Source organism: Pseudomonas sp. GL_103 (genome assembly GCF_057835175.1).
In genome coordinates this window covers 5,311,061-5,357,500 of record NZ_CM174420.1, presented here as the reverse complement: position 1 = coordinate 5,357,500, position 46,440 = coordinate 5,311,061, and the positions used below count along the sequence as shown (strand labels likewise).

Below are 46,440 nucleotides of genomic sequence, written 5' to 3'. Positions count from 1 at the left end.
GCGTCTAGTCGCTGGGAATAGACCCGAAACCGGGCGATCTATCCATGGGCAGGTTGAAGGTTGGGTAACACTAACTGGAGGACCGAACCGACTACCGTTGAAAAGTTAGCGGATGACCTGTGGATCGGAGTGAAAGGCTAATCAAGCTCGGAGATAGCTGGTTCTCCTCGAAAGCTATTTAGGTAGCGCCTCATGTATCACTGTAGGGGGTAGAGCACTGTTTCGGCTAGGGGGTCATCCCGACTTACCAAACCGATGCAAACTCCGAATACCTACAAGTGCCGAGCATGGGAGACACACGGCGGGTGCTAACGTCCGTCGTGAAAAGGGAAACAACCCAGACCGTCAGCTAAGGTCCCAAAGTTATGGTTAAGTGGGAAACGATGTGGGAAGGCTTAGACAGCTAGGAGGTTGGCTTAGAAGCAGCCACCCTTTAAAGAAAGCGTAATAGCTCACTAGTCGAGTCGGCCTGCGCGGAAGATGTAACGGGGCTCAAACCATACACCGAAGCTACGGGTATCACCTTCGGGTGATGCGGTAGAGGAGCGTTCTGTAAGCCTGTGAAGGTGAGTTGAGAAGCTTGCTGGAGGTATCAGAAGTGCGAATGCTGACATGAGTAACGACAATGGGTGTGAAAAACACCCACGCCGAAAGACCAAGGTTTCCTGCGCAACGTTAATCGACGCAGGGTTAGTCGGTCCCTAAGGCGAGGCTGAAAAGCGTAGTCGATGGAAAACAGGTTAATATTCCTGTACTTCTGGTTATTGCGATGGAGGGACGGAGAAGGCTAGGCCAGCTTGGCGTTGGTTGTCCAAGTTTAAGGTGGTAGGCTGGAATCTTAGGTAAATCCGGGATTCTAAGGCCGAGAGCTGATGACGAGTGTTCTTTTAGAACACGAAGTGGTTGATGCCATGCTTCCAAGAAAAGCTTCTAAGCTTCAGGTAACCAGGAACCGTACCCCAAACCGACACAGGTGGTTGGGTAGAGAATACCAAGGCGCTTGAGAGAACTCGGGTGAAGGAACTAGGCAAAATGGCACCGTAACTTCGGGAGAAGGTGCGCCGGTGAGGGTGAAGGACTTGCTCCGTAAGCCCACGCCGGTCGAAGATACCAGGCCGCTGCGACTGTTTATTAAAAACACAGCACTCTGCAAACACGAAAGTGGACGTATAGGGTGTGACGCCTGCCCGGTGCCGGAAGGTTAATTGATGGGGTTAGCTAACGCGAAGCTCTTGATCGAAGCCCCGGTAAACGGCGGCCGTAACTATAACGGTCCTAAGGTAGCGAAATTCCTTGTCGGGTAAGTTCCGACCTGCACGAATGGCGTAACGATGGCGGCGCTGTCTCCACCCGAGACTCAGTGAAATTGAAATCGCTGTGAAGATGCAGTGTATCCGCGGCTAGACGGAAAGACCCCGTGAACCTTTACTATAGCTTTGCACTGGACTTTGAATTTGCTTGTGTAGGATAGGTGGGAGGCTTTGAAGCGTGGACGCCAGTTCGCGTGGAGCCAACCTTGAAATACCACCCTGGCAACTTTGAGGTTCTAACTCAGGTCCGTTATCCGGATCGAGGACAGTGTATGGTGGGTAGTTTGACTGGGGCGGTCTCCTCCTAAAGAGTAACGGAGGAGTACGAAGGTGCGCTCAGACCGGTCGGAAATCGGTCGTAGAGTATAAAGGCAAAAGCGCGCTTGACTGCGAGACAGACACGTCGAGCAGGTACGAAAGTAGGTCTTAGTGATCCGGTGGTTCTGTATGGAAGGGCCATCGCTCAACGGATAAAAGGTACTCCGGGGATAACAGGCTGATACCGCCCAAGAGTTCATATCGACGGCGGTGTTTGGCACCTCGATGTCGGCTCATCACATCCTGGGGCTGAAGCCGGTCCCAAGGGTATGGCTGTTCGCCATTTAAAGTGGTACGCGAGCTGGGTTTAGAACGTCGTGAGACAGTTCGGTCCCTATCTGCCGTGGACGTTTGAGATTTGAGAGGGGCTGCTCCTAGTACGAGAGGACCGGAGTGGACGAACCTCTGGTGTTCCGGTTGTCACGCCAGTGGCATTGCCGGGTAGCTATGTTCGGAAAAGATAACCGCTGAAAGCATCTAAGCGGGAAACTTGCCTCAAGATGAGATCTCACTGGGACCTTGAGTCCCCTGAAGGGCCGTCGAAGACTACGACGTTGATAGGTTGGGTGTGTAAGCGCTGTGAGGCGTTGAGCTAACCAATACTAATTGCCCGTGAGGCTTGACCATATAACACCCAAGCAATTTGCGCTTAAAAGCCAGATTGCGGTGTGTGAAGACGAAACGAACCGAAAGTTCGAGATACTCACAAAACACCTAGCTGTCACATACCCAATTTGCTGAAGCGAGGCCAACCGGCCACGACTCAGTACCCGAATTTCTTGACGACCATAGAGCGTTGGAACCACCTGATCCCATCCCGAACTCAGCAGTGAAACGATGCATCGCCGATGGTAGTGTGGGGTTTCCCCATGTGAGAGTAGGTCATCGTCAAGATTAAATTCCGAAACCCCAATTGCGAAAGCAGTTGGGGTTTTGTTTTGGGCGTAGAAAAAGCACGATCAATCAAGCACAAATTGGCGCAGTTATTTTTGTCCCGGGACACTAGAATAGGTCCAACTTTTTCAGAGTCAGAGCGCTTATGCCGGATTCGGTTGACGCCAAAGGGCTGTCAGAATTACCACTAGAAAATCTGGTTGCCTGCCATGAGTGCGACTTGCTCATGCGTAAACCCGAACTCGCCCATGGCGAAAAGGCCCTGTGCCCGCGCTGTGGCTACGAGCTTTATGCCAATCGGTATAACGTCGTACAGCGCAGTCTCGCCCTGGTCATCGCCGCCTTGTTGTTGTTTATGCCGGCGAACTTTTTACCCATCATGCAGCTCAATCTACTCGGGCAATCTTCGCAAGACACCGTCTGGAGTGGTGTTGTCGCCCTTTTTGACACAGGCATGCAAAGCGTTTCAGTGATTGTGTTCCTGTGCAGCATGGGGATCCCGCTGCTCAAGCTGCTGTGCCAACTGGCCGTATTGTTGAGTATCCGTTTTGATGTCGGACGCAGCTACGGCTTGTTGCTCTATCGCATTTATCACCATATACGCGAATGGGGGATGCTCGAGGTTTACTTCATGGGCGTACTGGTGGCGATCGTAAAACTGGCAGATATGGCAGCCATCACCGTAGGCCTCGGCCTGGTGTGCTTCATTGGAATGTTGCTGATTCAAGTCTGGCTCGAGGTCGTAATGTCGCCTCACCAGATCTGGCAAGCGTTATCAGGAGAGGATGCCCATGCGGGCGATTGATGCAGGCATTCTGATTTGTAAGGAATGTCATGAATTGAACAGGCAGGAAGCTGATACCGATGAGCAAGTCTGTACACGCTGCGGAGCGCTGGTGCACGCCCGCACCCCGAATAGCCTGGTGCGCACCTGGGCACTGCTGATTACCGCCGCCATTCTTTACATCCCGGCCAATTTGTTGCCGATCATGACCGTGAACTCCTTGGGTAAAGGAGCACCCAGCACGATCATGGCGGGTGTGATCGAGTTGGTGCACTACGGCATGCTCCCCATTGCCGCCGTGGTGTTTATTGCCAGTATTCTGGTGCCCACCTTCAAGCTCGTAGGCATCGCTCTGCTGCTGTTTTCCGTGCAGCGCCGTCAGCCCCTTTCGGCTCGCCAGCGCATCTGGATGTACCGTTTCATTGAATTCATCGGCCGCTGGTCGATGCTCGATATCTTTGTGATCGCCATCCTCGTGGCGGTCGTGAATTTTGGGCGGCTTGCCAGCATCGAAGCCAATCTTGGCGCCATCGCTTTCGCCACGGTGGTGATTCTGACGATGCTTGCCGCGGTAACTTTTGATCCCCGACTGATTTGGGATAACACGGAGTCGGACGACGACCATGACTGATTTGCCTGTAGCGAAAACCCGACCGGCTTCGAACTGGTCTGCCATTTGGGTGTTGCCTCTGATCGCCTTGATCATCGGCGGCTGGCTCGGCTGGCGTGCCTATAGCGAGACCGGTATCGAGATTCAGGTGCGTTTTGAGAGTGGCGAGGGCATTCAGGCCAACAAGACCGAAGTTGTCTATAAAGGCATGTCGGTCGGCAAGGTCAAAAGCCTCAAGCTCGATGACGAAGGCAGTTCCAAGGGCGTGATCGCCAGCATCGAAATGAACAAGGACGTAGAGCCATACCTGCGAACCAGCACGCGTTTCTGGCTGGTCAAGCCGAGCGTCACGTTGGCAGGGATCACTGGTCTTGAGACGCTGGTTTCAGGTAACTATGTCGCCATCAGCCCGGGGGAAGGCGAGCCCGTCCGCAAGTTCAAGGCCCTGGCCCAGGAACCGCCGCTTTCCGATGCCCAACCCGGTCTGCACTTGACCATCAAAGCTGACCGCCTGGGCTCGCTGAACCGTGGCAGTCCGGTGTTTTACAAACAGATCAAAGTGGGCCAGATCAAAAGCTATGTGTTGTCCGAGGACCAGAACACTGTCGAGCTCAAGGTCTTCATTGAGCCGACTTACGCCAAGCTGGTGCGCAAGCACACACGTTTCTGGAACGCCAGCGGCATCAGCATCGACGCCAATCTGTCGGGTGTGAAGGTTCGCAGTGAATCCCTGGCCAGCATCGTCGCCGGTGGTATTGCGTTCGCTACACCTGAAAACCGCAAGGACAGCCCGCCTACTGACCCAAGCCTGCCATTCAGGCTCTATGAAGACTTTGACGCCGCCGCCGCCGGTATCCGGGTGAAGGTCAAGCTCAGTGACTTCGACGGCTTGCAGGCCGGTCGCACACCGGTGATGTATAAGGGTATTCAGGTTGGCAGCCTGAAAACGCTGAAGGTCGATGCGGATCTGTCCGGCGCAACCGCCGAGTTGACGATGGACCCATTGGCCGAGGATTACCTGGTCGAAGGCACCCAGTTTTGGGTGGTCAAACCGTCGATTTCCCTGGCGGGGATTACCGGCCTCGAAGCGTTGGTCAAAGGCAACTACATCGCTGTGCGGCCTGGCGACAAGGGTTCGGCACCACAACGGGAGTTTGTGGCTCGGTCCAAGGCGCCGCCGCTGGACCTACGTGCACCCGGCCTGCACCTGGTGTTGTTCACGGAAAATCTCGGCTCGCTGGAAGTCGGCAGCCCGGTTCTCTACAAGCAGGTCAAAGTCGGCTCCGTACAGAGCTATCAGTTCTCACGCACCAAGAAACGACTGATCATTGGCGTGCACATCGAGAAGGAATACGAAGGCCTGGTCAACGCCTCGACGCGTTTCTGGAACGCTAGTGGCATCACCCTCACGGGCGGACTGACCGGTGGGGTCCAGGTTAAAAGCGAGTCGTTGCAGAGCTTGATGGCCGGCGGCATTGCCTTCGAGACCCCGCAGGACAACGCCCCATTGCAGAAGCGTATTCCACGTTTCCGTCTGTTCGCGAACCACGAAGACGCTACGCAGAAAGGCGAAGTCATTACGCTCAAGCTCGATCGCGCTGACGGCCTGCGTACCGGCACTCCGATTCGTTTCAAGGGGCTGGATGTCGGCAAGGTGGAGGACGTTGATCTCAGCGAGGACCTGCAATCGGTGTTGCTGACCGCGCGGATTACCGAAGTGCCGGAGCGCATCGCTCGGGTCGGCAGTCAGTTCTGGGTGGTCAAGCCTGAGCTGGGCCTGATCAAGACGTCCAACCTCGAAACCCTGGTGACCGGGCAATACATCGAGGTACAACCAGCACCGAAGAACCTGGGGCCGCAAAAGAACTTTGTCGCTTTGGCCACCGCGCCGGAAACTGCCAAGCAGGAAGCGGGATTGAGTCTGGTGCTGAGCGCAGCCCGTCGTGGTTCGCTGAAGGCCGGTGTACCAGTGACCTATCGCGAAATCACCGTGGGCAAGGTGACCGGTTATGAGTTGGGCCAGACCGCTGATCGCGTCCTGATCCATATCCTGATCGAGCCGAAGTACGCACCACTGGTACGCAGCGGTACACGGTTCTGGAACACCAGCGGTTTCGACTTCGATGTCGGTCTGTTCAAAGGTGCAACGGTGCGCACTGAATCGCTGGAAACGATGATTCAGGGCGGTGTCGCCTTCGCCACGCCGGATGGCGAGCGCATGGGCAGCCCGGCGCGACCGGAGCAGACGTTTGCGCTGTTCGACAAGTTCGAAGAGGAATGGCTGGGTTGGGCGCCGAAGATTTCGCTAGGTAAATAGTCTGAGGGTTATGTGTCGTCAGTGATGACGCCTTCGCGGGCAAGCCCGCTCCCACAGGGGACTGGGTTGTTCCCGAAGAAATGCGATCAAATGTGGGAGCGGGCTTGCCCGCGAAGAGGCCCTGAAGTTCACTGCAAAGCTAAATGACACACCTATGAAAAAGGCCGCAATCCATTGGAGCGCGGCCTTTTTCATTGCCTTCGATTCAAGCGTCAGACCGCATCCAGCTCCGGTTCATCCGCTTGTTCATTGACCGTCGTCTTTACCTGATCGTGACGACGTATGTACTTCCAGTCCGCCTCATCGATGTAGATGCCGGCCGGGCCGCTGCCGCCTTCCAGGTCGATGGCGACACTGGCGCAGACCTGCGGCTTCACGCTCGCCAGGATTGGCACGAAGCCCAGTTGCAGGCTGGTTTCCAGCAATGCGGCCTGGTTCTTCTCATCGATGTCCGCCGCCTCGTCGAGGTAGTACGGCAGGCGTACACGACCGGCCTGGTCACGGTCCATCAAGTGCAGCAACAAGTACATGTTGGTCAGCGCCTTGATGGTCATGGTGGTGCCGTTGGAAGCGGCGCCGTCGATGTCGGTGTGGATCACCGGATGGCCGTTGACCTTGGTGATCTCGAACGCCAGTTCGAACAAGTCCTTGAGGCCGAGCTGGTTGTGGTTGGCCGCTACCAGCCGCGCCAGGTATTCCTTGGCCTCTTCGTTCTTGTTGTCCTGCTCGGCGCTTTGGCTCAGATCGAAGACCGACAGGGTTTCGCCTTCTTCGTATTGACCGGCGCTGTGGATGATCTGGTCGATGTGCTTGAGCGCTTCCTTGTTCGGTGCAAGCACGATGCGGAAGCTTTGCAGGTTGGAGACCTGGCGTTTGTTGATCTCGCGGTTGAACAGTGCCAGTTGGTGTTCGAGGCTGTCGTAGTCGCTGCGGATGTTGCGCAGGGTCCGGGCGATGTCCGTCACGGCGGCGCGGCGAGCCTTGCCCAGGGTCAGGGCTTCGTCGGTACGGTGCGCATAGGCGTTGATCAGCAGCTGCAGGCGACGCTCCATATCGTCTTCGCTATCAAACTTGGCCACGCCCTTGAGGCGCACCTGAGCGTACAGCGCTTCGATCTGGCCGTCGGCCCGCAGCAGGCCTTGCCAGCTGTCCTGATAGTCATTGAGCAGCGGCAGCAGGTTGTCCATGGAATCGTCGATCGGGTCCATGAACGGCGTGCCGAACGGCAGGTCCGCCGGCAACAACTGGCGACGGCGCAGGGCGTCGTCGAGTGTGCGTTGCTTGGCTTCCATGTCGCCGATCTGCCGGCCGACCAGTTGCAGCTTGGCCGACAGTTGCTGGACGCGCTCGGTGAAGGCGTCGCTGGAACGCTTCAATTCGTCCTGAGCGGCTTCCATCTGCGCCAACTGTTCCAGCTTGTCGCCTTCCTCGGCGCTCAGGGTTTGCGCGCGACGGAAGTCTTCCAGGGCTTTTTGTGCGTCCAGCACTTGCTGGTACAGCGCTTCGGTCTGGGTCTTGCTCGCGGCGCGGTCGGCGGCCACGGCCTGCTGGGTCTTCAGTTGCTTGAGTTCTTTGTCCAGGCGTTCCTTCTGGTCGCGCAATGCAGCGCGGTCAGCCAGGGCCTGCAATGCCGGCGGCTCGATGTGCGAGATGTCGATGGACAGGCCCGGCACTTCGAAGTGTTCGCCTTTGAAACCGTCGAGGATCAGTTCCACGGATTTCACCCAGTCGCCGTTCTCGTCGAGGGTGATGCCATGCTCACCCAGCGGCAGGCTGAACAGTGCGCTGTTGAACAGGCGCATCAGGCGTTCGACGTCCTGTTGCGAGAACTCTTCGCGCAGGCGGGCGTAGCTGTTGTTGTCGGCGTGATCGAGTTGCTGCTTGACCGACTTCAGGCGTTTTTCCAGGTCGCGCAGGCGCTCGTCCAGGTCTTCGGCGCTGAACTGTCGAGACTGCGCCAGCGCACCGGCCAGTTCGTCGTGGGCGTCCTTGGCGGCCAGCAGTTGCTGCTCCAGTACCTTGACGTCATCGACCAGGGCAAAGCGATGCTTGAGCACCGACAATTCGCCGAGCCAGCGTTGGATGCCGGTGATTTCCCGCTCCAGACGCATCAGTTCCTGGGTGCCACCGCGCTGGTCGTTTTGCAGGGCATCCTGCTCGTTGCGGTAGTGCTCGGCCTGAATGGTCAGTTCTTCCTTGCGCGCACTGGCGTAGTCCGACCAGGTGCCGAGCAAGGAGTCGAGCAGCGGCGAGATCCGGTGCAGCTTGCCGCGCAGGATCTCGCGTTGCTTCACGCCGTTGGCCAGGGCTTCGACCAGCGGGCCGGCGGCGACCAGCGAGTTGTAGTCCTGCTCCATGCGTCGTACATCGCGGAACGCTTCTTCGCACGCGGCGATGTAATCGACGCTGCCGGAACGCAGGCTGTGCTCGAAGGCATCGAGGAACAGCTGCTTGAGCTTGGCCGCGGTGATTTCGCGCATGTGCAGCAGGTTGATAAACAGTGCGCGGAAGGTCTTCAGGCTCTGCTCGCTGGTGGAGCGCAGCGGAATCAGAGTCAGGTCCAGCGGAATCGAAGTGTGACCACCGACAAGCAAACGGCGCAGTTCATCCGGTTTGAGCTCGTAGGCTTTCAGGCCTTCGCGCTCAAGGTTGGTGAACAGTTCTTTCTGGCGCAGACAGGTGTCGTTTTTCTGGTAGTGGGCCAGGTCCAGTTTGCCGGCATAGGCAAAGAACTGGTGACCGAAACCGCCGCCCGGGCCGCGGCCGACCACACCGATCACGTGGGGGCCGTGGGGCAGGTTCACTTCGACCAGGATGTAACTGGTGTCCGAGGCGAAGTAGAAGCGCCGGGACTGCTCCAGGCTGTACTTGCCGAAGCTCATGTCCGACATGCGCGCCAGGATCGGGAACTGCAGGGCGTTGATCGAGGCGGATTTACCGAGGTTGTTCGCGCCGTACACCGACAGCGGCTCTTCCAGCGGGAACAGGCCGAGGCTGTAGCCGGCGGTGTTCAAAAGGGCAAAGCGGCGGATGCCGTAACGTTCCTTGCTCATGCGTCGAGCTCCTGTTCTTCGGCGATGGCGCGGGCCAGGGCGTCTTCTTCGCTTTCGTCTTCAAATTCCGCGAGGTCGAGCGGATCGTCGGTCTGCAGCAGTTTTTCGTCGCTGTCTTCGTCGATCAGTACCGGCACCGGCAACGGCAGGACACTATGCAGACTGGCGGCCAGATCGCGGTCCTGCTGCACCGACAGGCACACATCGAGGAAGCGGTGCATCGGCGGCAGGAAACGGTAGATGCCGTTTTCTTCGCTGGCAAAGCCGAGCTGGGTCATGCGCCGCATGATCTTTTCTTCCAGCTCGTCCTGGGTCTGCACTTCGGCCTGGATGAACAGGTCGCGGTACTTTTCCAGCAACGACGGCAGCTCATCGCGGCCGAGGCTGCCGCCATCGAGCACGGAGATCGGGTCGCGGCCCTGGTCGGCCAGGTGCTCGACGAGGATGAAGGTGAACAGCGCAAGACGCTGCGCGGTCTTGTTCACCGCGGCGGCAGCGAGGTCCGGCACGAAGTAGTAGAAGCCGCGGGTGTCGCAGACCAGTTCAAAGCCCAGGGCCTTGAACAGCGTGCGGTATTGGTCCTGAAAGTTCGACAACTGTGTGTACAGCTCCGGATCGCGGCGGCTGACGTGGTAACCCTTGAACAGCTCGCGAAAGATCGGTGCCAGATGGGACAGTTCGGATAGATCAAGATGCATAGGGAGTGCTCGCAGAATCCTCGGCGGCGGTGTCGCTGACCGAGAGCAGGGCGAAGGAGCGCAGGCTGACCTGGTGCTCGTGGGTATGGTATTGGCGACGTTCCAGACGCTCGCGCTTGAAGCGTTTCTCCCGCGACAGGCGCGAGAACCAGTACAGCAATTCGTCGGTGGCGCCGTCCGGTTCCTGCTCCAGCAGCCAGGTCATCAGGTCCGGCATCGGCAAGGCGTCTTCGCAGCGTTCGAGCATTTCCCGAACGGTGCGTGGCGCCCGTGGCGCTTCGCCTTTCTGGGTCTTGTGGGCCTTGGGGAAGCGCGCCGGTTTCGGTTCGAAGCGGGCCAGCGCATAAACGTAGGCTTCGACCTGGCTGGCACTACCGAGGAAGGTGCTCTGCGGACGGGTGAACATCGGCATCGCCGCTTGCGGCACGGCGTCGATGCCTTTGCGGCGGATCATCGACAGGGCCAATGCGGCGCCACGGGTCACGGCGTTGTGCCGGCGCGCTTCTTCACGCAGCGGCAACAGCAGCTCGCGGGCGTGACGCAGGGTCAGCTGGGCGCTGGTCTGCATTTCGAGGATGCGCGCGTGGGTGCGCAGCAGCATGTCGTCGTCGACCAGGTGGCCGAGGCGTTGCTGTTCGCTGAGCATCTTCAGCAGGACGGTTTCGACCTTGCGCACGCCTTGTTCGAAGGCGCCGTCGGCGTTCACCAGATCAATCATCGGCTCGACGTATTCGTCCCAGGTCGCCAGCACTTCAGCGTAACGCTGGCGCAACGGAATCTGCCGGTCGCTGGTTTTCGCCCGTTCGGCGACGGCCACCAGTGCCTGTTCGTCGTTATCGAGCTTTTTCAGCACGTCACGCACGCGCATGTCGAGCAGGCGCAACTGGCGCGCCAGGTCATTGCCGTCGCGGATATCGAACGCGTCCTGGATATAACCGGCCAGACGCTCGAGGTGACGCAGGTAGGCTTCGATTTCCAGGCACAGGCCCAGGCGGTGTTCACGGCGCAGGTAGGCGAGGAAGTCGTGAATCTGTGCATTGAGCTCGAAACGGTTCGGGCTTTTGGCCACGGGAACCAGGATATCGAGGCGAATCCACACATCCAGCAGGCTGGTGATGTCCTGCGGCGTACTGTCGAGTTGCTGGGCGGCCAGTTGCGTGCGCAGTTCGTTCAGGCTCAGTGTGCCTTGGTCGAAGTGCTCGCACAGTGGCTCCAGAAGTGCCCAGTGTTCAGCGAGGGCGCGCAAGACGCGCTTGGGTTCGATCATCGGAATGGCCGGCTGGTTGGCGATTAAAAGCCGCGATTGTACTGCATCGGGGGCAATGCGATTCAATCTCGGGACGGGCTGTCGCCTTCTTTTCGGTAAAGTGCATCGATCAACTGCGGGCGATCTTGAGCGAACGGCGGTAGAATCAGCGCACTTTAGTTATCCACAAGTGGCCGACCTTTGCTTATCGAGTCCCGTCGTCGCGCTTATCTGGCCGCCATGCAGGTGGTCAACTGGCTGCCGCGCACCGAATTGCCCTTTGCCGCGCCGTCGCGGCCCGAGCTGCTGGAGGAGATCCCCGAGCCGGTTGTGGTCGCGCCTGTCGTGCCAGCAGTTGTGGCTCAGACGCCCGTGGCGCCGGTGGTCAAGCCGGCTGAGCGGGCGAAGATCGAGGTGCCACGGCCATCGCTGGCGAGCACTCGCACCGGGGCCAAACCGGTGGAAGAGGCCGAAGAAGCCCCGGTCGTGGTCAAGGCGCCGGTCGTGCCCCCCCCGCGTTTCGCCCTGCAATTGCTACGGGCCGGGCGTTGCCTGCTGCTGGTGGAGTTACCCACAGGCGAACCCTTCCAGACGCGCGATCCTGCCTATCTGCTGCTCAAGGACATGCTGCGCGCCGCCGGTCTGCCGGACAGCCCGCAGATCGTCGGTGAGCCGGTGCGTTGGCCGCTGCTGGTGCGTGGCACGATGGATCAGGGCCCGGAAGCGGCCCGCGACTTCGTGCAAGGTTTTCTCTCGGTGCGCATGGAAGAAACGCCCTGCGCCTGTTTGTGGCTGATCGGCCTGCCGGCGGTGCGATTTGCCGGCGAAGCGGATGCCGAGGCGTTCAATCGCGAATTGCAGATCGAAGGCCTGGGCTCGGCCTGGGCGGTGCCGGGCCTGGAATTATTAATGGAAGAGCCACAGCGTAAGGCTGATGTCTGGCAAGCCATGCGTCGGCTGATGGCGCGCTGGAAAGAATCGAATGAGTGACGCTGTATTGTTTCGCCCGATGACCGAGGCGGACCTGGAGACTGTACTGAAAATCGAATACGCGGCCTACAGCCATCCCTGGACCCGCGGGATTTTCCTCGATGGCCTGGGCAAGTATCAGATCTGGCTGATGTTCGAAGGTCAGCAACAGGTCGGCCACGGTGTGGTGCAGATCATCCTCGACGAGGCGCACCTGCTGAACATTACGGTCAAGCCGGAAAACCAGGGCCGTGGCCTGGGGCTGACATTGCTTGAACACTTGATGTCGATTGCCTACAAGGCCGACGCCCGGGAGTGTTTCCTGGAAGTGCGCGACAGCAATACCGCTGCGTTCAAGCTGTATGAGCGATATGGTTTCAACGAGATCGGCCGGCGTCGGGATTACTACCCGGCGGTGGGCGGGCGCGAAGATGCGGTGGTCATGGCCTGCACTTTGGTGGATTGAGCTTGTAGGAGCTGCCGAAGGCTGCGATCTTTTCAAGGATCAAAGGATCGCAGCCTTCGGCAGCTCCTACGGATGTCCGTAGAGCTCAACGTTTTTTGTCGAGAGGATCGCGCCGCGCCAGTTCAGCCTCATCCAGGCCATTGCCGCCGCCAATATCGTCCTCATCGACGATGCTCAGTTCCCAATCCGCGCGCTTATCATCGCCCGCCTCATGGGCATCCCGGGCGCCGTCTTCACGGATCAGGGTTTCCGGGCTCAGGTCGTCGTCGGTAGGTTGATCGTCACCGGTCGAAGCACCGGTCAGACCCGCTTCGCGTCCGCGCTGGCGCGGCATCCGTTGCTCGCGCTCCTTTTCCGGCGGTTCGTCACCGATTCTGGCGCTGGGTTCTTCGGTGTCGAAATCCAGCTCACGCACCGAGCCCATGCGGTCTTCGTTGTCATCGACGGGTTCCGGTTGCACCGCATCGTACGGACGTCGTGAATCATTCATGGCAATTCCTCATACTGTAGGCCTTACTACGGTTGACCCGCGTGGCGACCGAGAATTCCACCGGCATGGAGCCCCGTGTGTTCCGGATCAGGAGAGCATCTGCATTTCGCGCGTGACCCCGACGGACGGTTGTCAGTCAAAGCTGCGCATCATTCTTGAGGCTTCAAAGCATGAACGAATTACAAGATCTGATTGATAACAACGAGCGTTGGGCCGCTGCGATCAAGGAGGAAGATCCTGACTTCTTCGCCAAGCTGGCTCGCCAACAGACCCCTGAGTTCCTGTGGATCGGATGTTCAGACGCCCGGGTGCCGGCCAACGAGATCGTCGGCATGCTGCCGGGCGATCTGTTCGTACACCGTAATGTGGCCAACGTCGTGCTGCACACCGACCTCAACTGCCTGTCGGTGATTCAGTACGCGGTCGATGTACTCAAGGTCAAACACATTCTCGTCACCGGCCACTATGGCTGCGGCGGTGTGCGTGCTTCGATGCAGGATCGCCAGTTCGGTTTGATTGACGGCTGGCTGCGTTCGATTCGCGACCTCTATTATGAAAAACGCGAAGAACTGGCCAAATACGCCACCGAAGAGGAGCGCGTGGACCGCCTCTGCGAACTCAACGTGATCCAGCAGGTAGCCAACGTCGGGCACACCAGCATTGTGCAAAACGCCTGGCACCGTGGGCAGAGCCTGTCGATCCACGGCTGCATCTACGGCATCAAGGATGGCCGCTGGAAGAGCCTGAATGCGACCATCAGCGGTTTCGAGCAACTGCCGCCGCAGTACCGCCTGCGTCCGTTCGAACCTCTGTGAAACCCTTCAATACAGACTTCGCCGACGCCACTGTTGCAAAAACAGCTGGCCGTCGGCGTTCGGCTCTTCATCGTAGCCGGTAATCCAGCCACGGCACTCGTATGAGCCGCACTGGCAGGCGAACTGGCGTTGCAGTTTGTCTTCGGTCGCGGCGAAGTCCATGGTCAGCCAGTCACCCTTGCTGATGTCCTTCAGCGCCCATAACCACAACTCGCTCAAGTCCAGGAAGACATTGGGGTCGCAGGAGTGTCGCAACAGTCCGCAGAAGCGCGGGTCGTAGACGTGCACACCCGGGGCAAGCTGGCGGGTATGCCGGCAGCGATAGGGCAGCAAGTGCCCCGAAGCCCGGCAGAGACGAGTGATTCGCGGGAATTCGCGCCGTGCGGCAATAGCCGTGGCTTCGCCCTTGGCGTTTTCAATGATTTCGAAGTCGGCCAGGGAAGGAAATCCCAGGTGAACGGGCAGCTCCGAAAAGGGGTAAACACCTTGCGGCGGTTGTGGGCGTTTTCGTTGAGGGGCGTGAGCTTTCATAACGATCCCTGTCTGCTGGGTGCTGCGACTTCCTTGCGCCGACGATCCTGTCGGCACAGCAGCACATGGGTTCAGCCCAAGCCTCTCGCAGATACTACGGGCGGTCTACTGTCATAAGTGACAGATTTGGCCGCCGTTCATCGGGTTAAAACGGCGGAGCAGGTTTCGCCGTGGCTGGCGCCGGGGCCTTGAGCTGCTTGAGCTGGGACACGATCGAAGTTGTCGCGCATTTGCCCACAGCCTGCTGGGGCGACAGGTTGCGGATCGAGATGTAGAACAGCTCGCAGGTTTTTTCTTTCTGGGCCACTTGCCAGGTTTGCCTGCAGGTATTGAGCTCAACGTCCGGATTGCTGTCCGGTTGGCGGCCCATGGCGGCCTGCCAGCACGCGGCACTCAAATCCTGGCCCATGACTTTCAGGCCTGCCGCATCGGCCTTGGCCTGAGCGTCACTACCGGTATAGCTTGCCGGATCGGCGGCATACCAAATGTAGCTCGGGTGGTTGGAGCCCAACACGGGGACTTTTACGCCGTTGTCCGGGGTGATCTGGACCAGGCCCAACACGTTCACCGTCTGCCCGTATTGCTCTTTGATCCAGTTACGCACCGGTGCGCCGAAGGCGACCATCGGTAGCGCTGCGCCGCTGGCGTTCAGGCTGACTTCCTTGACCATGGTGGTCTGGTAATCCTTGAAGTAGCCGTAGACGCCTTCGAGGTCCTTGCCCGCGTTGGACGGCGCGGCAATCGGGGCGATGTCGATGATTGTCTGGTAACCCGGCGTCTGCCCGGCCGGGATGCCGTTGGCGGTCAGCAGCGTGGCCCAGCGATCCGTGGTGGCGGACCTCAGGTAATCCTGGGCCTGGGTCAGCGAATAGTCTGGCGGGAAGTGCAGCAGTTCGACGCTTTTTCGGTTTTCCAGGGCCATGCCCAGCGGCAGGAACAGGTACCAGCTATACGCCCACTTGCCATCGGCATTCAGTTTGCTGGCGCCGTTGTAGGCCAGGTCACCGGCGTCGAGCAGCGCGGCCAGGGGCTTTTCATAGCCGTTGGGTACGCCGTTGATTTCGGCATAAAGCTGATTGTTATCGGTCTTGATCAGAACCTTCGCCCCGCTGTAGCCATCACGCTGCACGCTTTGGGTCAGGTAATGCTCGACGGTCTGTTCTAGCGTCCAGTTGCGAAAGCAGATCACGTTGCAGTTGTTGGGATAGGCGAAGAGACGGGTAACGCGTTCGGTACTGCCCAGCTTCAAATTGACATCGGCGTGGGCGGTGGTGCTCAGGGTGAGGGCCGCGAGAGTGAGTGCCGCGAGTTTGAACATGCTCAGATCCTTTTCAGCGTATTAAGACCAGCAGTTACTGAAACAGACAGGGCGGAACAAAAAGGGCTGATATCAATACCGGCCCTTTTTTATGGTTACGGCATCACCGGCGGCGTATACGCCAGCGTCGTCCCCAGTGCCCATAACAACACTAGCACCAGTGGCGTGTGTACCAGCAACTGCACGAACGAGAAGCCGATCAGGTCCCGCGCCTTCAACCCCAGTACACCCAGCAACGGCAGCATGTAGAACGGGTTGATCAGGTTCGGCAAGGCTTCGGAGGCGTTGTAGATCTGTACGGCCCAGCCCATGTGATAGTTCAGGTCATTGGCCACCTGCATCACGTACGGCGCTTCGATGATCCACTTGCCGCCGCCGGACGGAATGAAGAAGCCAAGGATCGCCGAGTACACGCCCATCAGCAGGGCATAGGTGTCGTGGGAGGCAATGCTGACGAAAAAGGTCGAGATGTGGTGCGCCAGGGTCTGCGCATCGGTGCCTTTGACCGTGGTCATCAGAGCGGCGATCGAGCCATACAGCGGGAACTGGATCAACACGCCGGTGGTGGTCGGCACTGCGCGGGACACGGCGTCCAGAAAGCTGCGCGGACGCCAGTGCAGCAGGGCGCCCAGCATGATGAACAGGAAGTTGTAGGTGTTCAGCCCGGAAATCGCGCTGATTGCCGGTTTGGTCGAGAACTCATGGAACAGCCATCCGGCTGCCAGCAATACCAGCAGAATCGTCAGCAGCGGGCTGTGTTCCAGCCATTCGCCGGGGCGGGTGCGTGGTTGCAGCGGTGGCAGGTTGAAGCTCGGGTCGACACCGCACGCCTTGGCGTCACGCGCCGAGTTCGGGCCTGGCGCGGTGGCGTAGGCGATGATCAGCGAAATCACGATCAAGGCCAGCAACATGGCACCGGACTGCCAGAGGAAAATAGTCTGCGTGAACGGAATCACCCCGGTGATCGACAGAATCGATGGCGGCAGGCTGGCCGGGTTGGCCTGCAATTGTGCGGCCGATGACGACAGGCCCAATGCCCACACGGCACCGAGACCCAGGTACGCGGCGGCACCGGCGGCGCGGTAGTCCATTTTCAGATCGGTGCGGCGGGCCAGGGCGCGCACCAGCAGTCCGCCGAACACCAGGGACAGGCCCCAGTTCAGCAACGAGGCGACCATCGAGATCAGCGCGACCCAGGCCACGGCGGAGCGGCCGTTTTTCGGGAGCATTGCCAGTCGGTCGATCAGTTTCACCGCCGGTGGCGAACTGGCGACCACATAACCGCCGATCACCACGAAGGCCATCTGCATGGTGAAGGGAATCAGGCTCCAGTACCCGTCACCGAACGCCATCGCGGCGTCGGTAGGCTTGGCACCCATCGCCATGGTGGCCAGGGCCACGATAATCACGGCCAGGGCAGCAAACACCCAGGAATCGGGAAACCAGCGTTCGGCAAAACTTGAGCAGCGCAGGGCAAAGCGGGCGGAGCGGCTATCTTCGATATCAGCGGCCACGGGGGTACCTCGGATTTTTATGTTTTTTTTGGTCTTCGGGGCAGTAACCGCCCGTCCGGACAGGCGCCAACATTAATTCAAGCCGAGGATTTTTGCGGGGCTGTTTCGTGGCTATGAGACTTTGGTCTAACGGGTTGTCCGCCGGTGCGTTTGCGTAGACCATGGGCGCCTTGGTTTTTGCCTGTGCCAGAGTTCTTTTCATGACTGCCAACACCGATTCGCGCCCGACGCCGTTCAACCGCTCGGACTACAAGACCCTCGGGCTCGCCGCTCTCGGCGGGGCGCTGGAAATCTACGACTTCATCATCTTCGTGTTTTTCGCCCTGACCCTCAGCCAGTTGTTCTTCCCGCCTGAAATGCCCGAGTGGCTACGCCTGCTGCAAAGTTTCGGGATCTTCGTCACCGGTTACCTGGCGCGACCGCTGGGGGGCATCCTGATGGCGCACTTCGCCGACCGTATGGGGCGCAAGAAGGTCTTCAGCCTGAGCATCCTGATGATGGCGTTGCCCTGCCTGCTGATCGGGATCATGCCGACCTACGCGCAAATCGGCTATTTCGCACCCTTGCTGCTGTTGGCCCTGCGCATCCTCCAGGGTGCGGCGGTGGGCGGCGAGGTGCCCAGTGCCTGGGTATTCGTCGCCGAGCACGCGCCCATCGCCCATCGCGGCTATGCCCTGGGTTTCTTGCAGGCGGGGTTGACCTTCGGTTATTTGATCGGCGCATTGACCGCGACCTTCCTGGCGCAGGCGTTCACTCCGACGGAAATCCTCGATTACGCCTGGCGTTACCCCTTCCTGTTGGGCGGCGTGTTTGGGGTGATTGGCGTGTGGCTGCGTCGCTGGCTCAGCGAAACCCCGGTGTTCATGGCCATGCAGGCGCAACGCGAGGCGGCCGGCGAACTGCCGCTGCGCACGGTCTTGCGCGAGCATCGGCTGGCCATTTTGCCGGCGATGATTCTCACCTGTGTGCTGACCTCGGCCGTGGTGGTGTTCGTGGTCATCACCCCGACCATGATGCAGAAAACCTTTGGCATGACCGCCAGCCATACCTTCGCCTTGAGCGCACTGGGTATCGTGTTCTTGAACATCGGCTGCGTGCTCGCCGGGCTGCTGGTCGATCGCATCGGCGCCTGGCGCACGGTGATGCTCTATAGCCTGCTGCTGCCGCTGGGCATCGGCGTGCTGTATGCCTGCCTGATCATGGGCGGCGACTGGATCGGCCTGGCCTACGCCGTGGCAGGGTTGACCTGCGGGGTGGTCGGGGCGGTGCCATCGGTGATGGTCAGCCTGTTCCCTGCGCGGATTCGCGTCTCGGGCATCTCGTTCACCTACAACATTGCCTATGCCGCATGGGCGAGTGTCACACCGCTGTTGTTGATCGGTCTGATGCCGTGGAGTCCATGGATCTGCGTGATGTTCAGTGCGGTGATGGGGGCGGTGGGCGTGGGCAGTGCGGCTTATTTCGGTGCGCGGATGCCGAGAATCGCAGGCTGTTCTGCGGCTGGCGCGCATTGATTGTGCGCGTCGTAACTATTTTTACAGGACAGGCCTGAAACACGCTTAAGTAAATGTTTCCAAGGCCGATGGTTAGGCTGCATATCGCTTTCTACCCCTGTCCATCGGTGCTTTCCCATGTTCAATAAACGCTTGAAGCAGGAGCTGTCGGCTCTTCGTGAAGAACTCTCCAGCCTTCAGCAAGTGAAGGAAAGTCTGGAAAGCGAGATGCTGGTGCTGACCCTCGACAGCGATGGACGGGTCCAGTCGGTCAATCAGAACTTCCTTGGCGAAATGCATTACAAGAGCGGTGAGCTGATTGGCCGACACATCGACGACTTGGTCCCGGATCACGTGAAATCCGATGAATTCCAGCTGCGTTTCAAGAACGCGCTGACCCGTGGCGAGCACTTCGCCGGCACAGTGCGCCTGTTGCGCGGTACCGGCCAGGAAGCGTGGTTGCGTTCGATCCTGCAACCGGTGCGCTCGGCGGATGGGCGGATCAGGCATTTTTCGATCTTCTCCAGCGACCTGACCCGCACCATCGAGGCCTCCCGCGAACACGAGAACCTGATCGGCGCACTGGTGCGCTCCACGGCGGTGATCGAATTCGACCTCAACGGCAACGTGCTTGCCGCCAACGACCGCTTCCTCAGCGGCATGGGTTACAGCCTGGCGCAGATCAAGGGCAAACATCACCGCATGTTCTGCGAGCCGGCGGATTACAACAGCGCCGAGTATCAGAACTTCTGGCGTCGCCTGAACGCGGGCGAATTCGTGGCCAACCGTTTCAAACGAGTCGACAGCCATGGTCGTACAGTCTGGCTGGAGGCGTCCTACAACCCGGTGGCCGATGCCAACAACAAGCTCTACAAGGTGGTGAAATTCGCCACGGTGATTACCGATCAGGTCAATCAGGAACAAGCCGTCGCCGAGGCCGCCAACATTGCCTACAGCACCTCGCAGCAAACCGACCAAAGCGCCCAGCGCGGTAACGCCGTGGTGACCCAGGCCGTGGACGTGATGCGAGACCTGGCCAGGCATATGCAAACCGCCGGCGATGGCATCGAAGCCCTGAACGAGCAGTCGCTGGTGATCGGTACCATTGTCAAAACCATCAGCGGCATTGCCGAGCAGACCAACCTGCTGGCGCTCAACGCGGCCATCGAAGCGGCGCGTGCGGGCGAGCAGGGCCGGGGCTTCGCCGTGGTGGCGGATGAGGTTCGGCAACTGGCTTCGCGCACCAGCCAGGCCACCGACGAAATCGTCCTCGTGGTGCGGCAGAACCAGGACATGGCGCGTAACGCCGTGGCCCTGATGACCGACGGCAAGCTTCAGGCCGAGCAGGGCCTGGCACTGGCGGCGGAAGCGGGTACGGTGATTGTCGAGATCCAGGACGGCGCGCAGAAAGTGGTCAATGCGGTGGGGCAGTTTGCCAATCAGTTGTCCAACTAGTGTCTGATCGCTAAGAGATCGCTGCGTGCAGCAACTCCTACAGGATGTACGCCAATCCAATGTAGGAGCTGCCGCAGACTGCGATCTTTTGATCTTTTGATTTCTATTCGGGCGGATCAATCCGATACAGCGCCCGGTTCACCGCCAGTTCCCCCAGCATGATGACTTGGGCAATCCCCAACAGCGTATTGCGACTCGTCCCCTCCGTACGATCAGCCAGATCCATGGTCATGACGTTTGCCGAGGCCAGCGATTCGCAGGCATGGGTGAGCAGGGTTTCGGCATGGAGGTCCGTGTTGACGATAAACATGGTGCAGAGCTTGCGTGGGGTGGCGCGGATGTCAGCGGCTGAGGGGATACGTTCGGACGGCTCGTGAAGTGTATTTGAATCGAGGGTTTCTGAAGACGTTTCCGGATCGGTTTCCGGGGGGGTAGGTGTCGGTTTGAACATAGATGAAACTCCATATGGGATTGATGGAGTCATCACCCTCGCTACCAAACGAAAGGTGGTGACCATGCGAAGGTTGGTAGACCGGCCCATATGGCAAACCCGGCGCACCCGAGGGTGCCCTGCGCATGGTCACCATTGATACAAGTGCCGTAGAAAAGCACCTGGAAATGGTGACGCTATACGCCATATGAGGACGGGCTACCAAACCCGATCGCTGTTTTTTTTCAGCGACCAGCAAACGATAAAACCCAGCCCCAAGGCGTACAAGCCGGCGGATTCTGGAGTATGTGTAGGCAACGACGCAAGGCGCTGTGGCTTTCACGAAGTAACCTTGAGGGCTTTTAAACACGCAGGGGTTGCGCTCTGGAGTGGCGTTCCACCCGAACGGTTTAACCCTGTCAAAAAGCAGCCGCGGCACTGGGCGCCGACAAGATAGCGAACGGTCCTACAGGTTAGTGGTGTTAACACTCGGACGCATCCTACGAGTGCGCCGGAAGCATCCTATATCAACCTTTTTTTCCTTCCTGAAAGCTGTCGAGCGCTTGAACGGGGATGGAAATGAAGCCTCCCCCGAATGTCCCAGGGAGGTCCGTACTTGAACACCATTCTGCCCGTCTTCTTCGACCACAGCCGCCACAAACTACAGATCGATGGCCTCGACACCCACCTCGACGTCCTTACCTTCGAGGGCCATGAGTACCTCAGCCAACCCTACCTCTACCGCATCGAATTCACCGCCAGCGACCTCGACATCGGCGCGGAAAAATTCATCGGCCAGTACGCCGAGTTCAGCCTGTACGACGCACCGTCCAACGTGCCCGTGTTCGACTGGGAAGTGCCCAGGCCGCCCAAGCCCATGCGCACCGTCTATGGCCGCATCACCGCCTGCCAACGCCTGTCCGGCTCGGTCGACGAAGCCCGCTACGAAGTCACCCTGCAACCGCGTCTGGCCCTGCTCGATCGCGGCCAGCAAACGCGGATCTATCAGCACCAGTCCGTGCCGGACATCGTCAAAAGCATCCTGCGCGACCGCCATGGTCTGGACACGGGGCACTTTCGCTTCAACCTCAAGCGTGACTACCCGCAACGCGAGCAGGTGATGCAGTACCAGGAAAGCGACCTGGCTTTCATCAGCCGGATCCTGGCCGACGTCGGCATCTGGTTCCGCTGCATCCAGCACGAAGAGCTCGCCTTCGACGTCGTCGAGTTCTGCGACGACCAGCGCTGCTACCAGTTCGACGTCGAACTGCCGCTGCGCTCGCCGTCGGGCTTCAGTAACAGCGAGCAGGACAGCGTCTGGGATCTGCAAACCCACCACCGGGTGGTGGAACAGCACGTCAGCGTACGCGCCTACCACCCCGACGACAGCCGCGCCTACCTCGACGGCGAGGTCGACCAGACCCTCGGCGAGCCCGCCACCCACGGCGAGCCCGCCACCCACGGCGTGGCCACGACCCGCGGCGTCGCCGACAACACCTACGGCGAGGCCTACCACTACGCCGAACCCTACCGCGTGCTCGGCAAGTCCCACCTGCGCGACGAAGACCTGCAAAGCGAAAGCGGCTTTTTCTATGCGCGCCTGCGCCACGAACGCTACCTCAACAACCAGACCCACCTCAGCGGCACCAGCAGCAGCGCCACCCTGGCCCCGGGCCAGGTCCTGACCATCAGCGGCGACGCCCCCAAGGCCTTCGCCTCCCGCGTGGTGATCACAAAGATCACCACCCGCGCCGCCCGCGACCGCAGCCTGACCTGCGATTTCGAGGCCATGCCCTACGCCCTGCGCCTGTGCTTTCGCCCAGAGGTCCCGCCCAAACCACAGATCGCCGGCACCCTGCCGGCGCGCGTTACCCACCCCCAGAGCAACCCCCTGTACACCGAAATCGACCTGCAAGGGCGCTGCCGGGTCAAGTTCCTCTTCGACCGCGACACCTGGCCCGCCGGCCGCGAAAGCAAATGGCTGCGCCAGGCCCGCGCCTACGCCGGCGACACCTACGGCCTGCACCTGCCGCTGATCGCTGGCACCGAAGTGGCCATCGCCTTCGAACAGGGCGACCCGGACCGCCCCTACATCGCCCACGCCCTGCACGACGACCAGCACCCGGACCTGGTGACCCAGCGCAACGACCACCGCAACGTGCTGCGCACGCCGGCGAACAACAAGTTGCGACTGGACGACACGCGGGGGCAGGAGCACGTCAAGCTCAGTACCGAGTATGGCGGCAAGAGCCAGCTGAACCTGGGGCATCTGGTGGATGGCCAGCGGAAGAAGCGTGGGGAAGGGTTTGAGCTGCGCACCGATGACTGGGGCAGTTTGCGTGCAGGGAAGGGCGTGTTCATCAGTGCCGATGCGCAGGCCAAGGCGCAAGGCGCGGTGCTGGACATGGACGCCGCCGTGGCCCGCTTGCAACAGGCCGGTGAACAGCTGCAACAACTCTCCAGCGACGCCCAGACCGCCACTGCCGAACCGGCGGACGTGGCCGCGCAACTGAACCTGTTGCGCCAGGACCTGGAACAGCTCAAGTCCCAAGTCCTGCTGCTCAGCGCCCCGCAGGGCATCGCTCTCACCAGTGGAAAGCACCTGCAACTGGCGGCCAAGGACAACCTGATGCTCAACGCCGGCGGCGAGGCGGACCTCAGCGTGGTCAAGCGTCTGTTCATCGGCGTGGGGCAGGGGGTGAGCCTGTTCGTGCGCAAGCTCGGCATCAAGCTGATCGCCAATCAGGGCCCGGTGAGTGTGCAGGCACAGAACGACAAACTGGAACTGATCGCCCGGCACGGCTTGGACATCACCAGCACCGAAGATGAAATCCACATCACGGCGAAGAAGAAAATCGTCCTCAATGGCGGCGGCAGTTACCTCAGCCTGGATGAGTGTTGCATCGAGTCCGGCACGGCGGGGGATCACAAGGTCAAGGCGGCGTACTACGACTACAGTGGCCCGGCGAGCATGAAGGCCACGCACCCGGACTACCCGCAAAGCCTGTCCAAACAGACGCTGCGATTCAACGTATCGCAAACCCCCAACGCCAACCACCAAGTCTGGGCAGGCATGCCCTACACGCTGTACGCCGACGGCGCCGAGCTCAAGCAAGGTGTGCTGGACGCTTCCGGGCAATTACTGATCGATCATCAGGTGGTGACACGGGGCTACCGATTGGTCATGGCCAACGGTGTGACCTACCAGATCCCGGTGCCAACCGAATACCGCAACGCCGGACAGGCGGAACTCGCCAATCGCGGCCTTCACAACCATCCCTCGCAAGCCCACGCCGAGGTGAGTCAACCCACATCGCACACGGATCACCGAGGCCTGTATGTCACGGTGATGGAAGGAGCCAGTGATCAGGAAGGGAAAACACAATGAGCCAATACGAGATCGTCACGCCGGTCGCACTCCAGCACACCCAAAAGGTGACCTGTACCCCGCCATGGTATGTGCGCAATACCGAATACCCTCCCGCCATGGCGACTTATCAACCATTGATCAATGGCGAAGAAACGTTCCGGGCCGTGCACCTGGCCATTTCAAAGGCCAAGGCAACTGTCGACATCATCTGCTGGGGCTTTCAGCCATCGATGTATTTCATCCGCGATGGAATATCGCCGCGTATCGGTGAATTGCTGATGGCCATGGCTCGCGAAGGCGTCAAGGTGCGGATACTGGGGTGGGAAATGCCGTTTAACAGCGCGGGTTTTGCCGACGAAGCCAATCTACCCGGTAAAGGCCCGTACCGGATATACGACCGGGCGATGCAACCCTCCACGGCTGAGCAATATGCTTATGACCGCCAGTGGTTTGCCAACTGTTCGCTAGCCGACAACATGGCCGCTGCGCATCTGGCGGCTCGCAACACGCCAGTGTTCGTCAGTCGCGGTTTCAGCGTGTTTGAAAGGGCCGAAATAGCCCATCAGGCGATGTACAAAAGTCTCGACCCGCAGGTCAGCGCCACTACGCAATTCATCCTGACTGCGACAGCGACCCATCATCAAAAAACCGTTCTTGTCGATTATGAACTGCCGGACCGTGCCATCGGTTTCGTCATGGGTCACAACATGCTCGACGAGTACTGGGACACCAACGACCATCTGGCGGTGAACCGTGACAAGGACACCAAACCCGCCCCCAACAAGGGCCCGCGTGGCGATACCCCACGTCAGGATATTTCCAGCCAGGTCAGCGGGCCCATCCTGGAACACCTGCACCACAACTTCGCCAGCGCCTGGCGCAAGGAAACCGGCGAAAACTTGCTCGACCTGCGCCAAGCCAAAGAGATCGGGCCGCAGTTGCAATGCTCTCCGGACGCCACCCGACAGATCGCGCAGATCCTGCGCACCCAAGCCCAGGAGGGCAAACGGGACATCGAACAGCTCTACCTGCAAGCCGTCAACAACGCGACCCAGTTCATCTACATCGAAAACCAGTATTTCCGCTGGCCGCCACTGGCCGAATTGATCAAGGCCGTCGCCGCCGGCCAGACCAAGGCCGGGCGCGACCCCGCCGTACATGGCCCCTTGCACCTGTTTGTGATCACCAACGCAAGCAAGGGCGGCATAGGCTCCGGCACCGTGAACACCCAGCGCATGCTGGAAAGCCTCGGGCATGGTCATACCATGCCAAAAATCACCGAGCTACGGCGCACCGAACAGGCAAAAGCGCAGGCTGCCGCACTGGAAACCAGCTTTGGCGAACGCCTGGAGCGTCAGGCGTTGCTCATGCTGACGGGCCTTACCGACGCGATGGGAGGAACCGATCTCAGCGATAAAGCCAGGGAAGCTCAACGGGACAGTGCTTCGGACAACAAGTGGCGGCAGGCGGTGCTCAGTGATGAAATCAGGGCAATTGAGCGAGATGCTTTCGTTCGTCCTCCGGAGTTACCCGGTCTGAAAGTCCACGTGTGCTCGCTGGTCGCCCCCGATTCGCCGGCGGGTAAGGAATGGATACCGGTGTACATCCACTCCAAGCTAATGATCGTCGACGATGTGTTCACCACTCACGGCTCGGCCAACATCAACACCCGCAGCATGCAGGTGGATAGCGAACTGAACATTGCTCATGAGTGGGCGAGTGTGACGCAGGCGATGCGACGGCGGTTGTGGGAGATGCATACGAATGGATTGGGCGCACAGGATGATCCGGAGGAGGCGTTCAAAGCCTGGGAAGACATCATCAAACGGAATAAGAATTTTCAATCCAAACAATTGATTCCCTATGCCCCCCTCGTCGAGTTCTATTTCGGCGAATCCGACCTGTCGGACCTCGACTGATGCGCCGGGTCTTGTTGCTGACATGTCTGCTGCTGGTCGCCTGCGATACCAGTAATCCTACTTCTACTTCGACCAAGGAGACGCACTTGAACCCATTAACTGAAGTCAAGGCCAAGCTGGCTTTCAGCTGTGTACACGAGCAGATCCCTGCGGCCTCCGCCGAAGCCGATGTGCTGTTCCATTACACACGCTGGTTGCAAAAAAACAACCAGCTCAAGCAGGACAAGGCTGTTGATGCAGAGATCGAGCGCTTGTTCCGCATCGCCAGTGAAAATGGCCACTACAAGGCCAATATCAATCTGCAGAACGGTGCCATGCGCGGTACTTTCAAACTCCGTGGTGAAGAGCATTTGCGCATGAGTGAGCAACTGATCAACGCCGGAGTGGCAACGGGATATTACTTTGTCGGCATCTTCCTGCAGAACGGTTCGGCGGGGCTGCAGAAAGATCACGAAATAGCGTTGCGTTACTACCGTAAAGCCGCCGATGAAGGTAATCCGCTAGCTCAAGCCTATGTCGCAGACAAGTTGGCGCCGATCAACATTGCCCCGGACGTTGCCCGGAAAATGCGCCGTTGCGCGGCCGAGCAGGGGCACGGTGATGCAGCCTCCGACCTAGGTGTTGATCTGTCGACAGATGGTCATTTTCAAGAAGCACTTGATGGATTCCAACTTGGCGTTGCGGCCGGTGACAGCACTTCGGCGTCTTTTTTGAGCGAGGGCTTCCGTGGTCCGGAGCCGGATGATCGGTTGTACTACCTCGGCCAACAGGAAGACCTCGAACGCGCCGATCGCTACAAAAAAATCTGGAAAATCCTCTCAGGCTATTCCTACGCCAATCCCAAAGTCCCCGAAATCAACGAAATCCTCCCGCTGCCGCCTGCCCCGTTGCCCGCCTGGGACGGCAAGCTCCAATGGCTCGAAGAACGCCTGGCCAATGTCCCCCCTGAAAAACCCAGCGAAGCGCTAATCAACCAACTGGCCAAAGCCAGGCTTCTCGACCCGGCCACTGGAAAGGGTCTACCGGGATCGCCTGCATTCAGCCAATCTCATTTGTCGGCACCGAACTGCCATAGCGGCCAAGCCTGTCCGGTAAGTGGATACTGGAAGGTGGGCTGGCTTCCCCGTCACCACTCAGTAGACAGGAGCGTCGCCCGGTATTTCGAACAGGGCGAGATCTTGCCGACACAACTGGTCCAGCGCTACCAGATGCGCACTTGGCCCTTTTCCGACAGGATCACACGACACGAACAAGCGGTTGAATGGTACCTGCTCGGGTGATGGACCACTTCGAAGGAGCGACCGCAGGCTGCGATATTTTCGTTTGGGATGTCGTTACAATCGGCTCTTTTCCCCAGGAGCAGACTTCCATGAGCGTTTCCCACCGCCGTCCGGTTCCCTTGGTCAAGGCTTATCGTCTGCTCAATCATGGCCCGACCGTGCTGGTCAGCGCGGCCCACGGTGGTCAGCGCAATATCATGGCGGCAGCCTGGGCCATGCCGCTGGATTTCGAACCGCCGAAAATTGCCGTGGTGCTGGACAAGTCCACCTGGACTCGCCAGTTGCTGGAAGCCGCGGGCACTTTTGTGCTGAACGTGCCTTGCGCCGCCCAGGCCGACATCGTGCAGACCGTCGGCTCGACCTCCGGCCTGGAATTGACCCGGGGTCAGGGCCGCGACAAGTTCGAGACCTACGACTTGCAGACCTTCACCGGCGAGTCGGTCGATGCGCCGATGCTCGAAGGCTGCGTGGCCTGGCTGGAGTGTCGCCTATTGCCGGAGCCGAACAATCACCAGCAATACGACCTGTTCCTGGCCGAAGTGATTGCCGCCCAAGCCGACGAGCGCGTGTTCAGCGAAGGCCGCTGGCACTTCGAAGGGCAGGATGCCTTGCGCACCCTGCACCATGTCGCGGGCGGGCATTTCCTGAAGATTGGCGATCCGGTGGACGGCAAGACCCTGCCGGTGTGAGCCAGTTGGCGCTCAAATCCACAGATCATTCTCGGCCGTGCGTTCGCCACCTTCGCTGCCGGTGTTGAGCACACCCTTGGGTTCGATCAGCAGGAGCTTTACCTCCTGATCGGCGCAGGGTTTGTGTTCGACGCCTTTGGGCACCACATACATTTCCCCGGCGTTCAGCAGCACGTGGCCATCACGAAAGTCGATGCGCAACCGGCCTTCCAGAACGATGAAGGTTTCGTCGGTATCGACGTGGTCGTGCCAGATGAAATCCCCCAGCAGCTTCACCACCTTGAACTGGTACTCGTTCATTTCGGCGATGACCCGGGGTGACCAGTGGGAATCGATCCGGCTGATTTTTTCAGCGAAGTTCAGGCTTTCGTAAGCAGTCATGAAACAGCTCTCGCGGTTGTTGGTGAACCCACGATAGCCAGCGGCTCGATGCGCTTCTTGTACGATTGTGCGTGGCTCAGCGGCGCTGCATCTTCATCCAGCGGGCCGGAGACAGGCCGTAGGTTTTGCTGAATTGCCGAGTCATGTGGCTCTGGTCGGTGAAGCCGGCGATCAGCGCTGCGCTGACCAGCGTCTGCCCCTGAATCAGCAGCGTGCGGACCATGTCCAGACGCCGCATGGTCAGGTAGCGATAGGGGCTGGTGCCGAACAACAGGCGAAAATCCCGCGACAGGCTCCAGCGATCCCGGCCACTGTGCTGCGCCAGTTCATCCAGGGTCACCGTGCGATCAAGGGCGCTGTGGATGTATTCCCGGGCGCGCTGCGCAGCGATGTAGTCGAATCCCGAGCGTTTGGTCGGGACACCGCCAACCGTGCTCAAGGCTTGTGCCAGATCGAACAGCGCGTCCTGCTCTTCCAGTGGGTCGAGCGGGCAATCCAGGCTGCGCAGCAGCGCTCCCGTGGCGGCGAACAGACGTGGGTCGTTCGACAGCCCGGTCTTGATGAACGGCAGCGGCTGACCGCCGAGCATCTGCTGGATCAGCGCCGGTTCGATGTACATCATCCGGTACTGGAAACCGGACTCGGTGCCGGCCTCGCCATCGTGGGCTTCGTCCGGGTGCAGCACGATCGTTTTGCCCGGCAGGCTGTGACGCCTGCCACCGCGATACTGAAAACTCTGCACCCCGGCCAGGGTGTGGCCGATGGCATAGGTGTCGTGGCGGTGAAGGTCGTAGCCATGGCCGGCAAAAAACGCCTCGAAACGCTGCAGCCCGCCGACATCGGGCGCGCGATGGAACCAGTCATTGCGGGGCAGTTGCTTGGCCATGGTGATGATCGTCTTTGGATCGATGTGCAACACGGTAACCCAGGCAGCGACTTCCTGTCTTCTGATCGGAAGGGGACATGTGCGCTAGAAAACCAGGGGCAAATACTGCACTGTGTGGCCATTCTCTGCAGGTCGTTTTTTCTATTCGTCAGGTGAGGCCAGGTCATGAGCAAGTTGCGCGTGGGGATCATTTTCGGGGGCCGTTCGGCAGAGCACGAAGTGTCGCTGCAGTCGGCGAAAAACATTGTCGATGCGCTGGATCGTTCACGTTTCGAACCGGTGCTGATCGGCATCGACAAACAAGGCCACTGGCACCTCAACGACCCTTCGAATTTTTTGCTGAACCAGGAAAACCCGGCGCTGATCGCCCTCAATCAGTCCAATCGCGAACTGGCTGTGGTGCCGGGCAAAGCCAGTCAGCAACTGGTGGAAACTTCCAGCCAGGAAATGCTCGGTCACGTCGATGTGATCTTCCCGATTGTCCACGGCACCCTCGGTGAAGACGGTTGCCTGCAAGGCTTGCTGCGCATGGCAGATCTGCCGTTTGTCGGCTCCGATGTGCTCGGCTCGGCCGTGTGTATGGACAAGGACATCAGCAAGCGCCTGCTGCGTGATGCCGGCCTGGCGGTGACGCCGTTCGTGACATTGACCCGCGCCACGGCGGCGCGCACCGGGTTTGCCGAGGTGCAGGGCAAGTTGGGTTTGCCGCTGTTCGTCAAACCGGCGAATCAGGGATCATCCGTGGGCGTGAGCAAGGTCACCGACGAGGCTGAGTACAGCGCTGCGGTGGAGCTGGCCATGAGTTTCGATACCAAGGTGTTGATCGAATCTGCCGTCAGCGGCCGCGAGATTGAATGCGCGGTGCTCGGCAACGAAGACGCCATCGCCAGTGGCTGCGGCGAAATCGTGGTGCGCAGCGGGTTCTATTCCTACGACAGCAAGTACATCGACGACACGGCTGCTGAAGTGGTGGTGCCGGCCAACATCAGCGTCGAGGCCAGCGAACGCATTCGCGCCATGGCCGTCGAGGCATTTCAGGTACTAGGCTGCTCCGGTCTGGCCCGCGTCGACGTATTCCTGACCGACAGCGGCGAAGTGCTGATCAACGAAATCAACTCGCTGCCCGGCTTCACCCGCATCAGCATGTACCCGAAACTGTGGCAGGCCACCGGCATGACCTACAGCGAACTGGTGACGCGACTGATCGAGCTGGCGCTGGAAAAACACCAGGTTCGGCAGGGGTTGAAGATCAGTCGATAAGCAGAGTTTTGCATCGCCCGTATTATCGATAGGTATGCTTGCCAGAGCCGCCCCTGATCAAACCGGTCAAGCGTGCTTGACCGGCTTGATCAGGCTCTGAGCGGGTATCCCGAACAGTTCGTGCAGTTTCCAGATCATCGGAAGCGTCAACGCTCGCTTGCCATTGAGTACTTCATAAACACGATTTGTGCGGCCGATGGCGGGTGCAAGATCGGCGGCGGACAACCCGGACTGCTCCATTCTGAACTTGATCGCATCGATAGGATTGGGTAAGTCGACCGGGAAGTGCTTCGACTCATACGATTCGATCAGCGTAATCATGATGTCAAAGTAATCTCCCTCGGGAGTGCCAATTTCTGGTTCATTCTCAAACAGTGCAGAGACGCTCTTGAGAGCGGCGCGGTAATCCTCTTCGGTGTGAATGGGATGAATGTTCATGGGTTACTCCATTTCGACGTTATCAGCGTCGACCGTGTCGTACTGCTTGTGAGTGCCGATAAATTTTAGGTACGCGGCGCGGAAACTCTAACCAGTACGCAATTATTTGCGGGTAGGAAAAAGCAGCGGGAGAGAGGCGACCAGGACTCTTTGCCTATAAAAAGGGCCTACCCACCGGTAAGCCTTTTCTCATCCCCATGTACGACTCAATCCCCCAACGCTTGCCCTTCACGCCGCGGATCGGCCCCGCCTGTCAGCGATGCTTTGCCTTGGGCGTCCTTGACCCGGACGATCGCCTGGGTGCCGCTGGTCATGTCGATCTCGCTCACGCTGTGCCCTTTGTCTTTCAGCGCCTGAATCAGCATCGGGCTGAACTGTCCCTGTTCCAGTTCGGTCGGGCCATTGCGGCTGCCGAAGTTGGGCAGGTTGATGGCGGCTTGGGCATCGAGGTTCCAGTCGAGCAGGCCGATGGTGGATTTGGCCACGTATTCGATGATTTGCGAGCCGCCGGGGGAACCGACGGTGGCGAGGAATTCGCCGTTCTGGCGGTCGAAGATCAGGGTCGGGGCCATGGAGGATCGCGGGCGTTTGCCGGGCTCGACGCGGTTGGCGACTTTTTGCCCGTTTTCCTCGGGGATGAACGAGAAGTCGGTCATCTCGTTGTTGAGCATGAAACCCTGAACCATGATGTGCGAGCCGAACGCTGACTCGATGGTGGTGGTCATCGACACGGCGCCGCCTGCGTCATCGACGGCCACCACTTGCGAGGTGGAAATCCGCAGCGGCGAACGGTCCGGCGCATAGGCCACCCGGATGCCCGGTGGAGTGCCGGGTTTGGCCGTGCCCATGCTGCGTTCACCGATCAGGGCGGCGCGGCTGGCGAGGTAGGCCGGGTCGACCAGGCCCTTGACCGGCACGGGCACGAAGTCTGTATCGGCTAAGTATTGAGCACGGTCGGCGTAGGCCAGGCGTTCGGCTTCGGCGATCAGATGCACGGCTTGCGGGTCGGGTTCGATACCGGCCGGGGCCGTGGTCTTGACCGGTTTCAGTGGTGCCAGCGCCAGGCGTTTATCGCGAGTCTCCAGGGCTTGCAGCGTGCCGAGGATCTGCGCCACGGCGATCCCGCCCGACGACGGCGGCGGCATGCCGCAGACCTGCCAGCGCTTGTAGTCGGTGCACAGCGGCGCGCGCTCCTTGGCCTGGTAGTTGGCGAGATCGGTCAGGGACAGGCTGCCGGGGTTGGCGTGTCCCTGAACTTTGGCCGCGATTTCCTCGGCGACCGGGCCTTTGTACAGGGCATCCGGGCCTTCATGGGCGATGCGTTTGAGCACGGCGGCCAGTGCCGGGTTCTTCAGGTTTGTGCCGGCGGCTTTCGGGCTGCCATCGGCATTGCGAAAGTAAGCCATCATTTCCGCTGAGCGCGGCATGGACGAATCCGCGGCGATCAACCGGTGCAGGCGTGGCGAAATGGCGAAGCCTTGCTCGGCGAGCCGGATGGCCGGTTCAAACAGCTGCGCCCAGGGCAGGCGTCCGTGTTTTTGATGGGCCAGTTCCAGGGCGCGCAGCACGCCAGGTGTGCCCACCGAGCGACCGCCAATCTGCGCCTGGGTGAACCCCATCGGTTGTCCATTGGCTTGCAGGAAAAGCTTCTCGGTGGCGCCGGCCGGGGCGGTTTCACGTCCGTCGTAGGTGCGCACGGCCTTGCCATCCCAGAGTACGATCAGTGCGCCGCCACCGATGCCCGAAGACTGTGGCTCGACCAGCGTCAACACCGCTTGCATCGCAATCGCCGCGTCGATGGCCGAGCCGCCCCGGCGCAGCATCTCCCGCCCGGCTTCGGCCGCCAACGGGTTGGCCGCCGCGGCCATGTATTTCTCGGCGTGTTGAGTTTTCAGGTCGGTGCGGAAGCCGGAAGCGCTTTCCGGTGCGAGCGGCAGGGTCGGCACCGAGGCGTTGTTGCACGCGGCCAGGGTCAGGGTACTGGCGAGCAGAATCAGGGCTGGCAGGCGATAGCGGCGCAAAGGGTAGGTTGAGAACACGTGGGGTACTCCGTCCGTTGGATCTACAATCAGCCGACTTTATCGGCCGACCGGGAGGGACGCAAACCGAGGCCTGCGGCACCGATGTTTTTGTCCTTCATCAATGGCGGGATTTTCTGTAGGGTCGTGGCCAACAGGCAGGCCGGAAAATCAACAAGAGGCAGACATGCAAACCGAGTTCCCCACCCAGTCCAGCTATCGCACCCAGCGTGAACAGTTCCTGGCCGCAGCGACCACGGCAGGCGCAACGCTGACGGAGTATCCACACCCGCTCAAAGGACCGTTCGGCGAACCCCTGAGTACCGATGTGGCGGTGCTGGGTGATCCGGGCGCCAAGCGGCTGCTGATTGCGTTGAGCGGCACTCACGGGGTCGAAGGCTTCTATGGCTCGGGCTGCCAGATCAAATGGCTGCAGGAGTTGGGCAAGCGTTCCCTGCCAACGGACGTCGCCGTGGTCATGATCCATGCCATCAACCCTTGGGGCATGGCGTGGTTGCGGCGGGTCAATGAAGACAACATTGACCTGAACCGCAATCACCTGGATTTCCAGCGACCGCTGCCAGACAACCAGGCCTATAACGCCCTGCATGAAATCTATGCCTGCCCGCAGTTGCACGGCCCGCAGCGTGATCGTGCCGATGCCTTGCTCGACGAGCAAATTCGCCTGCACGGCTGGCCGGCAGTCATGTCGATTGTCGAGGGCGGTCAGCATGCTCATCCCGACGGCCTGTTTTTCGGCGGGCTGGCGCCGAGTTGGTCGAACCGCACGCTGCACCGGATCGTGCAAACGCACGTGGCCCATGCCGAGGTCGCCATGTGTTTCGACCTGCACACGGGCGCTGGCGAGTACGGTCATCCGATGTTGTTGACCATCACCGAGTCCGCCTATCCGGCACTGGCGGATGCGCAGGCGATTTATGGCCCGTGGCTCTACAGCCTGCAAACCGGTGCCGACACTGTCAGCGAAACCGGCGTGGCGGCAACGGCCACCGGCTATACCTCGCAGGCGCTGATCAATGCGCTGCCGCAGGTGCGGCTGATGCCGTTTGTCATCGAGTGCGGGACTTATCCGGGGCCGAACGTTCACCGTCATCTGCGCGATGACCACTGGCTGCATCTGCACGGCAACCCGAATGACGCGACAGGGCGCGAGATCAAGCTGAATCTGCTTGAGCAGTTCTATCCTGCCGATAGTGATTGGCAGGCGATGGTCTGGCTGCGCACCTGGCAGATCTGGGAGCGGGCGTTGTCGGCATTACCGACGGTTCGCAACTGACACGACTCAGTGGCTCGAAGGCTGCGGTTCAGGCTTGCCTGTGACCGCGGCACGCGCGCTGCGTCACCATCACGCCGAAACCATCACACCGCCTTCGAGTGCCGTAGCCCCGGCCACTTTGCACAGTTCGACGCCCGCTGCCGCAAAGCGAATCGCACTGCGCATGTACATCACACCACGGGTGGTGCTGCATACAACCTGCGTAGCGCCAGTGATGGGGTCTATGACGTGCACCACCGGTTCATCACGCTCGATCCACGCGCCGGGTTTGTGCAGGAACACCACGAGCCCGGCGCAGGGGGCGCGCAAGGTCAGCGAGCCATCGAAGGGCGTCGCGGGCTGGAGCAGGGCGGGCATCGGCGGCGGTGTGCCGGCGAGGATTCCCCGGTGTTGCAGGAAGGCGTAGAGCGCGGCGGCATCGACGCGGGCCAATGCATGATCGACATCCGCTTCGCCGCGTAACTCGACGGTGGCGGCGACGCAGCCGGAAGGGATCGGAAAGCGTCCGGCAAACGCTTCAGCCAGACGCCACCAGGGTTGACTGCATGCCTCGTCAAACGAACCGGCGCCCGTACCGCTCGCCAGCAGGCTGGCCTGTGCGCCGATGTAGCGTGCCAGCGGTTCGATCTGCGACCAACAGGGCGTTTCTCCATACAAGTGAACCACGGCCTGGGCATCGCAATGCAGGTCGAGGACGAAATCGGCGTCGTGGGCCAGCAGCAATTGTGCCTGGCGCATCGAGTCGATCTCGCTGGTCGGGCGGATCTGTTTCAGGGCACTGGCCATGGCCCGCCGAATAATCTGCCGGTTTTCATCGGCATCCCCGGTCAGTTCATGGGCCAGCCGATCTCTGATTGTCTCGGCCAAATCAGGATAACGGCGATTGAAATTCTCACCGCTGTTGAAATCGAAACGCCCCATCGCGTCGTGCATCAAGGTCTGTTCGAGGCCAATCGGATTGGCGATGGGGACCAGCACGATCTCCCCGAGGATCTGTCCGCGGGCCTCGGCACTGTCGAGCATTTCACGCAGATGATGCAGCGCCAGCATGCCGGGCAATTCGTCGGCGTGCAGGCTGGCTTGCAGATAAACCTTGCCGGCGCGTCCCGGCTGGCCGTAATGGACGCTGATCAGGTGCCGCTGGGTACAGGGGTTGCGGGTCAACAGGGGCTGATGCTCGACGCGCATAAAGCGTTCCTTGAGACAGAGGGGGCAAGTGCCGAGGGTTCCATCTTTATGAAAATGAGTGGCCCCAACAATCGAATAATTTGCCCGTCACTGGTGAGCAAAATGATCCATTGACCGACAGTGATGTGCCCAAATGCTCAACAAGACTGTTCAATAAAATTTGACGGTGACGCAAATTTATTTCGATTGATGTAATCGTTTCGTCACCAATACTAGGGCCCTCGGTTCAGGTCTCTGTGAGCCTGACATTCCCAATAAGAATAAAGAGGTGCTCGCATGACCAGTTGTGCCCAGGCGCTCGTCCGGTTACTTGAAGGCTACGGCGTGGAGTCGGTGTTCGGCATTCCCGGTGTGCACACGGTCGAACTTTATCGCGGGCTGCACGGCAGTTCTCTGCGCCACATCAGCCCGCGTCACGAACAGGGTGCAGGGTTCATGGCGGACGGCTACGCCCGGGCCAGCGGCAAGCCAGGCGTGTGCTTCATCATTACCGGCCCCGGCATGACAAACATCCTCACCGCCATGGGCCAGGCCTACGCCGATTCGGTGCCGATGCTGGTGATTTCCACCACCAGCCGCCGCGAACATCAACGCCTGGGTCACGGCTACCTGCATGAAATGCCCGACCAGCGTGCAGTGGTCGCCGGGGTCTGCGCCTTCAGCCATACCTTGCAGCGCCCCGAGGAATTGCCGGAAGTGCTTGCCCGCGCCTTCGCGCTGTTCGGTTGTGCCCGCCCGCGCCCAGTGCACATCGAAATTCCGTTGGACGTGCTGGAAATGCCGGCCGACAACCTCGACCTGCGCCCACGTACCTTGCCGCAAGCCCCGGCGCCGGCGGCCGCGAATATTGCGGCGGCGGTGAAACTGCTGGCGGCGGCCCGCAAGCCGTTGATCCTCGCCGGTGGCGGCGCCCGAGGTGCAGGCCCACTGGTGCAGGCGCTGGCGGAAAAGTTGCAGGCGCCGGTCGCCCTGACCACCAATGCCCGTGGCCTGCTGGCGCCGGAGCACCCGCTGTTGCTGGACGGGGTGCAGTCGTCGGCTCATGGCCGTGTACTGTTTGCCGAAGCCGACGTGGTATTGGCGGTCGGTACCGAATTGGGGGAAACCGATTACGACTTCTTCGGTCTGGGCCCGCTGTCACTCAATGCGCCGCTGATTCGCCTGGACATCGATCCATTGCAGATCCTGGGGGAGGTACGCGCCGACGTGGGCTTGCTGGGCGATGCCGGGCAAGGGCTGCAAGCGCTCCTGGCGGCAGTGCCTGAAGCCCCCGCCAGCAACTGGGCATATCAGCGTGTGGCACAGGTCAACGCTGCCGAACGGTCCGGCTGGAGCAGTAAGCAGAACGTCATGCAGCAGATGCTCGATACCCTGCGCGACAGCCTGCCCGCACCGATCGTGGTCGGCGACTCGACCCAGCCGGTGTATCAGGGCGCGCTGGGTTATCGCGCCCCGCAAGCCAACAGCTGGTTCAACGCCGGCACAGGCTTTGGCACCTTGGGTTACGGCCTGCCGGCGGCCATCGGCGCCAAGCTCGCCGCGCCCGATCGTCCCGTGGTCGCTGTGGTCGGCGATGGCGGTGTGCAGTTCTCCAGTGCCGAACTGATTGCCGCCCGTGAAGCGGAGTTGGGGGTGATCGTGGTGCTTTGGAATAACAACTGTTATGCCGAAATCCGCGACTACATGACCAACCGCGATATTCCCCCATTGGGTGTGGACATCCTGCCACCGGACTTTGCCGCATTGGCCAAGTCCTGCCACGTCGCCCACATCGCCATAAGCAGCCTTGAGCAGTTGCGCGAGGTACTTGCCAGCCAGGCCCACACACGTCAGCCGATTCTTTTGGAGCTGGACGCTGCCGCTTTCCTGTCTGCCTGAGCCGCCATTTGCTGAACCGTTAGGAGTGAACCGCATGGAATTGCAGAAGAGATTTGCCCTGAAGTGGATCGACCAGCATCGTCAGCAGTTATCGGATTGGCACCAGATCATCTGGCACTACGCGGAGCCCGCGTTTCGCGAGTACAAATCCTGTGCCTGGTATGTGGATCTGTTGCGCAAGGAAGGTTTCACCGTCGAAGAAAACAGCGGCGGCATGCCCACCGCGTTTTGCGCAACCTTCAGTAATGGCCAGGGACCGGTGCTGGCGACCTACGCCGAATACGATGCAGTCCCCGGCAACTGCCAGGCTGCCACCACCCGCAAGATGCCCCGCGAAGGTTTGTCGCGCTTCGCCCCGGGCCACACCGACCCACATTCTGCGCTCGGCATCAGTGCGTTGGGCGGGGTGCTCGCGGCGAAGGCGGCGATGCTTGAGTTCGGCATCGAGGGCACCATTCGTTTCTTTGGTGAGCCGGCGGAAAAGCTCCGTGCGTCCAAACCCGTACACGCCGCCAAGGGTTACTACGACAACCTGGATGCGGCGATCAGCTTTCACCCCACCTACATGTTGCCGCTGAACAACACCACCACCTGGGATACCCATTGCGGCATTGCTTACGCCTACATCTACAGCTTCACCTGCGAAGACCCGGAAAACTGGATTGCCGCCGACCGCTATAGTCCGATTCCGCAGAATCACCTGGCTGCGCGGGCACCGGGCGCCAACGATGCGCTGATGCACTTCTACAACCTCAACGAAAGCCTGCGCCGTTCGACCCTGCCGTTCACCGGTTTGTGGAGTTACAACGAGGCCATCCTGACGGCCGGGCAGGCCACCGCCGACAACCTGCCACCGCACCTGTCACAGATCCAGTACCTGCTGCGTTGCGATTCGATCGAGCAGGCCGAAACCATTTCCCAGGTGATGGATAACAACGCCGCCGCTGCGGCGATGGCCACCGGTTGCCAGTGGAAAAAGACCTGGGTCTGCAAGTCCCGTGGCGGTCTGCCCAACCACGTGCTGGCGCGTGCGACATACAGCAACCTGGCCGCCGTCGGTGCACCGCAATGGGGGGCTGAAGCCTGTGAGATTGCCCGCCAGATCCAGAGCAATCTCGGTCTGGACCCGATGGCGGAACCTTTCCTGCCGGCCACTGAACAGCTGATCGACCCGCAGGAATGCGAACGGCAGATGCGCCTGCAAATGCCGGCATGGCAGAAGTACCTGACCTCCGACGACTACCCCGAATACACCTGGCATTGCCCGACGGTGCGTCTGCTGGTGGCCCGCCCGATGCTCAGCGCTCCCGCCGGCCATGTGTACCCGGATTGGGTTTCCAATGCCTTGGGCGGCATACCGCAGACCATCGATCCGATGATCGAAGTGGCAGCGAAAACCATTGCCAACACCTTGCTCGATCTGTTCTGCAACGCCGATTTGCTCAAGGCCGCCAAGGCCGAGTTCAACCAGCGCACCGGCGGTGGCATCGGCGGTGAGCACTGGCAGGCGCCGCTGTTGCCGGCCGACTTTCAAGCCCCTCATCGCTTCCGCTGGCCGGAGTACATACGCACCGTGCGTGGCGAAGAGTGGTGGATTCCGGCGCGCGACGACGAATAGTCGTGGCGTTGCCCGGCCTGCCTGAACAATCAGAATTCGAGGATCCAGACGTGCAAGCACTCACCCACGTGAATATCCCCCAGCCACACACTGACACAGCGGTCGTCGCCATCAATGACCTGCACAAGAGCTATGCCGATCACCACGTGCTCAAGGGCATTTCGATGCGCGCCAAAGAGGGCGAGGTGGTCTCGCTGATTGGCTCCAGTGGTTCGGGCAAAAGTACCTTGCTGCGTTGCATCAACCTGCTGGAAATCCCCTGCAGCGGCAGCCTGAGAATCAACGGCGAAGAAGTGCGTTTGAAGTCGGGGCGCGGTGGGGTCGCGCAGATCGCCGATCCGCGTCAGGTCGAGCGTCTGCGCACGCGCTTGAGCATGGTGTTCCAGAGTTTCAACCTGTGGCCCCATCGCACCGTGCTGGAAAACGTTATCGAAGCGCCGGTGTACGTACTCGGCGAGGACCGCAAGGAAGCCACGGCGCATGCCGAGCACTTGCTGGAAAAAGTCGGCCTGATCGACAAGCGAAACGTGTATCCCTCGTTTCTGTCCGGTGGCCAGCAGCAGCGCGTAGCGATTGCCCGCGCTCTGGCCATGCGCCCGCAAGTGATGCTGTTCGATGAGCCGACCTCGGCCCTGGACCCTGAACTGGTGGGCGAAGTGTTGCGGGTGATTCAGGGCATCGCCGAAGAGGGGCGGACGATGATTCTGGTTACCCACGAAATGGCCTTTGCCCGCGACGTATCGAGCAAGGTCATTTATCTGCATCAAGGCCGGATCGAAGAAGAGGGTACGCCGCAGCAGGTATTGCTCGATCCACGCAGTGAGCGTTGCCGGCAATTCGTAATGGCCCAGGACAACCGCGGATAACCCGCACTGATGTTTTCACCTCGATAACTACAACCTGAAAAGAGGCATCAAGACATGAAGAAAACTCTGTTGATCACCCTGCAAGCCTGCCTGCTGGCCGGCATCGCCAGTACCTCGTTCGCTGCTGACAAACTGGTGTTTGGTATCGCCCTGGAACCTTACCCGCCGTTCTCCTTCAAGAGCGGCAAGGGCGAGTGGAGTGGCTTTGAACCGGAGATGATCACCGCGGTGTGCGAGCGCATGAAGGCCGATTGCAGCCTTAACGAAATGTCCTGGGACGGCCTGATTCCGGCCCTGAAGTCGCAACAGGTGGACGTGGTGCTCAATTCGTTGTCGATCACTCCCGAACGTCAGCAAGTGATCGATTTCACCCAGCCGTACTTCTTCACCTGCGCACTGTGGATCGGTGATCGCAGCATGGAACTCGAACCGACCCCGGCCGGCCTCAAGGGCAAGATCATTGGTGTGCAGGGTTCGACCACCCACTCCGCGTTCGTCAAGAAGTACTACGGCGAAACCTCCACCATCCGTTATTACAACGACCAGGACGACATCCTCGCGGACCTGCGCAGTGGACGCGTCGACATCATGCTGGCCGACCAGCTGGTGGTTGAGCCGCTGCTGGACAACCCCGACAACTCGATGCTCGCCAGCAAAGGCGTGGCGCCGCTTGATCCGCTGTTTGGCGACGGTGTGGGCGCGGGTGTGCGCAAAGGCAACGATGCCCTGCGCGAGCGCTTGAACGTGGCGCTGCAATCGCTGCGTGCCGATGGCAGCTACGAAAAGATCCGTGAGCGCTACTTCAAGTCTGATATCTCGGCCCTTGAGTAATCAGCTTCTTCAGGCAAACCCGACACAGGTGTGCTCATGACACTTTCTGATATTTCCCGGCTGTTCTTCAGCGATGGCTGGCTCCAGGCCCTGGCCCAGGGGATGATCAAGACCCTGGGGATTTCCCTGGGGGCTTTTGTCCTGGGGCTGGCCATCGGCCTGGTCGTGGCCATGGCCAAGCTCAAGGGACCGCGCTGGATGGTCGTTTGCGCCAATTGCTACACCACGCTCTACCGCGCGGTGCCGGAATTGCTGCTGATCCTGCTGCTCTACTACGCCGGTGCCGATCTGATCAACCTGACGCTGGCCGCATTCGGCCAGCCGAGCGTCGAGATCAACGGGTTCATGGCTGCCGTGGTGGTGCTGGGCATTGTGCAGGGCGCCTATTCGGGGGAAATCATTCGCGGTGCGATCGAGTCCATCCCCCACGGTCAGATTGAAGCGGCGCGCGCCTACGGAATCTCCCGCAGCTTGCTGGTGAGGAGGGTGATTCTGCCGTGCATGCTGCCCTTCGCGATCGCCGGGTTATCCAACCTGTGGCTGGTGCTGGTCAAGGAAAGCGCCTTGATCAGCGTGGTGGGTTACAGCGAGTTGCTGACAGCCGGCCGCCAGGCAGCGGCATCGACCAAGCACTATTTGCTGTTTTACCTCGCCGTGGCTGCGTTCTATTACCTGATCACGCTGGTTTCCAGCTCGGTCTTCCGGCGGGTCGAAGTGCGCTTCGAACGCTGGATGCCACGGCACGCATAAGGGGAGGGCGGGCATGGACTTTCATTGGCTGGGCAATTTTTACCAGGAGCTGGTCAAGGGTGCCGGACTGACCCTGCAGCTGTTGCTGATCTCGGGGGTTATCGGCTTTTTCATGGCGGTGCTTGTGGCGCTGGGGCGCTTGTCGAAGAACCGCTTTCTGTCCAACGGACTGCGCTTTTACACCAGCGTGCTGCGGGGTACGCCACTGCTGGTGCAGATCTATGTGTTGTACTACGGCGTGGGCAGTGTTTTTGCGACCTTCCCGTTGATTCGCGGCAGTATGTTCTGGCCGTACTTGCGAGAAGGCTTCTGGTACGTGGCGTTCGCGCTGACCTTGAGCGTTTCCGCGTACGTCGGTGAAGTGTTGCGCGGTGGCTTGCGCGCGGTACCGCGCGGCGAACTGGAAGCCGCGCGAGCCTATGGCATGCGCCCCTGGCTGGTATTGCGCCGGGTGTGGATGCCGCGTGCCTTGCAGATGCTGCGTCCGACATTGGCCGGGGAAAGCGTGATGCTACTCAAGGCCACGGCGCTGGCCTCGACCGTGGCGGTCACCGACCTGCTGGGGGCGGCAAACCTTGTGCGTTCGCAAACATTACGCGTCTATGAGCCGCTGCTGGTGGTGGCGGTGATCTACATCATCCTGGCGATTGTCATTGAGCAAGGTTTTGCCCGGATAGGCAAAACGCCGCAACGTCAGGCCTGACTTCAAGGTCGATGGACACATCGGCCCAAGGGCTCAAAAGGAGTTTCATATGAAATATTCGTCCATGGTCAAACGCATCAGTGGCGAAACTGTCACCGCCTGGGATATTCACTACGCGGCCTGTGATGCACAGGCTCGCGGTGAAGATGCGATCGTGTTGAGCATCGGCGATCCGGATTTCGCCACTGCCGATGAAATCTGCGCGGCAGCGGTTCAGGCAATCAATGAGGGCGATACCCACTACACCCACGTGATCGGTCGCCCGGCCCTGCGCGAAGCGATTGCCGCCAAGCAGTCGGCATTGCTCGGCCAACCGGTGTCCGCCGACAGCGTGGCACTGGTGGCCGGTGCACAGAACGGTTTGTATGCCACGGCCATGTGCCTGTTCGAACAAGGCGATGAAGTGCTGGTGCCGGAACCCATGTACCTGACGTACGCAGCGAGCATCCAGGCATCAGGTGCAAGCCTGGTGCCGATTGCCCAGCCGGCCGAAGAAGGCTTCCGCCTGACCCTGGCCGCGCTGGAAGCGGTGGTGACCGACAAGACCCGTGGCATTGCCCTGGCCACGCCGAACAATCCCACCGGCAACGTCTACACCCGCGAGGAACTGGAGGCCGTTGCGCTGCTTGCTCAACGCCATAACCTGTGGGTTATCAGCGACGAGGTTTACGGTCAACTGACCTATGACCGTCCGCACCAGAGCGTGGCCACCCTTGAGGGCATGGCCGAGCGCACCGTGGTGCTTAACAGTCTGTCCAAATCCCATGCCATGACCGGCTGGCGTGTAGGCTGGGTGGTGGGACCGCAAGAGCTGATCGGTCACCTCGATAACCTGTTGCTGTGCATGCTCTACGGCTTGCCGGGATTCATCCAGGCCGCTGCGCTCAAGGCACTGGAGCTGGATGAGCAAGTGGTCGGGGAAGGGCAGGCTCTTTACCGCCGGCGCCGAGACCTGGTGGTCGAAGGATTGCGCCACGTGCCGCTGCTCAAGTGCAAGGTGCCTGAGGCTGGCATGTTCATGCTGGTGGATGTGCGGGAGACGGGCTTGTCGAGCACTGACTTTGCCTGGCAATTGTTCCGTGAAACCGGTGTTGCCGTACTCGATGCCAGCGCTTTTGGCGCCAGCACCGCTGGCTTCGTACGCATCTCGTTCACGGTCTCCGACGCAGCGCTCAGTGATGCCTGCGGTCGAATCGCGGGCTTCATCGAGCGCCTTCGCGGGCAATGACGTTTCTGCTGCCATAGGGGGTAGGGGACCTGCCCCTGTCTGCCTTGGCAGCCATTCGAAATCCGATGCGATAACTTCAATACTGCGGCACAGGATTTCCTGTCGCCGCAGTGCACTTTTCTCGAGGCATAAAAAAACGGCTTACCTTGCGGTAAGCCGTTTTTAGTACTTGGTGGCTACACAGGGACTTGAACCCCGGACCCCAGCATTATGAATGCTATGCTCTAACCAACTGAGCTATGTAGCCAAGTGGCGCGCATTATTCACCGGTAACGGGGATGCGTCAAGCATAAATCTAAAATATTTCTCTGCGCTTTCAACCGTTTATCAACTCTTTAGCAAAATCGACCCTCCGAGCAGCGGTGAAGGGCAGCGCTGGAACCAGCGGCTGGCCTGTTCGTACGCGTGCGCCAGTTGCAGGACAGCGAAGTCGGCCTGGTGTCGGCCGATGATTTGCAGGCCCATGGGCAGGCCGCTGGCGTTGAAGCCGACCTGTACGTTGGCCACCGGGCAGCCGGACAAGGTGCCGGGAATCACCACCTCCATCCAGCGGTGATAAGTGTCCATGGTCACGCCTTCGATGGTGGCGGGCCACGGTCGGGTTTTATCGAACGGGAACACCTGGGCGCTGGGCAGCAGCAGGTAGTCGTATTTTTCGAATAGCCTGGAGATCGCCCGATACCAGTCGCTGCGCGTTACCGAGGCGGCGAACACATCGGTGGCCGAGAGTTTCAGGCCGTTTTCCACTTCCCAGCTGGCTTCCGGTTTCAACAGCGCACGTTTTTGCGGGTCGGCATATGCTGCGCCCAACGAGCCGGCGACCATCCAGTGACGCAACGTCCGCCAACTGCTCCACAGCTTCTCTGGCGCGAATTCGGACTGAACCGGTTCAACGTGGCAACCCAGGTTTTCGAAGTCGGCAAAGGCCTTCTCGCACAGCGAGAGGATGCCTTGCTCCATCGGCAGGTAGCCGTTGAAGTCGCCGAGCCAGCCCAGACGCGTGCCTTTGAAGTCTCGATCCAGCGGTGCCGCAAAGGCGCTTCCGGGCTCGGCAATGGACAGTGGCGCCCGCGCATCGGCTCCGGCCTGCACCGACAACAGCAACGCCGCATCGCGCACGCTGCGGGCCATGGGGCCTTCGTAGCCGAGTTGGTCGATAAACAGGTCGGCACTGTCATCGAAGGGCACGCGGCCCTGGGACGGACGAAAACCGAAGATGTTGTTGAAGGCCGCCGGGTTGCGTAGCGAGCCCATCATGTCGCTGCCGTCGGCCACCGGCACCAGATGCATGGCCAGCGCCGCCGCCGCGCCGCCGCTGCTGCCGCCAGCGGTCTTGCTCGGGTCGTAGGCGCAACCGGTCGCGCCGAACAGTGGGTTATAGCTTTGCGAACCGAGGCCGAATTCCGGGGTGTTGCTCTTGCCGATGATGATCGCGCCGGCGGCCTTGATTCGCTCGACCATGATGCCGTCGCGCTCGGGGATGAAGTCCTTGTACAGCGGCGAACCCAGTGTGGTGCGGATGCCGCGGGTCAGGGACAAGTCCTTGATTGCGTGGGGCAGGCCGTGCATCCAGCCACGGTATTGGCCTTTCGCCAGTTCGGCGTCGCGGATATCGGCCTGGGCCAGCAGGTCTTCTGGCGCTTGCAGGCTCACCAGCGCATTGACCTGCGGGTTGAAGCGTTCGATGTGGGCAAGATAAGTCTGCATCACTTCCCGGCAGGAAACCTGGCGCAGGCGGATGCGTTCGGCGAGCTCATGGGCCTGCAACAGGACCAGTTCGCTGATGTTATTAGAGTTCATTGCAAGCGGCCTTTCAGACGGCTGGAAAAACGCCCCGCCATCGCGTCGGGGCGGTAGAGATCAACGCATCAGGTTGGTCCAGAGACGGTCGGCCAGGCGGATCGCGCCTTCGCCGCAGGTCTTGCTGAACACCACGTTGGTGCCTTCGGGAATGTGCAGTTCCGGGGCGTCTTTCAGGCCCGCATCGAGGAACGGCTCCACACCCTTGATCGGGCTCTGGTGCTTGAGGAAGTTCTGGGTCATCGCCGCGTTTTCAGGCTGGCTGAGGAACGCAATGAAGGCCTTGGCGTTCGCCGGGTTCTTGCTGCCGGTCGGGATGACCATGTTGTCGACCCAGGCCAGTACACCTTCTTTCGGGTACAGGTATTTCAGGCTCGGTTTCATCTCCCGGGCGCGCATCGACGAGCCGCCCCAGAAGGTCGACATGTCGACTTCACCCGAGGCGAGGTTTTCGCGGATCGAACCGGCCTTGGAACTGTAGGTCTTGACGAAGGGTTTCTGCGCCTTGAGCAAGGTCAGGACCTGCTGCATCTGCTTCGGGTCTTCGCTGCACAGCGGAATGTTCAGGTACAGGCTGGCCATGTCCACCACGTCGCTGACCGAGTCGAACATATTGATCCGCCCTTGCAGCTCGGCCGGTGGCTCGTAAAGCACCTTGAGGCTGTCGGTGGGGCCCTTGTAGCGCTCGGTGTTGAGCACCACGCTGGTGGTGCCCCAGATGAACGGCACCGAGTAAGCGCCTTCCGGGTCCCAGGTGGGTTTTTTCAGGTTGTCGACGACGCTGGCGTAGTAGGGCTGGTTGACCGGGTCGAAACGCTCCAGCAGTTTTTCCTTGATCAGGATCGGCACGAACTGGTGCGACGGGATCGCCACGTCATAACCGGCACCGCCCTGTTTCAATTTGGCCAGCAGGGTTTCGTTGGAATCGTAGGAGTCGACGGTGACCTCGATGCCGGTCTGCTTCTGGAATTTGGCGAGAATCTCCGGCGAAAAGTAACCGCTCCAGCTCACCACGTTGAGTTTTTCCGCGGCCTGAACACTGCCGGCCATGGTCAGCGGTAAAGTCAGGAACAACGAAGTGCCGATGCTTGCAATCAACTTGCTCATGCTATTTCCCCACAGTACGTAGAAGGTTCAGGTTTTCTTTTTGCCCAGCAGATAAGAGAGCGTGACGAACAGCACCGAGACGCCCAGGATCAAGGTCGAGACGGCGTTGACGTCCGGTGTCACGCCCATGCGCAACAGGCCGAAGATGAAGATCGGCAAGGTCGTGGTGCCGGCCTGGGAGACCATCATCGAGATCACGAAGTTATCCAGCGACACGATGAA

Annotated in this window: 37 protein-coding genes, 1 tRNA gene, 2 rRNA genes and 1 pseudogene (2 of these 41 only partly in view); 24 read left to right on the top strand and 17 right to left on the bottom strand. The window is 60.2% G+C overall.

Annotated elements, in window-relative coordinates; genetic code table 11:
• The 5 genes from AC3IP0_RS24085 to AC3IP0_RS24065 form a co-directional block, all read left to right on the top strand.
• Positions 1-2,255: ribosomal RNA gene (locus AC3IP0_RS24085) — 23S ribosomal RNA — on the top strand; it begins 639 nt to the left of the window's first position.
• Between the two features lie 151 nt (positions 2,256-2,406).
• Positions 2,407-2,522, top strand: a 5S ribosomal RNA gene (gene rrf, locus AC3IP0_RS24080).
• Between the two features lie 145 nt (positions 2,523-2,667).
• Positions 2,668-3,327 carry a paraquat-inducible protein A gene (locus AC3IP0_RS24075; protein ID WP_489317245.1) on the top strand — a complete coding sequence of 220 codons (660 nt, stop codon included), beginning with the start codon at positions 2,668-2,670 and terminating at the stop codon, positions 3,325-3,327.
• Entirely contained in the window at positions 3,314-3,937 is a 624-nt protein-coding gene (locus AC3IP0_RS24070; protein ID WP_489317244.1) for a paraquat-inducible protein A, read from the top strand. Before AC3IP0_RS24075 ends, AC3IP0_RS24070 begins: the two co-directional genes overlap by 14 nt.
• Complete coding sequence (locus tag AC3IP0_RS24065; protein ID WP_489317243.1) at positions 3,930-6,233, top strand: PqiB family protein; 2,304 nt, start codon at positions 3,930-3,932, stop codon at positions 6,231-6,233. The genes AC3IP0_RS24070 and AC3IP0_RS24065 overlap by 8 nt, the downstream gene beginning before the upstream one ends.
• A gap of 212 nt (positions 6,234-6,445) precedes the next feature.
• Here AC3IP0_RS24065 and mksF read toward each other — a convergent pair whose 3' ends face one another.
• The 3 genes from mksF to mksB are packed head-to-tail and all read right to left on the bottom strand — an operon-like array spanning position 6,446 to position 11,251.
• Positions 6,446-9,286: an Mks condensin complex protein MksF gene (mksF, locus tag AC3IP0_RS24060; RefSeq protein WP_489326070.1), complete on the bottom strand. Its 2,841-nt coding sequence runs from the start codon at positions 9,284-9,286 to the stop codon at positions 6,446-6,448.
• Positions 9,283-9,984 carry an Mks condensin complex protein MksE gene (mksE, locus tag AC3IP0_RS24055; protein WP_489317241.1) on the bottom strand — a complete coding sequence of 234 codons (702 nt, stop codon included), beginning with the start codon at positions 9,982-9,984 and terminating at the stop codon, positions 9,283-9,285. Before mksE ends, mksF begins: the two co-directional genes overlap by 4 nt.
• A complete protein-coding gene (gene mksB, locus AC3IP0_RS24050; protein ID WP_489317240.1) occupies positions 9,974-11,251 on the bottom strand; it encodes an Mks condensin complex protein MksB in 1,278 nt (425 codons plus the stop codon). Before mksB ends, mksE begins: the two co-directional genes overlap by 11 nt.
• Before the next feature lie 219 nt (positions 11,252-11,470).
• On the opposite strand from mksB, the gene AC3IP0_RS24045 reads away from it, so the two are divergent.
• Positions 11,471-12,220: an energy transducer TonB gene (locus tag AC3IP0_RS24045; protein ID WP_489327835.1), complete on the top strand. Its 750-nt coding sequence runs from the start codon at positions 11,471-11,473 to the stop codon at positions 12,218-12,220.
• Positions 12,213-12,665: a ribosomal protein S18-alanine N-acetyltransferase gene (gene rimI, locus AC3IP0_RS24040; RefSeq protein WP_489317239.1), complete on the top strand. Its 453-nt coding sequence runs from the start codon at positions 12,213-12,215 to the stop codon at positions 12,663-12,665. The genes AC3IP0_RS24045 and rimI overlap by 8 nt, the downstream gene beginning before the upstream one ends.
• An 85-nt stretch (positions 12,666-12,750) precedes the next feature.
• Here the strand turns inward: rimI and AC3IP0_RS24035 are convergent, their stop codons facing one another.
• Positions 12,751-13,155, bottom strand: coding sequence for a serine kinase/phosphatase (locus tag AC3IP0_RS24035; RefSeq protein ID WP_489317238.1), 405 nt, complete (start codon positions 13,153-13,155; stop codon positions 12,751-12,753).
• Between the two features lie 170 nt (positions 13,156-13,325).
• Between AC3IP0_RS24035 and can the strand changes: the two genes are divergently transcribed.
• Positions 13,326-13,970, top strand: coding sequence for a carbonate dehydratase (gene can / locus AC3IP0_RS24030; protein WP_008046121.1), 645 nt, complete (start codon positions 13,326-13,328; stop codon positions 13,968-13,970).
• 6 nt (positions 13,971-13,976) lie between these two features.
• Here the strand turns inward: can and AC3IP0_RS24025 are convergent, their stop codons facing one another.
• The 3 genes from AC3IP0_RS24025 to AC3IP0_RS24015 form a co-directional block, all read right to left on the bottom strand.
• Entirely contained in the window at positions 13,977-14,501 is a 525-nt protein-coding gene (locus AC3IP0_RS24025; protein WP_489317237.1) for an SET domain-containing protein, read from the bottom strand.
• Between the two features lie 145 nt (positions 14,502-14,646).
• Complete coding sequence (locus AC3IP0_RS24020) at positions 14,647-15,819, bottom strand: hypothetical protein (RefSeq protein WP_489317236.1); 1,173 nt, start codon at positions 15,817-15,819, stop codon at positions 14,647-14,649.
• A gap of 95 nt (positions 15,820-15,914) precedes the next feature.
• Positions 15,915-17,333, bottom strand: coding sequence for a short-chain fatty acid transporter (locus tag AC3IP0_RS24015; protein ID WP_489317235.1), 1,419 nt, complete (start codon positions 17,331-17,333; stop codon positions 15,915-15,917).
• 200 nt (positions 17,334-17,533) lie between these two features.
• Between AC3IP0_RS24015 and AC3IP0_RS24010 the strand changes: the two genes are divergently transcribed.
• From AC3IP0_RS24010 to AC3IP0_RS24000, 3 genes and pseudogenes are all read left to right on the top strand, one after another.
• Entirely contained in the window at positions 17,534-18,847 is a 1,314-nt protein-coding gene (locus AC3IP0_RS24010; RefSeq protein WP_489317234.1) for an MFS transporter, read from the top strand.
• Between the two features lie 117 nt (positions 18,848-18,964).
• Positions 18,965-19,693 (top strand): annotated as a pseudogene (locus AC3IP0_RS24005) (PAS domain-containing protein); the annotation flags it as partial.
• Complete coding sequence (locus tag AC3IP0_RS24000) at positions 19,673-20,281, top strand: methyl-accepting chemotaxis protein (RefSeq protein WP_411741583.1); 609 nt, start codon at positions 19,673-19,675, stop codon at positions 20,279-20,281. The pseudogene AC3IP0_RS24005 and the gene AC3IP0_RS24000, both read left to right, overlap by 21 nt.
• A gap of 103 nt (positions 20,282-20,384) precedes the next feature.
• Here AC3IP0_RS24000 and AC3IP0_RS23995 read toward each other — a convergent pair whose 3' ends face one another.
• Positions 20,385-20,732: a DUF6124 family protein gene (locus AC3IP0_RS23995; RefSeq protein WP_489326068.1), complete on the bottom strand. Its 348-nt coding sequence runs from the start codon at positions 20,730-20,732 to the stop codon at positions 20,385-20,387.
• Positions 20,733-21,306: 574 nt separating this feature from the next.
• On the opposite strand from AC3IP0_RS23995, the gene AC3IP0_RS23990 reads away from it, so the two are divergent.
• From AC3IP0_RS23990 to AC3IP0_RS23975, 4 genes are all read left to right on the top strand, one after another.
• Positions 21,307-24,099, top strand: coding sequence for a type VI secretion system Vgr family protein (locus tag AC3IP0_RS23990; protein ID WP_489326067.1), 2,793 nt, complete (start codon positions 21,307-21,309; stop codon positions 24,097-24,099).
• Entirely contained in the window at positions 24,096-26,000 is a 1,905-nt protein-coding gene (locus AC3IP0_RS23985; protein ID WP_489317232.1) for a phospholipase D-like domain-containing protein, read from the top strand. Before AC3IP0_RS23990 ends, AC3IP0_RS23985 begins: the two co-directional genes overlap by 4 nt.
• Positions 26,000-27,280, top strand: coding sequence for an SEL1-like repeat protein (locus tag AC3IP0_RS23980; protein ID WP_489317231.1), 1,281 nt, complete (start codon positions 26,000-26,002; stop codon positions 27,278-27,280). Before AC3IP0_RS23985 ends, AC3IP0_RS23980 begins: the two co-directional genes overlap by 1 nt.
• Before the next feature lie 89 nt (positions 27,281-27,369).
• Positions 27,370-27,969, top strand: a complete 600-nt coding sequence (locus AC3IP0_RS23975) for a flavin reductase family protein (RefSeq protein WP_489317230.1) — start codon at positions 27,370-27,372, stop codon at positions 27,967-27,969.
• 12 nt (positions 27,970-27,981) lie between these two features.
• On the opposite strand, the gene AC3IP0_RS23970 is transcribed toward AC3IP0_RS23975, so the two are convergent.
• Positions 27,982-28,350 (bottom strand): cupin domain-containing protein, encoded by a 369-nt coding sequence (locus AC3IP0_RS23970; protein WP_110660939.1) that lies wholly within the window; start codon positions 28,348-28,350, stop codon positions 27,982-27,984.
• A 76-nt stretch (positions 28,351-28,426) separates the two neighbouring features.
• The gene (locus AC3IP0_RS23965) at positions 28,427-29,236 is read right to left on the bottom strand and encodes an AraC family transcriptional regulator (protein WP_489317229.1); all 810 of its coding nucleotides are present in this window, start codon (positions 29,234-29,236) and stop codon (positions 28,427-28,429) included.
• 165 nt (positions 29,237-29,401) lie between these two features.
• Here AC3IP0_RS23965 and ddlA point away from each other — a divergent pair, with 165 nt between their 5' ends.
• Positions 29,402-30,496 (top strand): D-alanine--D-alanine ligase, encoded by a 1,095-nt coding sequence (gene ddlA, locus AC3IP0_RS23960; RefSeq protein ID WP_489317228.1) that lies wholly within the window; start codon positions 29,402-29,404, stop codon positions 30,494-30,496.
• A 66-nt stretch (positions 30,497-30,562) separates the two neighbouring features.
• Here ddlA and AC3IP0_RS23955 read toward each other — a convergent pair whose 3' ends face one another.
• Together AC3IP0_RS23955 and ggt are read right to left on the bottom strand one after the other, a co-directional pair.
• Positions 30,563-30,934: a helix-turn-helix domain-containing protein gene (locus AC3IP0_RS23955; protein ID WP_095945264.1), complete on the bottom strand. Its 372-nt coding sequence runs from the start codon at positions 30,932-30,934 to the stop codon at positions 30,563-30,565.
• Positions 30,935-31,140: 206 nt separating this feature from the next.
• Positions 31,141-32,973 (bottom strand): gamma-glutamyltransferase, encoded by a 1,833-nt coding sequence (gene ggt / locus AC3IP0_RS23950; RefSeq protein WP_489317227.1) that lies wholly within the window; start codon positions 32,971-32,973, stop codon positions 31,141-31,143.
• Between the two features lie 166 nt (positions 32,974-33,139).
• On the opposite strand from ggt, the gene AC3IP0_RS23945 reads away from it, so the two are divergent.
• The gene (locus tag AC3IP0_RS23945; RefSeq protein WP_489326066.1) at positions 33,140-34,249 is read left to right on the top strand and encodes a DUF2817 domain-containing protein; all 1,110 of its coding nucleotides are present in this window, start codon (positions 33,140-33,142) and stop codon (positions 34,247-34,249) included.
• Between the two features lie 69 nt (positions 34,250-34,318).
• On the opposite strand, the gene AC3IP0_RS23940 is transcribed toward AC3IP0_RS23945, so the two are convergent.
• The gene (locus tag AC3IP0_RS23940; RefSeq protein WP_489326065.1) at positions 34,319-35,437 is read right to left on the bottom strand and encodes a succinylglutamate desuccinylase/aspartoacylase family protein; all 1,119 of its coding nucleotides are present in this window, start codon (positions 35,435-35,437) and stop codon (positions 34,319-34,321) included.
• Between the two features lie 276 nt (positions 35,438-35,713).
• Between AC3IP0_RS23940 and AC3IP0_RS23935 the strand changes: the two genes are divergently transcribed.
• Genes AC3IP0_RS23935 through AC3IP0_RS23905 form a run of 7 tightly spaced genes read left to right on the top strand, consistent with a single transcriptional unit; the run spans position 35,714 to position 43,311 of the window.
• A complete protein-coding gene (locus AC3IP0_RS23935; RefSeq protein WP_489326064.1) occupies positions 35,714-37,315 on the top strand; it encodes a 5-guanidino-2-oxopentanoate decarboxylase in 1,602 nt (533 codons plus the stop codon).
• A 34-nt stretch (positions 37,316-37,349) separates the two neighbouring features.
• The gene (locus AC3IP0_RS23930; protein ID WP_489317223.1) at positions 37,350-38,933 is read left to right on the top strand and encodes a zinc-binding metallopeptidase family protein; all 1,584 of its coding nucleotides are present in this window, start codon (positions 37,350-37,352) and stop codon (positions 38,931-38,933) included.
• A gap of 50 nt (positions 38,934-38,983) precedes the next feature.
• Complete coding sequence (locus tag AC3IP0_RS23925) at positions 38,984-39,799, top strand: ABC transporter ATP-binding protein (RefSeq protein ID WP_489317222.1); 816 nt, start codon at positions 38,984-38,986, stop codon at positions 39,797-39,799.
• A gap of 54 nt (positions 39,800-39,853) precedes the next feature.
• The gene (locus tag AC3IP0_RS23920) at positions 39,854-40,630 is read left to right on the top strand and encodes a transporter substrate-binding domain-containing protein (protein WP_489326062.1); all 777 of its coding nucleotides are present in this window, start codon (positions 39,854-39,856) and stop codon (positions 40,628-40,630) included.
• A gap of 36 nt (positions 40,631-40,666) precedes the next feature.
• Entirely contained in the window at positions 40,667-41,380 is a 714-nt protein-coding gene (locus tag AC3IP0_RS23915; RefSeq protein ID WP_489317221.1) for an ABC transporter permease, read from the top strand.
• A gap of 13 nt (positions 41,381-41,393) precedes the next feature.
• Positions 41,394-42,083 carry an ABC transporter permease gene (locus AC3IP0_RS23910; protein ID WP_046041852.1) on the top strand — a complete coding sequence of 230 codons (690 nt, stop codon included), beginning with the start codon at positions 41,394-41,396 and terminating at the stop codon, positions 42,081-42,083.
• Between the two features lie 49 nt (positions 42,084-42,132).
• Positions 42,133-43,311 carry a pyridoxal phosphate-dependent aminotransferase gene (locus AC3IP0_RS23905; RefSeq protein WP_489326061.1) on the top strand — a complete coding sequence of 393 codons (1,179 nt, stop codon included), beginning with the start codon at positions 42,133-42,135 and terminating at the stop codon, positions 43,309-43,311.
• A gap of 170 nt (positions 43,312-43,481) precedes the next feature.
• Here the strand turns inward: AC3IP0_RS23905 and AC3IP0_RS23900 are convergent.
• The 4 genes from AC3IP0_RS23900 to AC3IP0_RS23885 form a co-directional block, all read right to left on the bottom strand.
• A tRNA-Met gene (locus tag AC3IP0_RS23900) sits at positions 43,482-43,558 on the bottom strand.
• Between the two features lie 80 nt (positions 43,559-43,638).
• A complete protein-coding gene (locus AC3IP0_RS23895; RefSeq protein ID WP_489317219.1) occupies positions 43,639-45,111 on the bottom strand; it encodes an amidase in 1,473 nt (490 codons plus the stop codon).
• A 60-nt stretch (positions 45,112-45,171) separates the two neighbouring features.
• Positions 45,172-46,218: an ABC transporter substrate-binding protein gene (locus tag AC3IP0_RS23890; RefSeq protein ID WP_489326060.1), complete on the bottom strand. Its 1,047-nt coding sequence runs from the start codon at positions 46,216-46,218 to the stop codon at positions 45,172-45,174.
• Positions 46,219-46,245: 27 nt separating this feature from the next.
• Positions 46,246-46,440: the final stretch of an ABC transporter permease gene (locus AC3IP0_RS23885; RefSeq protein WP_150756382.1), read on the bottom strand. The gene runs 612 nt beyond the window's last position; 195 of the gene's 807 nt are visible here — the last part of the coding sequence; its start codon lies beyond the right edge, outside the window; its stop codon occupies positions 46,246-46,248.

Coding starts and splice junctions, on each gene's coding strand:
- AC3IP0_RS24010 (WP_489317234.1), top strand. CDS start 17,534: ATGACTGCCAACACCGATTCGCGCCCGACGCCGTTCAACCGCTCGGAC.
- AC3IP0_RS23975 (WP_489317230.1), top strand. CDS start 27,370: ATGAGCGTTTCCCACCGCCGTCCGGTTCCCTTGGTCAAGGCTTATCGT.
- AC3IP0_RS23930 (WP_489317223.1), top strand. CDS start 37,350: ATGGAATTGCAGAAGAGATTTGCCCTGAAGTGGATCGACCAGCATCGT.
- AC3IP0_RS23935 (WP_489326064.1), top strand. CDS start 35,714: ATGACCAGTTGTGCCCAGGCGCTCGTCCGGTTACTTGAAGGCTACGGC.
- mksF (WP_489326070.1), bottom strand. CDS start 9,286: ATGAGCAAGGAACGTTACGGCATCCGCCGCTTTGCCCTTTTGAACACC.
- mksE (WP_489317241.1), bottom strand. CDS start 9,984: ATGCATCTTGATCTATCCGAACTGTCCCATCTGGCACCGATCTTTCGC.
- AC3IP0_RS23895 (WP_489317219.1), bottom strand. CDS start 45,111: ATGAACTCTAATAACATCAGCGAACTGGTCCTGTTGCAGGCCCATGAG.
- AC3IP0_RS24020 (WP_489317236.1), bottom strand. CDS start 15,819: ATGTTCAAACTCGCGGCACTCACTCTCGCGGCCCTCACCCTGAGCACC.
- AC3IP0_RS23890 (WP_489326060.1), bottom strand. CDS start 46,218: ATGAGCAAGTTGATTGCAAGCATCGGCACTTCGTTGTTCCTGACTTTA.
- AC3IP0_RS23910 (WP_046041852.1), top strand. CDS start 41,394: ATGGACTTTCATTGGCTGGGCAATTTTTACCAGGAGCTGGTCAAGGGT.
- AC3IP0_RS23995 (WP_489326068.1), bottom strand. CDS start 20,732: ATGTTCAAACCGACACCTACCCCCCCGGAAACCGATCCGGAAACGTCT.
- rimI (WP_489317239.1), top strand. CDS start 12,213: ATGAGTGACGCTGTATTGTTTCGCCCGATGACCGAGGCGGACCTGGAG.
- AC3IP0_RS23920 (WP_489326062.1), top strand. CDS start 39,854: ATGAAGAAAACTCTGTTGATCACCCTGCAAGCCTGCCTGCTGGCCGGC.
- AC3IP0_RS23990 (WP_489326067.1), top strand. CDS start 21,307: ATGTCCCAGGGAGGTCCGTACTTGAACACCATTCTGCCCGTCTTCTTC.
- AC3IP0_RS24025 (WP_489317237.1), bottom strand. CDS start 14,501: ATGAAAGCTCACGCCCCTCAACGAAAACGCCCACAACCGCCGCAAGGT.
- can (WP_008046121.1), top strand. CDS start 13,326: ATGAACGAATTACAAGATCTGATTGATAACAACGAGCGTTGGGCCGCT.
- AC3IP0_RS23945 (WP_489326066.1), top strand. CDS start 33,140: ATGCAAACCGAGTTCCCCACCCAGTCCAGCTATCGCACCCAGCGTGAA.
- AC3IP0_RS23955 (WP_095945264.1), bottom strand. CDS start 30,934: ATGAACATTCATCCCATTCACACCGAAGAGGATTACCGCGCCGCTCTC.
- AC3IP0_RS23980 (WP_489317231.1), top strand. CDS start 26,000: ATGCGCCGGGTCTTGTTGCTGACATGTCTGCTGCTGGTCGCCTGCGAT.
- AC3IP0_RS24065 (WP_489317243.1), top strand. CDS start 3,930: ATGACTGATTTGCCTGTAGCGAAAACCCGACCGGCTTCGAACTGGTCT.
- AC3IP0_RS23965 (WP_489317229.1), bottom strand. CDS start 29,236: ATGGCCAAGCAACTGCCCCGCAATGACTGGTTCCATCGCGCGCCCGAT.
- AC3IP0_RS23940 (WP_489326065.1), bottom strand. CDS start 35,437: ATGCGCGTCGAGCATCAGCCCCTGTTGACCCGCAACCCCTGTACCCAG.
- AC3IP0_RS24035 (WP_489317238.1), bottom strand. CDS start 13,155: ATGAATGATTCACGACGTCCGTACGATGCGGTGCAACCGGAACCCGTC.
- AC3IP0_RS23970 (WP_110660939.1), bottom strand. CDS start 28,350: ATGACTGCTTACGAAAGCCTGAACTTCGCTGAAAAAATCAGCCGGATC.
- AC3IP0_RS23905 (WP_489326061.1), top strand. CDS start 42,133: ATGAAATATTCGTCCATGGTCAAACGCATCAGTGGCGAAACTGTCACC.
- AC3IP0_RS24045 (WP_489327835.1), top strand. CDS start 11,471: ATGCAGGTGGTCAACTGGCTGCCGCGCACCGAATTGCCCTTTGCCGCG.
- AC3IP0_RS23985 (WP_489317232.1), top strand. CDS start 24,096: ATGAGCCAATACGAGATCGTCACGCCGGTCGCACTCCAGCACACCCAA.
- AC3IP0_RS24075 (WP_489317245.1), top strand. CDS start 2,668: ATGCCGGATTCGGTTGACGCCAAAGGGCTGTCAGAATTACCACTAGAA.
- AC3IP0_RS24070 (WP_489317244.1), top strand. CDS start 3,314: ATGCGGGCGATTGATGCAGGCATTCTGATTTGTAAGGAATGTCATGAA.
- mksB (WP_489317240.1), bottom strand. CDS start 11,251: ATGATCGAACCCAAGCGCGTCTTGCGCGCCCTCGCTGAACACTGGGCA.
- AC3IP0_RS23915 (WP_489317221.1), top strand. CDS start 40,667: ATGACACTTTCTGATATTTCCCGGCTGTTCTTCAGCGATGGCTGGCTC.
- ddlA (WP_489317228.1), top strand. CDS start 29,402: ATGAGCAAGTTGCGCGTGGGGATCATTTTCGGGGGCCGTTCGGCAGAG.